General features: G+C 63.1%; 60 protein-coding genes, 1 tRNA gene and 1 pseudogene (2 of these 62 only partly in view). 54 read left to right on the plus strand and 8 right to left on the minus strand.

Features of this window, described 5'->3' with window-relative positions:
* Positions 1–509, plus strand: the 3' portion of a protein-coding gene (locus ACV1FX_RS06610; protein WP_473116746.1) for a beta-keto acid cleavage family enzyme. 370 nt of this gene lie to the left of the window's left edge; 509 of the gene's 879 nt are visible here — the last part of the coding sequence; the start codon falls outside the window, past its left edge; the stop codon is at positions 507–509.
* Positions 510–640: 131 nt separating this feature from the next.
* Positions 641–856 (plus strand): hypothetical protein, encoded by a 216-nt coding sequence (locus ACV1FX_RS06615; RefSeq protein WP_473116747.1) that lies wholly within the window; start codon positions 641–643, stop codon positions 854–856.
* A gap of 213 nt (positions 857–1,069) precedes the next feature.
* Here the strand turns inward: ACV1FX_RS06615 and ACV1FX_RS06620 are convergent, their stop codons facing one another.
* A complete protein-coding gene (locus tag ACV1FX_RS06620) occupies positions 1,070–1,732 on the minus strand; it encodes a TetR/AcrR family transcriptional regulator (protein WP_473116748.1) in 663 nt (220 codons plus the stop codon).
* A 219-nt stretch (positions 1,733–1,951) separates the two neighbouring features.
* On the opposite strand from ACV1FX_RS06620, the gene ACV1FX_RS06625 reads away from it, so the two are divergent.
* Positions 1,952–3,190 (plus strand): acyl-CoA dehydrogenase family protein, encoded by a 1,239-nt coding sequence (locus tag ACV1FX_RS06625; RefSeq protein ID WP_473116749.1) that lies wholly within the window; start codon positions 1,952–1,954, stop codon positions 3,188–3,190.
* A gap of 59 nt (positions 3,191–3,249) precedes the next feature.
* Entirely contained in the window at positions 3,250–4,308 is a 1,059-nt protein-coding gene (locus tag ACV1FX_RS06630) for a phosphotransferase family protein (RefSeq protein WP_473116750.1), read from the plus strand.
* Between the two features lie 137 nt (positions 4,309–4,445).
* On the opposite strand, the pseudogene ACV1FX_RS06635 reads toward ACV1FX_RS06630, so the two are convergent.
* The 3 genes and pseudogenes from ACV1FX_RS06635 to ACV1FX_RS06645 form a co-directional block, all read right to left on the minus strand.
* Positions 4,446–4,743, minus strand: a pseudogene (locus ACV1FX_RS06635) (GIY-YIG nuclease family protein).
* A gap of 300 nt (positions 4,744–5,043) precedes the next feature.
* A complete protein-coding gene (gene argE / locus ACV1FX_RS06640; protein WP_473116751.1) occupies positions 5,044–6,216 on the minus strand; it encodes an acetylornithine deacetylase in 1,173 nt (390 codons plus the stop codon).
* A gap of 159 nt (positions 6,217–6,375) precedes the next feature.
* Positions 6,376–7,161: an SDR family NAD(P)-dependent oxidoreductase gene (locus tag ACV1FX_RS06645; protein ID WP_473116752.1), complete on the minus strand. Its 786-nt coding sequence runs from the start codon at positions 7,159–7,161 to the stop codon at positions 6,376–6,378.
* A gap of 135 nt (positions 7,162–7,296) precedes the next feature.
* Here ACV1FX_RS06645 and ACV1FX_RS06650 point away from each other — a divergent pair, with 135 nt between their 5' ends.
* Positions 7,297–7,995 (plus strand): histidine phosphatase family protein, encoded by a 699-nt coding sequence (locus tag ACV1FX_RS06650; RefSeq protein ID WP_473116753.1) that lies wholly within the window; start codon positions 7,297–7,299, stop codon positions 7,993–7,995.
* 58 nt (positions 7,996–8,053) lie between these two features.
* Positions 8,054–8,821 (plus strand): SDR family NAD(P)-dependent oxidoreductase, encoded by a 768-nt coding sequence (locus ACV1FX_RS06655; protein WP_473116754.1) that lies wholly within the window; start codon positions 8,054–8,056, stop codon positions 8,819–8,821.
* A 110-nt stretch (positions 8,822–8,931) separates the two neighbouring features.
* On the opposite strand, the gene ACV1FX_RS06660 is transcribed toward ACV1FX_RS06655, so the two are convergent.
* Entirely contained in the window at positions 8,932–10,155 is a 1,224-nt protein-coding gene (locus ACV1FX_RS06660; RefSeq protein WP_473116755.1) for a serine hydrolase domain-containing protein, read from the minus strand.
* 148 nt (positions 10,156–10,303) lie between these two features.
* Between ACV1FX_RS06660 and ACV1FX_RS06665 the strand changes: the two genes are divergently transcribed.
* The 12 genes from ACV1FX_RS06665 (at position 10,304) to ACV1FX_RS06720 (ending at position 28,796) form a co-directional block, all read left to right on the plus strand.
* Positions 10,304–10,379: transfer RNA gene (locus ACV1FX_RS06665), tRNA-Trp, on the plus strand.
* 441 nt (positions 10,380–10,820) lie between these two features.
* Positions 10,821–11,012 carry a preprotein translocase subunit SecE gene (secE, locus tag ACV1FX_RS06670; RefSeq protein WP_027520978.1) on the plus strand — a complete coding sequence of 64 codons (192 nt, stop codon included), beginning with the start codon at positions 10,821–10,823 and terminating at the stop codon, positions 11,010–11,012.
* On the plus strand, positions 11,012–11,569 hold the full coding sequence (gene nusG / locus ACV1FX_RS06675; RefSeq protein WP_027520977.1) for a transcription termination/antitermination protein NusG: 558 nt from the start codon (positions 11,012–11,014) through the stop codon (positions 11,567–11,569). The genes secE and nusG overlap by 1 nt, the downstream gene beginning before the upstream one ends.
* 133 nt (positions 11,570–11,702) lie before the next feature.
* A complete protein-coding gene (gene rplK, locus ACV1FX_RS06680) occupies positions 11,703–12,131 on the plus strand; it encodes a 50S ribosomal protein L11 (RefSeq protein ID WP_027554142.1) in 429 nt (142 codons plus the stop codon).
* A 6-nt stretch (positions 12,132–12,137) separates the two neighbouring features.
* Positions 12,138–12,830, plus strand: a complete 693-nt coding sequence (gene rplA, locus ACV1FX_RS06685) for a 50S ribosomal protein L1 (RefSeq protein ID WP_458149235.1) — start codon at positions 12,138–12,140, stop codon at positions 12,828–12,830.
* A 93-nt stretch (positions 12,831–12,923) separates the two neighbouring features.
* The gene (locus tag ACV1FX_RS06690; RefSeq protein ID WP_473116756.1) at positions 12,924–13,877 is read left to right on the plus strand and encodes a 2-hydroxyacid dehydrogenase; all 954 of its coding nucleotides are present in this window, start codon (positions 12,924–12,926) and stop codon (positions 13,875–13,877) included.
* A gap of 578 nt (positions 13,878–14,455) precedes the next feature.
* A complete protein-coding gene (rplJ, locus tag ACV1FX_RS06695; RefSeq protein WP_473116757.1) occupies positions 14,456–14,974 on the plus strand; it encodes a 50S ribosomal protein L10 in 519 nt (172 codons plus the stop codon).
* Between the two features lie 54 nt (positions 14,975–15,028).
* Positions 15,029–15,406: a 50S ribosomal protein L7/L12 gene (gene rplL / locus ACV1FX_RS06700; RefSeq protein ID WP_473116758.1), complete on the plus strand. Its 378-nt coding sequence runs from the start codon at positions 15,029–15,031 to the stop codon at positions 15,404–15,406.
* Positions 15,407–15,933: 527 nt separating this feature from the next.
* Entirely contained in the window at positions 15,934–20,052 is a 4,119-nt protein-coding gene (rpoB, locus tag ACV1FX_RS06705) for a DNA-directed RNA polymerase subunit beta (RefSeq protein ID WP_473116759.1), read from the plus strand.
* Positions 20,053–20,181: 129 nt separating this feature from the next.
* A complete protein-coding gene (rpoC, locus tag ACV1FX_RS06710; RefSeq protein WP_473116760.1) occupies positions 20,182–24,378 on the plus strand; it encodes a DNA-directed RNA polymerase subunit beta' in 4,197 nt (1,398 codons plus the stop codon).
* Positions 24,379–24,570: 192 nt separating this feature from the next.
* Positions 24,571–26,625: an FAD-dependent oxidoreductase gene (locus tag ACV1FX_RS06715; protein ID WP_473116761.1), complete on the plus strand. Its 2,055-nt coding sequence runs from the start codon at positions 24,571–24,573 to the stop codon at positions 26,623–26,625.
* A gap of 128 nt (positions 26,626–26,753) precedes the next feature.
* Positions 26,754–28,796: an ABC transporter ATP-binding protein gene (locus ACV1FX_RS06720; protein WP_473116762.1), complete on the plus strand. Its 2,043-nt coding sequence runs from the start codon at positions 26,754–26,756 to the stop codon at positions 28,794–28,796.
* On the opposite strand, the gene ACV1FX_RS06725 is transcribed toward ACV1FX_RS06720, so the two are convergent.
* On the minus strand, positions 28,715–29,236 hold the full coding sequence (locus ACV1FX_RS06725) for a hypothetical protein (RefSeq protein WP_473116763.1): 522 nt from the start codon (positions 29,234–29,236) through the stop codon (positions 28,715–28,717). The genes ACV1FX_RS06720 and ACV1FX_RS06725 overlap by 82 nt on opposite strands.
* 678 nt (positions 29,237–29,914) lie before the next feature.
* Between ACV1FX_RS06725 and rpsL the strand changes: the two genes are divergently transcribed.
* The 36 genes from rpsL to ACV1FX_RS06905 all read left to right on the plus strand — a co-directional run bounded on the left by rpsL (position 29,915) and on the right by ACV1FX_RS06905 (position 53,353).
* Positions 29,915–30,286 carry a 30S ribosomal protein S12 gene (gene rpsL, locus ACV1FX_RS06730; RefSeq protein ID WP_007603006.1) on the plus strand — a complete coding sequence of 124 codons (372 nt, stop codon included), beginning with the start codon at positions 29,915–29,917 and terminating at the stop codon, positions 30,284–30,286.
* A 15-nt stretch (positions 30,287–30,301) separates the two neighbouring features.
* Positions 30,302–30,772: a 30S ribosomal protein S7 gene (gene rpsG / locus ACV1FX_RS06735; RefSeq protein ID WP_027520967.1), complete on the plus strand. Its 471-nt coding sequence runs from the start codon at positions 30,302–30,304 to the stop codon at positions 30,770–30,772.
* Between the two features lie 34 nt (positions 30,773–30,806).
* Complete coding sequence (gene fusA, locus ACV1FX_RS06740) at positions 30,807–32,879, plus strand: elongation factor G (RefSeq protein WP_473116764.1); 2,073 nt, start codon at positions 30,807–30,809, stop codon at positions 32,877–32,879.
* A gap of 40 nt (positions 32,880–32,919) precedes the next feature.
* Positions 32,920–34,110, plus strand: a complete 1,191-nt coding sequence (tuf, locus tag ACV1FX_RS06745; protein ID WP_473116765.1) for an elongation factor Tu — start codon at positions 32,920–32,922, stop codon at positions 34,108–34,110.
* An 84-nt stretch (positions 34,111–34,194) separates the two neighbouring features.
* Positions 34,195–34,503 (plus strand): 30S ribosomal protein S10, encoded by a 309-nt coding sequence (gene rpsJ, locus ACV1FX_RS06750; protein ID WP_002712302.1) that lies wholly within the window; start codon positions 34,195–34,197, stop codon positions 34,501–34,503.
* A 52-nt stretch (positions 34,504–34,555) separates the two neighbouring features.
* Positions 34,556–35,272, plus strand: a complete 717-nt coding sequence (gene rplC, locus ACV1FX_RS06755; protein ID WP_473116766.1) for a 50S ribosomal protein L3 — start codon at positions 34,556–34,558, stop codon at positions 35,270–35,272.
* A gap of 1 nt (position 35,273) precedes the next feature.
* Entirely contained in the window at positions 35,274–35,894 is a 621-nt protein-coding gene (gene rplD, locus ACV1FX_RS06760; RefSeq protein WP_473116767.1) for a 50S ribosomal protein L4, read from the plus strand.
* Positions 35,891–36,193, plus strand: coding sequence for a 50S ribosomal protein L23 (locus tag ACV1FX_RS06765; protein ID WP_473116768.1), 303 nt, complete (start codon positions 35,891–35,893; stop codon positions 36,191–36,193). Before rplD ends, ACV1FX_RS06765 begins: the two co-directional genes overlap by 4 nt.
* Before the next feature lie 12 nt (positions 36,194–36,205).
* The gene (gene rplB, locus ACV1FX_RS06770; protein ID WP_458149228.1) at positions 36,206–37,039 is read left to right on the plus strand and encodes a 50S ribosomal protein L2; all 834 of its coding nucleotides are present in this window, start codon (positions 36,206–36,208) and stop codon (positions 37,037–37,039) included.
* A 12-nt stretch (positions 37,040–37,051) separates the two neighbouring features.
* Entirely contained in the window at positions 37,052–37,330 is a 279-nt protein-coding gene (gene rpsS / locus ACV1FX_RS06775; protein WP_008963465.1) for a 30S ribosomal protein S19, read from the plus strand.
* Between the two features lie 10 nt (positions 37,331–37,340).
* Positions 37,341–37,727: a 50S ribosomal protein L22 gene (rplV, locus tag ACV1FX_RS06780; RefSeq protein ID WP_008549264.1), complete on the plus strand. Its 387-nt coding sequence runs from the start codon at positions 37,341–37,343 to the stop codon at positions 37,725–37,727.
* A gap of 17 nt (positions 37,728–37,744) precedes the next feature.
* A complete protein-coding gene (gene rpsC, locus ACV1FX_RS06785) occupies positions 37,745–38,461 on the plus strand; it encodes a 30S ribosomal protein S3 (protein WP_473116769.1) in 717 nt (238 codons plus the stop codon).
* 30 nt (positions 38,462–38,491) lie between these two features.
* Positions 38,492–38,905: a 50S ribosomal protein L16 gene (rplP, locus tag ACV1FX_RS06790; protein WP_008136349.1), complete on the plus strand. Its 414-nt coding sequence runs from the start codon at positions 38,492–38,494 to the stop codon at positions 38,903–38,905.
* A 5-nt stretch (positions 38,906–38,910) separates the two neighbouring features.
* On the plus strand, positions 38,911–39,117 hold the full coding sequence (gene rpmC / locus ACV1FX_RS06795; protein WP_027520957.1) for a 50S ribosomal protein L29: 207 nt from the start codon (positions 38,911–38,913) through the stop codon (positions 39,115–39,117).
* A gap of 13 nt (positions 39,118–39,130) precedes the next feature.
* Positions 39,131–39,379 carry a 30S ribosomal protein S17 gene (gene rpsQ / locus ACV1FX_RS06800; protein ID WP_008549247.1) on the plus strand — a complete coding sequence of 83 codons (249 nt, stop codon included), beginning with the start codon at positions 39,131–39,133 and terminating at the stop codon, positions 39,377–39,379.
* Between the two features lie 86 nt (positions 39,380–39,465).
* Positions 39,466–39,834 carry a 50S ribosomal protein L14 gene (gene rplN, locus ACV1FX_RS06805; protein WP_008549246.1) on the plus strand — a complete coding sequence of 123 codons (369 nt, stop codon included), beginning with the start codon at positions 39,466–39,468 and terminating at the stop codon, positions 39,832–39,834.
* On the plus strand, positions 39,834–40,148 hold the full coding sequence (rplX, locus tag ACV1FX_RS06810; RefSeq protein WP_254095936.1) for a 50S ribosomal protein L24: 315 nt from the start codon (positions 39,834–39,836) through the stop codon (positions 40,146–40,148). The genes rplN and rplX overlap by 1 nt, the downstream gene beginning before the upstream one ends.
* Positions 40,141–40,698, plus strand: coding sequence for a 50S ribosomal protein L5 (rplE, locus tag ACV1FX_RS06815; RefSeq protein WP_473116770.1), 558 nt, complete (start codon positions 40,141–40,143; stop codon positions 40,696–40,698). The genes rplX and rplE overlap by 8 nt, the downstream gene beginning before the upstream one ends.
* Positions 40,699–40,744: 46 nt before the next feature.
* Entirely contained in the window at positions 40,745–41,050 is a 306-nt protein-coding gene (rpsN, locus tag ACV1FX_RS06820) for a 30S ribosomal protein S14 (RefSeq protein WP_473116771.1), read from the plus strand.
* A gap of 14 nt (positions 41,051–41,064) precedes the next feature.
* Positions 41,065–41,463: a 30S ribosomal protein S8 gene (gene rpsH, locus ACV1FX_RS06825; protein ID WP_027554158.1), complete on the plus strand. Its 399-nt coding sequence runs from the start codon at positions 41,065–41,067 to the stop codon at positions 41,461–41,463.
* A gap of 16 nt (positions 41,464–41,479) precedes the next feature.
* Complete coding sequence (gene rplF / locus ACV1FX_RS06830; RefSeq protein WP_271503161.1) at positions 41,480–42,013, plus strand: 50S ribosomal protein L6; 534 nt, start codon at positions 41,480–41,482, stop codon at positions 42,011–42,013.
* A gap of 11 nt (positions 42,014–42,024) precedes the next feature.
* Positions 42,025–42,387, plus strand: coding sequence for a 50S ribosomal protein L18 (gene rplR, locus ACV1FX_RS06835; RefSeq protein WP_473116772.1), 363 nt, complete (start codon positions 42,025–42,027; stop codon positions 42,385–42,387).
* Positions 42,388–42,431: 44 nt separating this feature from the next.
* Complete coding sequence (rpsE, locus tag ACV1FX_RS06840; protein ID WP_027549202.1) at positions 42,432–43,025, plus strand: 30S ribosomal protein S5; 594 nt, start codon at positions 42,432–42,434, stop codon at positions 43,023–43,025.
* Positions 43,026–43,050: 25 nt separating this feature from the next.
* Positions 43,051–43,245, plus strand: coding sequence for a 50S ribosomal protein L30 (gene rpmD, locus ACV1FX_RS06845; protein ID WP_027520947.1), 195 nt, complete (start codon positions 43,051–43,053; stop codon positions 43,243–43,245).
* A 75-nt stretch (positions 43,246–43,320) separates the two neighbouring features.
* Complete coding sequence (rplO, locus tag ACV1FX_RS06850; protein WP_473116773.1) at positions 43,321–43,806, plus strand: 50S ribosomal protein L15; 486 nt, start codon at positions 43,321–43,323, stop codon at positions 43,804–43,806.
* A 149-nt stretch (positions 43,807–43,955) separates the two neighbouring features.
* Positions 43,956–45,290, plus strand: coding sequence for a preprotein translocase subunit SecY (gene secY, locus ACV1FX_RS06855; protein ID WP_449377266.1), 1,335 nt, complete (start codon positions 43,956–43,958; stop codon positions 45,288–45,290).
* A gap of 265 nt (positions 45,291–45,555) precedes the next feature.
* Entirely contained in the window at positions 45,556–46,443 is an 888-nt protein-coding gene (locus tag ACV1FX_RS06860) for an adenylate kinase (RefSeq protein ID WP_473116774.1), read from the plus strand.
* A 187-nt stretch (positions 46,444–46,630) separates the two neighbouring features.
* A complete protein-coding gene (gene rpsM / locus ACV1FX_RS06865) occupies positions 46,631–46,999 on the plus strand; it encodes a 30S ribosomal protein S13 (RefSeq protein ID WP_473116775.1) in 369 nt (122 codons plus the stop codon).
* A 131-nt stretch (positions 47,000–47,130) separates the two neighbouring features.
* The gene (rpsK, locus tag ACV1FX_RS06870) at positions 47,131–47,520 is read left to right on the plus strand and encodes a 30S ribosomal protein S11 (protein ID WP_007603045.1); all 390 of its coding nucleotides are present in this window, start codon (positions 47,131–47,133) and stop codon (positions 47,518–47,520) included.
* Positions 47,521–47,635: 115 nt separating this feature from the next.
* On the plus strand, positions 47,636–48,667 hold the full coding sequence (locus ACV1FX_RS06875; protein WP_035661033.1) for a DNA-directed RNA polymerase subunit alpha: 1,032 nt from the start codon (positions 47,636–47,638) through the stop codon (positions 48,665–48,667).
* 121 nt (positions 48,668–48,788) lie between these two features.
* Positions 48,789–49,205 (plus strand): 50S ribosomal protein L17, encoded by a 417-nt coding sequence (rplQ, locus tag ACV1FX_RS06880; protein WP_473116776.1) that lies wholly within the window; start codon positions 48,789–48,791, stop codon positions 49,203–49,205.
* 121 nt (positions 49,206–49,326) lie between these two features.
* Positions 49,327–50,163: a c-type cytochrome gene (locus ACV1FX_RS06885; protein ID WP_473116777.1), complete on the plus strand. Its 837-nt coding sequence runs from the start codon at positions 49,327–49,329 to the stop codon at positions 50,161–50,163.
* Between the two features lie 80 nt (positions 50,164–50,243).
* Entirely contained in the window at positions 50,244–51,032 is a 789-nt protein-coding gene (locus ACV1FX_RS06890; protein ID WP_473116778.1) for an SDR family NAD(P)-dependent oxidoreductase, read from the plus strand.
* Positions 51,033–51,100: 68 nt separating this feature from the next.
* Positions 51,101–51,397, plus strand: a complete 297-nt coding sequence (locus tag ACV1FX_RS06895) for a DUF1330 domain-containing protein (protein ID WP_473116779.1) — start codon at positions 51,101–51,103, stop codon at positions 51,395–51,397.
* 61 nt (positions 51,398–51,458) lie between these two features.
* Positions 51,459–51,965 carry a hypothetical protein gene (locus tag ACV1FX_RS06900; protein WP_473116780.1) on the plus strand — a complete coding sequence of 169 codons (507 nt, stop codon included), beginning with the start codon at positions 51,459–51,461 and terminating at the stop codon, positions 51,963–51,965.
* Positions 51,966–52,024: 59 nt separating this feature from the next.
* Positions 52,025–53,353, plus strand: a complete 1,329-nt coding sequence (locus ACV1FX_RS06905) for a chloride channel protein (protein ID WP_473116781.1) — start codon at positions 52,025–52,027, stop codon at positions 53,351–53,353.
* A 149-nt stretch (positions 53,354–53,502) separates the two neighbouring features.
* Here ACV1FX_RS06905 and ACV1FX_RS06910 read toward each other — a convergent pair whose 3' ends face one another.
* The gene (locus tag ACV1FX_RS06910; RefSeq protein WP_473116782.1) at positions 53,503–54,489 is read right to left on the minus strand and encodes a Bug family tripartite tricarboxylate transporter substrate binding protein; all 987 of its coding nucleotides are present in this window, start codon (positions 54,487–54,489) and stop codon (positions 53,503–53,505) included.
* An 88-nt stretch (positions 54,490–54,577) separates the two neighbouring features.
* On the minus strand, positions 54,578–54,938 hold the 3' end of the coding sequence (locus ACV1FX_RS06915; protein ID WP_473116783.1) for a zinc-binding alcohol dehydrogenase family protein. The gene runs 653 nt beyond the window's last position; 361 of the gene's 1,014 nt are visible here — the last part of the coding sequence; the start codon falls outside the window, past its right edge; its stop codon occupies positions 54,578–54,580.

Raw genomic sequence — 54,938 nt, forward strand, 5'->3', positions numbered from 1 at the left:
ACATCTGTACGCTGGACCTCAACACCATGAACTCCGGTGGCGAGGTCGTGATCAACACCCCGCGCAACGTCCGCATCATGGCCGAGCGGATGAAGGCCGCCGGCGTGCTGCCGGAGATCGAGCTGTTCGATTCCGGCGACTGCCACCTCGCGCGCGATCTCCTGGCCGACGGCACGCTGAAAGGGCCCGGCCTGTTCTCGCTCGTGCTCGGCGTAAAATACGGTTTCTCCGCAACATCGGAGACGATGTTCTATGCCCGCAGCCTCCTGCCGCCGGGTGCGATCTGGTCCGGCTTCGGCGTCGGCCGCGCCGAATTCCCGATGGTCGCGCAGGCTTGTCTGCTCGGCGGCCATGTCCGCGTCGGCATGGAGGACAATCTCTATATGTCCAAGGGCGTGCTGGCGAAGACCAATGCGGAGCTGGTCGCGCATGCGGCGGGCATTTTGAAGAGCCTGGGTGCTAGCATTGCGACCTCGGATGATGCCCGCGCGATGCTAGGGCTGACGTAACACAGTCGGTTCCCAGGGGCCGGCGTTCCCTTGTCCACAGATGATCCGTAGTTGCCCCGGCTTTCGTCGCAATCCGGACTCGTATTCGATCGCTTCATCTGACGAACTGGAGTTCGGCAGGGAGGAATCGAATGTCCTACACAATCGGCTATCAAGTGAAGAACCAGAAGGCAGTTCTGGCGACCGAGGCGGCGACGGCCAACCAGGCCGTGGCGATCGTCGCGGCGCTGCATAAGGCCGCCGACGAAATCAAGTTCATCCGCTCACCGCAGGAGGGCGAGATGGGTATCGAAATGCTGCTCCTGCTGGCGAAAGAAGAAGCCGAGGAGATGCCGCAGCGGATGTGATGCTGCTCTTAGCCTCTCCCCTTGCGGGAGAAGTGCGCTCGCGAAGCGAGCGCGGGTGAGGGGTCTCTCTCCGCGAGCGAACCCCTTGCATTTTTTTTGGCGGATCCACCCCCTCATCCGGCGCTAGAGCCGATGCGAAGCATCGGCATTCCTAAGAACGGCGGCCGACGGCCGCCTATGCCACCTTCTCCCGCAGGGGAGAAGGTGCGCGCTCTACCGCGCGGCGGCCTTGGCCGGGGCCTTGCCCTCCGCCTTGCCGGCCGTCAGCCCCATCACGGCCATCCCGACCACGCGCTCGATGATGCCGTCGACGTCGTCGAGATCGCACTTGTCGTCCGACAGCTTGGTCAGCCGCTCGCTCTCGCGGATGGTGTGGTGCGCCATGGCGAGCGCGAAGTGCAGGCCCCAATAGATCTCCTCATCGCTCCGGTCGGGCAGGGCGCGGCGCATCGCGGCGGCGAATTTGCGCAAGTGGTCGATCTCGCGGTTCTTGATGCGGCGGATCGGCGGCACGGATTCGATCGAGGCGCGGATCATGAAGCGCGCCGCGGTGGAGCGCTGGTTCGCCGGCCCCAGGCAACCGTGCAGGGTCGGACCGACAAGGGCGCGCAGGATCACGTCGATCGGCGCCCGGCCGCCACCTAGTTCTTCCGCCGTCTTGAGCTCCGCCAGGCGCTCGCGATTGAGGGCGATGCTCCGCGTCACGAACAGTTCGGCGATCAATTCGTCCTTCGAGCCGAAATGGTAGTTCACGGCCGCAAGGTTCACGTTGGCATCGGCGACGATGTCGCGCAGCGTCACATCGCCGAAGCCGCGATCGGCGTAGAGCCGCTCGGCGGCGGCGAGAATGGCAGATCTGGTCTGATCGCTGGCCATGGGTGCCCTCAGGGGAGGGAGTTGCAATTCAAACAGTTGTATGAAACTATCGTTTGAAGGCCGGGAAAAGTCAATCCGCAATCAAGACCCATTCGCAACAGCGACTGCGGGTTCCGAAGGGCGGCCCCCGAGCCCCGCTTTCGCGGCTTGCAGGCCGCGCGATGCGGGAGGACAGTCCGGCACAAAGAATTGTTCAAAGAGAGAGACGAGGAGCGTCCCATGGACTTCGACATGTCCCCCAAGCAGAAGGAATGGCTCGAGCGCGTGCAGTCCTTCATGAGCAAGCACGTGCGGCCGGCCGTTCCCATCTACAATCAGCAGGATCATACGGGCGAGCGCTGGAAGGTCATCCCGGTTCTCGAGGAACTGAAGAAGAAGGCCAAGGCCGAGGGCCTCTGGAACATGTTCCTGCCGCCGTCGAAGGAGCATGACGACGATGAATTCCACGGCGCGGGATTGTCCAATCTCGAATACGCGTTGCTCTCGGAGCAGATGGGCCACATCTCCTGGGCTTCGGAAGTATTCAACTGCTCCGCGCCCGACACCGGCAATATGGAGGTGCTGTTCCGCTACGGCACCAAGGAGCAGAAGCGCAAATGGCTGCGCCCGCTGATGGACGGCGAGATCCGCTCCGCCTTCCTGATGACGGAGCCGGCGGTGGCTTCGTCCGACGCCACCAACATCGAAACCCGCATCGAGCGCGACGGTGATCATTACGTCATCAACGGCCGCAAATGGTGGTCGTCCGGTGTCGGCGATCCCCGCTGCAAGATCGCGATCCTGATGGGCAAGACCGACGTCAACGCCGCCAAGCATCAGCAGCAGTCGCAGATCCTGGTGCCGCTCGACACGCCCGGCATCAAGGTCGAGAAGATGCTGCCGGTGTTCGGCTTCGACGACGCGCCGCACGGCCATGCGCAGGTTCTGCTGGAGAACGTCCGCGTTCCCGCTTCGAACCTGCTGCTCGGCGAGGGCCGTGGCTTCGAGATCGCGCAGGGGCGCCTTGGCCCCGGCCGCATCCATCACTGCATGCGCACCATCGGCAAGGCCGAGGAGGCGCTGGAGAAGATGGTGAAGCGGCTGATGTCGCGTACCGCGTTCGGAAAGAAGATCATCGAGCACTCGGTGTGGGAGCAGCGCATCGGCGAGGCCCGCACCGATATCGAGATGAACCGCCTCTTGTGCCTCAAGGCCGCCGACATGATGGACAAGGTCGGCAACAAGACCGCGCAGCTCGAGATCGCCATGATCAAGGTCGCAGCTCCCAACATGGCGCTGAAGATCATCGACCAGGCGATCCAGGCCTTTGGCGGCGCGGGCGTCTCGGATGAAGCCGGTCTTGCCAAGGACTACGCGGGAATCCGCACGCTCCGCCTCGCCGATGGTCCGGACGAGGTGCACAACCGCGCCATTGCCAGACTTGAAATCCGGAAGTATGCAAACTCTCCCAAGCACTAAAAGGGAGGGCCTGATGGCGCTCCTGAACAAGATCGAGAAGGCTGTGAGGGAGCGTCATCGTGGCTGACGGCGTCAGGAAAGACGAGGAGTTCTCGGGCACCAAGCCCGTCGAGGAGCGGCATCGTTTCGACGAGTTGCGCCTCGAGAACTGGATGCGCGAGAACGTCGAAGGCTATCAGGGCCCGCTGGTCGTCCTGCAATTCAAGGGTGGCCAGTCCAACCCGACCTACCGGCTCGATACGCCCGGCCGTTCCTACGTGATGCGCCGAAAGCCGTTCGGCAAATTGCTGCCGTCGGCGCATGCGGTCGATCGCGAATATCGCGTCATCGCTGCGCTCGGAAAGCAGGGCTTTCCGGTCGCGAAAGCCTATGCGCTCTGCCAGGACGACGGCATCATCGGCGCCGCCTTCTACATCATGTCGATGGAGGAGGGCCGGGTATTCTGGGATCCGACGCTGCCGAGCCAGACAGGCGAGGCACGCCGACAAATCTTCACCAGCAAGATCGAGACGCTGGCGAAGCTGCACATGTTCGATCCTGCCGCGATCGGCCTTGGCGAGTTCGGCAAGCCCGGCAATTATTTCGCGCGGCAGATCGACCGTTGGACCAAGCAGTATCGGGCATCCGAGACGCAGCACATTCCGGAGTTCGAGAAGGTCGCCGAATGGCTGCCGCGCACCGTGCCGGAGCAGGCGCGCGTCTCGATCGTCCATGGCGACTATCGCCTCGACAACATGATTTTCCACGCGACGGAACCGCGCGTGCAGGCCGTGCTGGATTGGGAGTTGTCGACGCTCGGCGATCCCATGGCCGACTTCACCTATCTGCTCATGCAATGGATCATGCCAGGACTGGAAGGCGCAGACCTCAAGGCGCTCAACATCCCGAGCCTCGAAGAGGCGGCGCAGATCTACTGCAACGGCACCGGCATGAGTGTGCCCGATCTCAACTGGTACTTCTCCTACAATCTCTTCCGCCTCGCCGGCATTACCCAGGGTATCGCGGGCCGCATCCGCGACGGCACCGCCGCCAATGCCAAGGCGCTCGAATCCGCCAAGCGCACCGTGCCGCTGTCGAAGGCATCATGGGAATACGCGCAGAAGGCGGGAGCGGTGTAGGGAACGCCAGACGAAATAAGAGGCGCGGTTCGATTGAGCCGCGCTTTTTCTTTTGTTGCTCTGGCGTCTTCTTGCACGCCTCTCGTGTCCCGGACGCGGTGCAGCACGAAGTGCTGCTCCGCAGAGCCGGGACCCAGTCACGTCGCGAGCGAATTCAGCTCATCTGTCAAATCGCGCCAGTTCGGATTGAATTCTTCGATTAGTTTGACCTTCCAGGCGCGCCTCCAACGCTTCAGCGAATGTTCGCGCGTCCGTGCTTCGAGCACTGAATCGAAGGATTCGAAATAGACCAGCAGAGTCACGTCATATTGCCGCGTGAATCCAGGGACGAGCTTGGCTTTGTGCTCGGTCATTCGGCGAGCGAGGTCGTTGGTGACGCCAACATAGAGAGTCCCGTTTTCGCTTGCTCGCGAGTATGTAGACGAAGAAAGGCATGTCCGTGCAGCCGGCGTTGACGAGTGTTCTCGACCTAGGATTGCCTACTTGAACGGTGCGGCCAATCTTTCTGGGTTTCGGCTCTGCGGCGCGTCACTTCGTGCCGCGCCGCGTCCGGGACACGATATCTCTGTTATGCGGACATGGCGCCGTAGCTCGGGTGACCGAAGTGCGGGCTGATGGCGTCAGCTACCACCGGGCCGGCGGCGGCTTTCTATCGACATAGTCCTCGAACTCCCATTTTCCGACGCGGGCTCGTTGCTCGATCGTCATCGCGAGGCGTGGCAATTCGCCTTCGGCTTAGTCCATCGCGCAATGCCCAATCAGCCTCGCCACGAACTCCCCGCACTTCTCCAGCTCCGACATCTCCACGAACTCGTCCGGCGTATGCGCCTGCGCGATCGAGCCGGGGCCGATCACGACCGAGGGGACATCGGCCATGCTGGCGAAAAGGCTTGCTTCGGTGCCGAAGGCGACCTTGGCATGGTCGTTGCGGCCGGCGAGTTTTTTGGCGAGCGTGACGATTGCGTTGTCGGCTTGGGTGTCGAGCGCGGGATAATCGAGGATTTCCGCGAAGTCGATGCCGCACTCCGGGTGGCGTTGCTTCATCGCCGGCTCGATCTCCGCCTTGGCCCAGGCGACGATCGCATCCGTCACTTCTCTCGACTCGGTAATCCCGAGCCCGCGGCATTCGAACTCGACCGTGCAGGTATCCGGCACGATGTTGAGCGCGGCGCCGCCATGCACGATGCTGGTGAGCAGCGTCGCATGCGGGACATCGTAGAGGCTATTCTGCTCCGCCTTTGCCGCAAGCTGGACCGCGCGGCGACGGATCTCGGTGATCAGATCGGCCGCATATTCGATCGCGTTGACGCCGTCGGGCGCGATCGAGGAATGGCGGGCGAGACCCTTGAAGGTCGCGCGCACGCCGTGCTTGCCCTTGTGGCCGATGATGACCTTCATCTCCGTCGGCTCGCCGACGAAGCAGCCGAGCGGCCTGACGGGCTTCTTGGCAACTTCGCGCAGCATCGGCCGCACGCCGACGCAGCCGATCTCCTCGTCATAGGAGATCGCGAGGTGGATCGGCGTTGTCAGCTTCGCCTCGATCATCTCGGGAACCATGGCGAGGCAGACCGCTACAAAGCCTTTCATGTCGGTGGTGCCGCGTCCGTAGAGGCGTCCGCCGCGCTCGATCAATTTGAACGGATCGTGGGTCCATGTCTGGCCCGCGACGGGCACGACGTCGGTATGTCCCGACAACACGAAGCCTGGACGGTCGTTCGGGCCAACGGTGACCCAGAGCGAGGCCTTCTGCCCGGTCTCGTCGACGATCCGCTGTCCAGTGACGCCGAAGGATGCGAGATAGTTTTCGATGTAGGCGATCAGGGCAAGGTTGGAACGATCGCTGACGGTATCGAAGGCAACGAGGTCGGCGAGCAGTTTGCGAATACGATCGGGTCTTGGGCTCGGCATTGTCTGGTTCTTGGGAAGGAGAGGTGGCGGCTTAGCCGCGTGCACGAACCATACCAACAGCGGCGCCCGTCGGGCAAATCACGCGTACGACTCTTGCCGCACACTCAGTCGTCATGGCCGGGACATGCCCGGCCATGACGGAAAGGGAAACGCGCGCGCCTAAACCGGCTTGCCCGCGTACGGCATCGACGCGGTGAGACCGCCGTCGACTGGGAACGCCTGCCCATTCACATACGACGCCTCGTCGCTCGCCAGGAACAAGCCCATCGCCGCGAGCTCGTGCGGCTGGCCGGGGCGCTTGAGCGGGTTGAGCTGGCCGATCTTGTCGGCGGTGCCGCGCTCTTTCGCACGATCGAAGATCGGCTTGGTCATGCCGGTTTCGATCAGCCCGGGACACACCGCGTTGATGCGCACGCCGGTGCCGGACAGCGAATAGGCCGTGGTCTGCACCAGGCTGATCACGCCGGCCTTGCTCGCGGCGTAGGGATGGCCGCTGGCACCGGCCTTGAGGCCAGCGACCGACGCCGTCAGCACGATCGCGCCCGATTGCTGCTGCACCATGTGCGGCATCGCATACTTCACCGCGAGGAACGGGCCGATCAGGTTGACGCGCAACACCTCCTGCCAATGCTCCACCGTCTGCTCGGCGAGCGGCACGAGCCCGCCGGAGACGCCGGCATTGGCCCAGATGACGTCGAGCCGGCCATGCGTCTTCACTGCCTTGTCGATGACGGCCATGACGTCCTTCTCGGAACCCGCGTCGGCCATCACCGCCTCTGCGGTGCCGCCGGCGCGCTTGATCTGCTCGACCGTCTCCTTCACGCCCTCGGTGCGATCGACCGCAATCAGTCTTGCGCCTTCTTTCGTGAACAGCAGCGAGGCGGCGCGGCCGATGCCGCTGCCCGCGCCAGTGATGATGACGGATTTGCCTTGCAGGCGGCCCATGCGTTTCTCTCCTTTTGCTCACGCGCAGAGCTTGCCGCGCGACGGAATTTCAAACAGAATTTCAAACGGCAAAGTGTCTTGAGACACGTTCGCTACTCACGTACAGCGACATCAAACGGGATGGAAGGGTTTCGATTGTCCGATACCGACAAGCCAAAAGTCGTCACGACGCGGTGGTGGTGGGTTCGTCACGCGCCGGTGCGCAATGACGGCGGCAACATCTACGGTCAGAAGGATCTCGCCTGCGACACCAGCGATGTCGAGGTCTTCGAGGCGGTCGCAAAGATCCTGCCGCGCAATGCGGTCTGGTACTCGAGCAATCTGATGCGCACGCATCAGACGGCGGAAGCGATCTGGGCGGCGGGCTTTCCCAGACCGGCGACCATGATCTGGGAAGCGGATTTCGCGGAGCAGAATCTCGGCCAGTGGCAAGGCATGAATCGCGCCGCGTTCATCGCGAGCCGTCCTGCGGGCAGTAGCTGGTTCGCCGACATCAACGAGCCCGCGCCCGGGGGCGAAAGCTTCATGGACCTCTACAACCGCACCTGTCGCACCATCGATCGGATCAATCGCGAGCAGGCGGGACGGGACGTGATCGCGGTTACCCATGGCGGCACGATCAAGGCGGCGCTGGGGCTCGCGCTCGGCGGCCAGCCGGAGCAGGGATTGTCCTTCGACATCGACAATTGCTCGGTGACGCGTCTCGATCTTTTCACGACGCCCGAGCGCGTCGTCTGGCGGCTGCCGATGGTGAATCAGCAGCCGTGGATCGCGGATGACAGGCACAACGCGATGCATCAGCCCGCAGGGCCGGAAGTCAAGAAGCTCGCTTGAGTCGCAGCCGCGGCTCAAGCTTGCGAACAAATCGACGTCGTCACTTTGGGAGAGAAACATGACCTTGTTCGACATGAAGGGAAAAGTCGCCGTCATCACGGGATCGACGCGCGGCATCGGGCTTGCGATCGCAGAGCGCATGGCCGAGCACGGCGCCAAGGTCGTGATCTCCTCGCGCAAGGCCGACGTCTGCGAGGAGGTCGCGAAGGGGATCAACGACAAGTACGGCAAGGGGATTGCGGTCGCGATCGCCGCCAACATCTCCTCGAAGGAAAATCTGCAAAACCTCGTCGACGAGAGCAACCGCGCATTCGGCAAGATCGACGTGCTCGTCTGCAACGCCGCCTCGAATCCGTATTACGGTCCGCTCGCCGGCATCTCCGACGATCAGTTCAGAAAAATCCTCGACAACAACATCGTCGCCAACAACTGGCTGATCTCGATGGTGGTGCCGCAGATGATCGAGCGCAAGGACGGTTCGGTCATCATCGTCTCCTCGATCGGCGGCCTCAAGGGCTCGACCATTCTCGGCGCCTACGCGATCTCCAAGGCCGCCGACATGCAGCTCGCGCGCAACCTCGCCTGCGAATACGGCAAGCACAACATCCGCGTGAACTGCATCGCCCCCGGCCTGATCAAGACCGATTTTGCCAAGGCGCTGTGGGACAATCCGGAGAACCTGAAGGCCTCGACCTCGCGCTCGCCGCTGCTGCGCATCGGCATCCCCGACGAGATCGCAGGCGCTGCCGTGTTCCTGGGATCGAAGGCTGGCGACTTCATGACCGGCCAGACCATGGTCATCGACGGCGGCGCGACGATTAGTTGAAGTCTCGTGTCCCGGACGCGGTGCAGCACGAAGTGCTGCTCCGCAGAGCCGGGACCCAGGAGCCGAGAATTCGAGTTCGCTCAAGCATGGGCCCCGGACGCGGCCTCGCCTCACTCCACTGCAGCGTAAACCAGATTCCGCACCAAGGTCCGCGTGTAGTCGCGCTGGCCCGGGCCCTGGCTCATGAACACCGCAACCAAGTCCTCCTTCGGATCGATCCAGAAGAAGGTGCCGGCAATGCCGCTCCAGAAGAACTGGCCGACGCTGCCGGGGAAGGGCGCGATGCCGGCGTCCCGGCGTACGGCGAAGCCGAGGCCGAAACCGTGGCCGGGTGCGAGCAGTGTGCTATTGACCTTCACGCTCGCGCCGAGGTGATCGGAGGTCATCAGTTCCAGCGTCTTGCGGCCGATGATGCGCGCGCCATCGAGCGTGCCGCCGTTGCGCAGCATGAGCGCGAAGCGGGCGTAGTCCAGGGTGGTCGAGACCAGGCCGCCGCCGCCGGACTCCATCGCCGGTGCTTCCAGCATGTTGAAGAGGGCGATTTTGTCGCCGGTCCAGGGATCGGCCGGGAAGGGCTCGGCGAGGCGGGCGGCGTTGGCCTCGCTGGTCGAGAAGCCGGTCTCGGTCATCTGGAGCGGGCCGAAGACGCGCTCGCTCAGGAAGGCGCCGAGTGACTTGCCGCTGATGACCTCGATGATGCGACCCAGAATGTCGGTCGAGCGGCTGTAGTTGAATTCTGCGCCGGGCTGGCAGACCAGCGGGAAGCTCGCCACCAGCGCGGTGTGCTCGGCGTTGGTGATCTTGCGGCTGCGGACGCGGGACTCCTGATAGAGCTTGTGTACGGGACCATTGCCCTGGTGCTCGTAGGTGAGGCCGGAGGTGTGGCGAAGCAGGTCCTGAACCGTGATCGGACGATTGGCCGGAACCAGCTCAAGCTTGCCACCACTGACGACGCCGACCTGCGGGTTGCTGAATTCGGGGATGTACTTGGCGAGGGGATCGCCGAGCAGGACATGGCCCTCCTCGACCAGCGTCATGATGCCGACCGACACGATCGGCTTCGTCATCGAGAAGATGCGGAAGATCGAATCATGCGCCATCGGCGCCGGAGCCGCCGGGCTCTGCCGGCCCAGAGCCTCGAACCAGCCGATCTGGCCGCGGCGCGCCACCAGCACGGTCACGCCGGGAACCGTTCCCTTGTCGATCTCGCGCCTGAAGGCATCCGACATCGCCTGGAGGCGGGGGCGCGACAAACCCAGCGTTTCGGGCCTGGCCTCGGGCAAAGCCGGGGTCCGCGCGGCGGTTTTCGGCGTCAAGGCGGTCTGGGCGCTCATGGTCATTCCCGGATTGTTGTTCTTGTTCAGGATGAACTGTGGCCCGGAAGTCGCGGTGTGAACAAGCGCCTCGCTTTCGCTTCTCCCTTGCAAACCGGCCGCGCCCTGTGCTTGAAAGCGGCCTGACCCGTGGCGACGCAGGTCCTGTAGGAGTGTAGCTCAATTGGTAGAGCACCGGTCTCCAAAACCGGGGGTCGCAGGTTCGAGCCCTGCCACTCCTGCCAGCTAGCCATCGACCCGATCATCAAAAGACGGACCAGACGCCAGGCGGACCCAGGCGAGGTTCAGGTTCGGCTACAGCATTGGCGGCCGCAGTCGCGCGAACGAGCATGACGCTTGCCCGCTTTGGACCGGTTCGAAGCTCGGATCGCGCTTCATCAGGGACGGATAAACCCTTGATCCTGATCGGCTCTCGTACGGCTGCCTGGGGAACGGCGCCTGACGGGACGGGCTGCCCACACCTTGACCTTTGCCCCCATCCGCAGTAGATACCCGCCACCTGCAGCCGGCCCGTTAGACGCGGATTTCCGGCGCGGCCCTGAAATCCCCGAACAATCGAGCCCGGTTTCCGGCTCATCCTTCAAGCGAAGAGGGTTGGGCAGACGGCGGCTGTTCGGATCCCTTTAAATCTTTTCTCGTCTCACGACGGACGTTGGACATCAACGATGGCAGTCAGCCCGTTCAAGTTCTTGCAGGAAGTGCGCTCGGAGACCGCGAAGGTCACCTGGCCGACCCGTCGCGAGACGACGATCACCACGATCATGGTGTTCGTCATGGTTGCCTTGGCGTCGATCTTCTTCTTCGCCGCCGACCAGATCATCCGTTATCTCGTCACCCTTCTTTTGGGCATTCACTGATGGCAACAGCCGCAGCAACTCAATCGTCCGACAAGCGCTGGTACATCGTCCACGCGTATTCGAACTTCGAAAAGAAGGTCGCCGAATCGATCCGTGAGCAGGCCAAGCAGCGCAACCTCGAGGAACTCTTCGAGCAGGTGCTGGTGCCGACCGAGAAGGTCACGGAAGTGCGGCGCGGCCGCAAGATCGACGCCGAACGCAAGTTCTTCCCGGGCTACGTGCTGGTGAAGATGAAGCTGACCGACGAGGCGTTTCATCTGATCAAGAACACCCCGAAGGTCACGGGCTTCCTCGGCGCGGAAAACAAGCCGATGCCGATCTCGGAAGCCGAGGCGATGCGCATCCTGCACCAGGTGCAGGAGGGCGTGGAGCGGCCGAAGGCGTCGGTGTCGTTCGAGATCGGCGAGAACGTGCGGGTGGCCGATGGCCCGTTCGCTTCGTTCTCCGGTGTCGTCGAGGAAATCGACGAGGCGCGCTCGCGCGTGAAGGTCGCGGTGTCGATCTTCGGCCGCGCAACGCCGGTCGAGCTGGAATTCGGTCAGGTCGAGAAGGTCTGACCGGACTACGCGTGAAGCCTGTGGCTTTGCGTGAAATAGGCCGTGGGAGGAGAGGGGCGGTCGCCAGCCGCAACTGATCCCGACCACGAACCTGAAACCGCCAGTCTTCGGACCGGCACAACAGGAGTGATACATGGCAAAGAAAGTGACCGGATACCTGAAGCTTCAGGTCCCGGCCGGTGCGGCGAATCCTTCGCCCCCGATCGGTCCCGCGCTTGGTCAGCGCGGTCTCAACATCATGGAGTTCTGCAAGGCGTTCAACGCCCAGACCCAGAAGGAAGAGAAGAACACCCCGATCCCGGTGATCATCACCATCTATGCGGACCGTTCCTTCACCTTCGAGATGAAGACGCCGCCGATGTCCTTCTTCCTCAAGCAGGCTGCCAAGATCCAGTCCGGCTCGAAGGCGCCGGGCCGTGACAAGGCCGGCAAGGTGACCAAGGCGCAGGTGCGCGAGATCGCCGAAAAGAAGATGAAGGACCTGAATTGCGACACCATCGAATCGGCCATGAAGATGGTCGAGGGCTCCGCCCGTTCGATGGGTCTGGAAGTTGCGGGGTAACGGGCCATGGCAATCGGAAAGCGTTTGAAGAAGGCCCGCGAGGGCGTTGATCGCGAGAAGCTCTACCCGCTCGCGGAAGCCATCAAGATGGTCAGGGAGCGTGCCAAGTCGAAGTTCGACGAGACGATCGAGATCGCGATCAATCTCGGCGTCGATCCGCGTCACGCCGACCAGATGGTCCGCGGCGTCGTGAACCTGCCGAACGGCACCGGCCGCACCCTGCGCGTCGGCGTGTTCGCGCGCGGCGCCAAGGCGGACGAAGCCAAGGCCGCCGGTGCCGACGTCGTCGGCGCCGAGGACCTGGTCGAGAAGGTGCAGAACGGCACCATCGACTTCGACCGTTGTATCGCGACCCCCGACATGATGCCGCTGGTCGGCCGTCTCGGTAAGGTGCTCGGCCCGCGTGGCCTGATGCCGAACCCGAAGATCGGCACCGTGACCATGGACGTCACCGGTGCAGTGAAGGGCGCCAAGGGCGGTTCGGTCGAGTTCCGCGTCGAGAAGGCCGGCATCGTGCAGGCCGGCGTCGGCAAGGCCTCATTCTCCGAGGAGAAGCTGGTCGAGAACGTCAAGGCGCTCGCCGATGCGGTTTCCAAGGCGAAGCCGGCCGGCTCCAAGGGCACCTACATCCAGCGCGTCGCGGTGTCCTCGACCATGGGCCCGGGCGTGAAGGTCGAGCCGGGCACGATCCTCGGCTAAGGCAACAGATCAAGACATGCGGACAGGGGCGGAATTGGGCAACCGATTCCGCCCCTTCCATTTGTGAGGCGTCGTTCACGGGAAACAATGACAATGGCTGAGAAGGTCCTGATCTACTCGCGCTTCCCGAAGACGATGATGGCGCCCTTTGCCGAGCGGTTTGAATTGCTCGACACCGCCGGCAAGCCGGCGCAGGAGGTGTTTTCGAGCGATGCGCTAAGTGGCCTCCGTGCGCTGCTGACCGGAGGCGCGACGCCGCTCGGCGCGGCGGCAATGGACGCCTTGCCGAATCTTGGGGCGATCGTCTGCTACGGCACCGGTTATGACGGCGTCGACCTCAAGGCGGCTGCCGCGCGCAACATCGCGGTCGGCCACAGTCCCGGCGCCAATGCGTCCGCGGTCGCCGATATCGCAATGACCTTGATGCTCGCTGCCACCCGCCGGATCCTGGTTGCGGATCAATACGTCCGCAGCGGCGATTGGGCCGCATCAAAACCGACGCCGATGATGCGGCCCCAGTCAGGCATGTCCGGTCGTCGCATCGGGATCTACGGCATGGGCGAGATCGGCCGCAAGATCGCCGCGCGTTGCGCGGCGTTCGAGAGCGAGGTCGGCTATTTCAGTCGCACTCGCCACGACGTGCCCCATCAATATTTCCCCTCGCTGGAGGCGCTCGCCGATTGGTGCTCCGTGCTCATGATTGCGGTGCGCGCCGGCGCCGAGACCCGGCATGTCGTCAACGCCGACATCCTCAAGCGGCTCGGCGAAGACGGCTATGTCGTTAATATCGCCCGCGGATCGGTGATCGATGAGAAGGCGCTCGTTGCGGCGCTCTCCGACAAGACGATCGCCGGCGCCGGCCTCGACGTCTATGCGAAGGAGCCGCACGCGCCGGACGCGCTGACCGCGCTGCCCAACGTGGTGCTCGCCCCGCATATCGGCGGCCATACCCTCGAATCGCACGTTGCGATGCAGGGCTGCGTGCTGGCGAACCTGACGGCATTCTTTGAAGGCAAGTCGCTGCCTTACGCGGTCGAAGAGACCTGAAACGGCCCTTTTTCGCCACGGCAGGTGTCCGCGCCAATCGGTTGGAACTGGTGCGAATTTTGCTCTTGGCAAGGCCGTCAAGAGCGGTTAAAGAACCGCCTCCGGACGTGCTGGCGAGCTGCTGGCCCGTCCGTGCACGCATTCCGAAAACCCGACACGATAGGAGATCATTCCTTCTCAGGACGTCCGCGAGGATTTGCCCGAAAAGGAAGAGGCCTCATCAAGTTGGTGGAATGCGGGCAGAGGTCAGGCGGCATGCCGGCTGACCTTGTCCTGTCCAAGACTGCAGGCGCCCGCGGGAAATCTCGATTTCCCAACGGCTTAATCGCATGGCCTGCATAGACGGGTGAAGACCGGATTTCAGTTCGCAGCCACCTCCGGGCGGCTCGAAATGGGTTTGGTTCGGACCTCGACACCCCGTGGGCCCCATAAGGGTTCCGGGAGGGCAGGCTTTGAATTGTCGTCTTGCCCGGCGTGTCCGAAGGGTTTGGCCCCGAGGTTCAGGTTTGGGCGGGACGATGGGTGCAACCCGGCGGTCCCGCTTTCGTGCGACGACCGCCAACCGGAGAGAGCTTGCTGTGGAACGAGCGGCAAAAAAGGAAGCGGTCGAACAGCTCAATGAGGTCTTCAAGACCACGAGCGTCGCGGTCGTTGCTCAATATTCCGGCCTCACCGTTGCCCAGATGCAGAAGCTGCGCCAGCAGATGAAGCAGGCGGGTGCCTCGGTGAAGGTCTCGAAGAACCGTCTCGCCAAAATTGCTCTTGAAGGCACTGACGTCGTTGCCATCGGCCCCATGCTGAAGGGGCCGACCGTGATCGCGACTTCCAACGATCCGGTAGCGGCGCCGAAGGTCGCCATCGATTTCGCCAAGGCGAACGAGAAGTTCGTCATCATCGGCGGCTCGATGGGCAAGACCGTCCTGAATGTCGACGGGGTGAAGGCGCTTGCCTCGCTGCCGTCGCTTGACGAACTGCGCGGCAAGATCGTCGGCCTGCTTGTGGCCCCGGCGACCAAGCTCGCTCAGCTCGCGAACGCGCCGGCGGGCAAGCTCGCACGCGTCATTCAGGCTCATGCCTCAAAGGGCGAAGCGGCCTGACGCCCTTCGCAAATCTCAAACCCGAACCAGACTTACACTTAAGGAAACAGAACAATGGCTGACTTGCAGAAGATCGTTGACGACCTCTCGAGCCTCACCGTGCTCGAAGCCGCTGAACTCGCCAAGCTCCTCGAAGAGAAGTGGGGCGTGTCCGCCGCTGCCGCCGTCGCGGTGGCCGGCCCGGCTGCTGGTGGCGCTGCCGCCGCTCCGGCCGAAGAGAAGACCGAGTTCACGGTCGTTCTCGCTGCCTCCGGCGACAAGAAGATCGAGGTCATCAAGGAAGTCCGCGCCATCACCGGCCTGGGCCTGAAGGAAGCAAAGGACCTCGTCGAGGGCGCGCCGAAGCCGGTCAAGGAAGGCGTGAACAAGGACGAAGCCGACAAGATCAAGGCCCAGCTCGAGAAGGCTGGTGCGAAGGTCGAGCTCAAGTAAGCGAAGCTTGCTTCGATTCCGTCCCGGACAAGCGAGGCGAAGCCGAGCGCGATCCGGGATCTCGTCCAAGAACGTGGATGGCCGGGTTAAGGCCCGGTCAGAACGAGCAGAAGGCGAGGGTCTCAATGCAAAAGGCGTGCGACGGGGCATTCCGACGCAGGCTGAACACGAAAAAGTGTGGGGATTTGAGGGCTTACCCCTCGAATCTCCACTATTGTCGCCCCATATCGGGTCGACAGCACGAAAGCACGGTGGGCGTGGAAGGCGGAGTTTCCCGCAAGCCGTTGGGAGAGCAGGCTATTTCGGGCTTTTGCAGTCCGTGAAGACAATCGTTGTGACGAGCGGGTGCGCGTATGCGCCCCGCGCGTCGTTTTGCGTTTTGAAGATCTGAAGAACAGTTCAGGACTTTGACGGTCCGAGACTGGGTTTCCGATCCTCAAAACGGGTTCGAAAATTCAACCCGGGGAGCGGTGGCAGCCGTGTCCCGGAAGGCGCGCCCAGGGCGGGCGCCGAAATGAGAGGCCACGATGGCGCAGCAGACATTCACCGGTCGCAAACGCGTTCGCAAGTTTTTCGGACATATCAAGGAAGTCGCCGAGATGCCGAACCTCATCGAGGTTCAGAAGGCGTCCTATGACCAGTTCCTGATGGTCGACGAACCCACGGGCGGGCGGCCGGATGAGGGCTTGCAGGCGGTGTTCCGCTCGGTGTTCCCGATCTCGGACTTCTCCGGTACCTCGATGCTGGAATTCGTCCGCTACGAGTTCGAGCCGCCGAAATACGACGTCGACGAGTGCCGCCAGCGCGGCATGACCTTTGCGGCACCCCTGAAGGTGACGCTGCGCCTCATCGTGTTCGATATCGATGAGGAAACCGGCGCGAAGTCGGTCAAGGACATCAAGGAGCAGGACGTCTACATGGGCGACATCCCGCTCATGACGATGAACGGCACCTTCATCGTCAACGGCACCGAGCGCGTCATCGTCTCCCAGATGCACCGTTCGCCCGGCGTGTTCTTCGACCACGACAAGGGCAAGACCCACTCCTCGGGCAAGCTGCTGTTCGCCGCCCGCGTGATCCCGTATCGCGGCTCCTGGCTCGACATCGAGTTCGACGCCAAGGACATCGTCTATGCGCGTATCGACCGTCGCCGCAAGATTCCGGTGACGTCGCTGATGTTCGCGCTCGGGCTCGACGGCGAGGAGATCCTCAACACCTTCTACAAGCGGATCCTCTACAAGCGGACCAAGGAAGGCTGGCGCGTTCCGTTCGATGCCAACCGTTTCCGCGGCTATTCCACGACCTCCGACCTGATCGACGCCGACACCGGCAAGGTCGTGCTCGAGGCCGGCAAGAAGCTTACCGTGCGCGCCGCCCGCCAGCTCCAGGAGAAGGGGCTGAAGGCGCTTCGCATGTCGGATGAGGAACTGGTCGGCAACTACCTGGCCGAGGACCTCGTCAATCCGAAGACCGGCGAGATCCATGCGGAAGCCGGCGAGGAGATTACCGACAAGCTGATGAAGGCCCTCAACGAGCAGGGCTACAAGGAGCTGCCGCTGCTCGACATCGACCACGTCAATGTCGGCGCCTACATCCGCAACACGCTTTCGGCCGACAAGAACATGACGCGCGAGGACGCGCTGTTCGACATCTACCGCGTGATGCGTCCGGGCGAGCCGCCGACGCTGGATTCGGCGCAGGCGATGTTCCAGTCGCTGTTCTTCGACGCCGAGCGCTATGACCTGTCCGCGGTCGGCCGCGTCAAGATGAACATGCGCCTCGACCTCGATGCGCCCGACACCCAGCGCACGCTGCGCAAGGAAGACATCCTCTCCGTCATCAAGACGCTGGTGGACCTGCGTGACGGCAAGGGCGAGATCGACGACATCGACCACCTCGGCAACCGCCGTGTGCGCTCGGTCGGCGAGCTGATGGAGAACCAGTACCGCATCGGTCTGCTCCGCATGGAGCGCGCGATCAAGGAGCGCATGTCCTCGGTCGACATCGACACAGTCATGCCGCAGGACCTGATCAACGCGAAGCCGGCGGCTGCCGCCGTGCGCGAGTTCTTCGGCTCCTCGCAGCTCTCGCAGTTCATGGACCAGACCAACCCGCTGTCGGAGATCACCCACAAGCGCCGCCTCTCGGCGCTTGGACCGGGCGGTCTGACCCGCGAGCGCGCCGGCTTCGAGGTGCGCGACGTGCATCCGACGCATTACGGCCGCATCTGCCCGATCGAGACGCCGGAAGGTCCGAACATCGGCCTGATCAACTCGCTTGCGACCTTCGCGCGCGTGAACAAGTACGGCTTCGTCGAGACGCCTTATCGCAAGGTGAAGGATGGCCGCGTCACCGACGAGGTCGTGTACCTCTCGGCGATGGAGGAGGGCCGCTACACCGTCGCGCAGGCCAACGTGCCGCTCGACGCCAAGGGCCGCTTCACCGAGGACCTCGTGGTCTGTCGTCACGCCGGCGAAGTTCTGCCGGTGACGCCGGACAAGGTCGACTACATGGACGTGTCGCCGAAGCAGCTCGTTTCGGTCGCCGCGGCCTTGATCCCGTTCCTCGAGAACGACGACGCCAACCGCGCGCTGATGGGCTCGAACATGCAGCGCCAGGCGGTGCCGCTGGTTCGCGCCGAAGCGCCGTTCGTCGGCACCGGCATGGAAGGCGTGGTTGCGCGTGACTCGGGTGCCGCGATCGCGGCGCGCCGTTCGGGCGTGATCGACCAGATCGACGCGACCCGCGTCGTCATCCGCGCCACGGAAGATCTCGATCCGACCAAGTCGGGCGTCGATATCTACCGTCTGATGAAGTACCAGCGCTCCAACCAGTCGACCTGCATCAACCAGCGTCCGCTGGTGAAGGTCGGCGACATCGTCAAGAAGGGCGACATCATCGCCGACGGTCCGTCGACCGATCTCGGCGAGCTCGCTCTGGGACGGAACGTGCTGGTCGCGTTCATGCCGTGGAACGGCTACAACTTCGAAGACTCGATCCTGCTCTCCGAGCGGATCGTGAAGGACGACGTGTTTACCTCGATTCATATTGAAGAATTCGAGGTGATGGCCCGCGACACCAAGCTCGGTCCTGAGGAAATCACCCGCGACATTCCGAACGTCTCGGAAGAAGCGCTGAAGAACCTCGACGAAGCCGGCATCGTCTACATCGGTGCGGAAGTACGCGCTGGCGACATCCTGGTCGGCAAGATCACGCCGAAGGGCGAAAGCCCGATGACGCCGGAAGAAAAGCTCCTGCGCGCCATTTTCGGCGAGAAGGCCTCCGACGTCCGCGATACCTCGCTCCGCGTGCCCCCGGGCGTGCAGGGCACGATCGTGGAAGTGCGCGTGTTCAACCGCCACGGCGTCGACAAGGACGAGCGTGCGCTGGCGATCGAGCGGGAAGAGATCGAGCGTCTCGCCAAGGACCGCGACGACGAGCAGGCGATCCTCGACCGTAACGTCTACAATCGCCTCGCCGAGCTCCTCGAAGGACGGCAGGGCATCGCGGGCCCCAAGGGCTTCAAGAAGGACACCAAGATCACCCGTGCGGTGCTCGAGGAGTATCCGAAGTCGCAGTGGTGGCTGTTCGCCTCGCCCAACGACAAGCTGATGGCCGAGATCGAGGCCATGCGGAAGCAGTACGACGAGTCGAAGAAGGGGCTTGAACAGCGCTTCCTCGACAAGGTCGAGAAGCTGCAGCGTGGCGACGAGCTGCCGCCCGGCGTGATGAAGATGGTCAAGGTCTTCGTCGCGGTGAAGCGCAAGATCCAGCCCGGCGACAAGATGGCCGGCCGCCACGGCAACAAGGGCGTGGTGTCGAAGATCGTGCCGATCGAGGACATGCCGTTCCTCGAGGACGGTACCCATGCCGATATCGTGCTCAATCCGCTCGGCGTGCCCTCGCGCATGAACGTCGGGCAGATCCTCGAGACGCATCTCGGCTGGGCTTGCGCCGGCCTCGGCAAGCGCATCGGCCAGACGGTCGATGCCTATCTGTCGAAGCAGGACATGAAGCCGCTGAAGGAGACGCTGAAGAAGATCTACGGCGAGGACGAGACGATCAAGACGCTCAACGACAACGAGCTGATCGAACTCGGCCGCAATCTGAGCCACGGCGTGCCGATCGCGACGCCGGTGTTCGACGGCGCCAAGGAAGCCGACATCGAGGAGATGCTGAAGCTCGCAGGTCTCGACGCTTCGGGCCAGTCGACCGTCTATGACGGCCGCACTGGCGATCCCTTCGATCGCAAGGTGACGGTGGGCTACATCTACATGCTCAAGCTGCACCACCTCGTCGACGACAAGATCCACGCGCGTTCGATCGGTCCGTACTCGCTCGTCACCCAGCAGCCGCTGGGCGGCAAGGCGCAGTTCGGCGGCCAGCGTTTCGGCGAAATGGAGGTGTGGGCGCTCGAAGCTTACGGCGCGGCCTACACGCTCCAGGAAATGCTGACCGTGAAGTCGGACGACGTCGCCGGCCGTACCAAGGTGTACGAGGCGATCGTGCGCGGTGACGACACGTTCGAGGCGGGTATTCCGGAGTCCTTCAACGTCCTCGTCAAGGAAATGCGCTCGCTCGGCCTCAACGTCGACCTGCACAATTCCAAGATAGGACCGGCGCCGACCTCCGAGGCGGCCGAATAACGCGACTTATCGTGCCCGGCCGAGAAGGCCGGGCATTGGCGCCTCGTCCCGCGCGGTGAGGGCAGGGCGCTCCGCGAGTTAAGATTTTCGAATTTGCTGCCGGCTCGACCGGTACGCGAGGAGAAGACGATGAACCAAGAAATTATGAATCTTTTTAACCCGACGACACCGGCTCAGGTCTTCGACCAGATCCGGATCTCGATCGCGTCTCCAGAGAAGATTCTGTCCTGGTCCTACGGCGAGATCAAGAAGCCGGAGACCATCAACTACCGGACCTTCAAGCCCGAGCGCGACGGTCTGTTCTGCGCGCGCATCTTCGGGCCGATCAAGGATTACGAGTGCTTGTGCGGCAAGTACAAGCGCATGAAGTACAAGGGCATCATCTGCGAGAAGTGCTCGGTCGAGGTCACGCTGTCGCGCGTCCGGCGCGAGCGCATGGGCCATATCGAGCTCGCCGCGCCCGTCGCCCACATCTGGTTCCTGAAGTCGCTGCCCTCGCGCATCGGCCTGCTGCTCGACATGACGCTGAAGGATCTCGAGCGGATCCTCTACTTCGAATATTACGTCGTGCTGGAGCCCGGCCTCACCGCGCTGAAGGACCGTCAGCTGCTGTCGGAAGACGAGTATCTGAAGGCGCAGGACGAGTACGGCCAGGATTCCTTCACCGCCATGATCGGCGCCGAGGCGATCCGCGAGCTGCTCAAGGGCATGGACCTCGAGAAGCTCGAGGTCACCTTGCGTGCCGAGATGCAGGAGACCGACTCCGACATCAAGCACAAGAAGCTCGCCAAGCGCCTGAAGATCGTGGAGGCGTTCCGCCACTCCGGCAACAAGCCGGAATGGATGATCCTGACCGTCGTTCCAGTGATCCCGCCGGATCTGCGTCCGCTGGTGCCGCTCGACGGCGGCCGCTTCGCGACCTCGGACCTCAACGACCTCTACCGCCGCGTCATCAACCGCAACAACCGTTTGAAGCGGCTGATGGAGCTGCGCGCGCCCGATATCATCATCCGCAACGAGAAGCGCATGCTTCAGGAGGCCGTCGACGCGCTGTTCGACAACGGCCGCCGCGGCCGCGTCATCACGGGCGCCAACAAGCGTCCGCTGAAGTCGCTCGCCGACATGCTCAAGGGCAAGCAGGGCCGCTTCCGCCAGAACCTGCTCGGCAAGCGCGTCGACTATTCGGGCCGTTCGGTGATCGTGGTCGGTCCCGAGCTGCGCCTGCATCAGTGCGGCCTGCCGAAGAAGATGGCGCTCGAGCTGTTCAAGCCGTTCATCTATTCGCGGCTTGACGCCAAGGGCCTGTCCACCACCGTCAAGCAGGCGAAGAAGCTCGTCGAGAAGGAGCGGCCCGAGGTCTGGGACATCCTGGACGAGGTGATCCGCGAGCATCCGGTGCTGCTCAACCGCGCGCCGACGCTGCATCGTCTCGGCATTCAGGCGTTCGAGCCCGTGCTGATCGAGGGCAAGGCGATCCAGCTCCACCCGCTGGTCTGCGCCGCGTTCAACGCCGACTTCGACGGCGACCAGATGGCCGTGCACGTTCCGCTGTCGCTGGAAGCGCAGCTCGAAGCGCGCGTCCTGATGATGTCGACCAACAACATCCTGCATCCGGCGAACGGCCAGCCGATCATCGTGCCGTCGCAGGACATCGTGCTCGGTCTCTATTACCTCTCGATCCTGCGCGAAGGCATGCCCGGCGAGGGCAAGGTGTTCGGCGAGATGGCCGAGCTCGAGCACGCGCTGCATTCGAAGGTCATCCACCTCCACACCAAGATCAAGTACCGGTGGGAAGGCATCGGCGAGGACGGCAAGCCCGCCCGTCGCTGGATCGAGACCACGCCTGGCCGCATCATGCTCGGCAACGTGCTGCCGAAGAGCTCGAAGATCTCGTACGACATCATCAACAAGCTGATGACCAAGCGCGAGATCTCCGGCGTCATCGACCAGGTCTATCGCCACTGCGGCCAGAAGGAGACTGTGATCTTCTGCGACCGCATCATGGCGCTCGGCTTCTACAACGCGTTCAAGGCCGGCATCTCGTTCGGCAAGGACGACATGGTCGTGCCGCACGGCAAGTGGAAGATCGTCGACACCACCCGTACGCTGGCGAAGGATTTCGAGCAGCAGTACAATGACGGTCTGATCACCCATGGCGAGAAGTACAACAAGGTCGTCGACGCCTGGTCGAAGGCGACCGAGGAAATCGCCAAGGCGATGATGAAGGAGATCTCCGCGACCAAGAAGACGGCCAGCGGGGCGGACGCCGACATCAACTCGATCTACATGATGGCCCACTCCGGTGCGCGCGGCTCGCCCGCCCAGATGCGCCAGCTTGCCGGTATGCGCGGCCTGATGGCCAAGCCGTCGGGTGAGATCATCGAGACGCCGATCATCTCGAACTTCAAGGAAGGCCTCTCGGTGCTCGAGTACTTCAACTCGACCCACGGCGCCCGCAAGGGCCTCGCGGACACCGCGTTGAAGACCGCGAACTCCGGCTACCTGACCCGTCGTCTGGTCGACGTCGCGCAGGACTGCATCATCACGCAGAACGACTGCGGCACCAAGCTCGGCATCAAGATGCGCGCCATCGTCGATGCCGGCACCGTGGTCGCCTCGCTCGGCTCGCGCATCCTGGGCCGCACGGCCTGCGAAGACGTGCGTGACAGCTCGGGCAAGGTGATCATCAAGCGCGGTACGCTGATGGAAGAGAGCCATCTGGACGCCATCCAGCAGGGCGGCGTGCAGGAGGTGAAGATCCGCTCGGCGCTGACCTGCGAGCTTGTCAACGGCATCTGCGGCATGTGCTACGGCCGCGACCTCGCCCGCGGCACTCCGGTCAACCACGGCGAAGCGGTCGGCGTCATCGCGGCGCAGTCGATCGGCGAGCCGGGCACCCAGCTCACCATGCGCACCTTCCACATCGGTGGTGCGGCGCAGCTCAACGAGCAGTCGTTCGTCGAATCCAACTTCGACGGCAAGATCGTGATCAGGAACAAGGCCATCGCCCGCAACAGCGAAGGTCACCTGATCGCGATGGTCCGCAACATGGTGGTGGCGATCGTCGATGCCGACGGCACCGAGCGTGCGACGCACCGTATTCAGTACGGCTCGCGGCTGCACGTCGACGAGGGCGACAACGTCAAGCGCGGCCAGCGTATCGTCGAGTGGGATCCCTACACCCGTCCGCTTCTCACCGAAGTGGAAGGCACCATCGGCTTCGAGGATCTGGTCGAAGGGCAGTCGATCTCGGAAACGCTGGACGAGGCCACCGGTATCGCCAAGCGCGTGGTCATCGACTGGCGCTCGACGCGCGGCGGCTCGGACCTGCGTCCGGCCATCGTGATCAAGGGCAAGGACGGCAAGGTGCTCAAGCTCGCCCGTGGCGGCGATGCCCGCTACATGCTGTCCGTCGACGCCATTCTCTCGGTCGATATCGGAGCCAAGGTGGCGCCGGGCGACATCCTCGCTCGTGTCTCCACCGAAAGCGCCAAGACGCGTGACATCACCGGCGGTCTGCCGCGGGTGGCGGAGCTGTTCGAGGCACGGCGTCCGAAGGATGCGGCGATCATCGCCGAAATCGCGGGTACCATCCGCTTCGGCCGCGACTACAAGAACAAGCGTCGCATCTCTATCGAGCCGATGGACAAGACCGATGAGCCGCGCGAGTACCTGATCCCGAAGGGCAAGCACATTCACCTTCAGGACGGCGACGTCGTCGAAAAGGGCGACTTCATCGTGGAAGGCAACCCGGCGCCGCACGACATCCTGGCGGTCAAGGGCATCGAGGAACTCGCGGCCTATCTGGTCAACGAGATCCAGGAGGTCTACCGGCTGCAAGGCGTGCTCATCAACGACAAGCACATCGAGGTGATTGTCCGTCAGATGCTCCAGAAGGTGGAAATCACCGACCAGGGCGAGACCGACATGATCTCCGGCGAGCAGGTCGACAAGATCGAGTTCGACGCGCTCAACGAGAAGGCGAAGGAAGAGGGCAAGAAGCCCGCTACGGGAACGCCGGTTCTGCTCGGCATCACCAAGGCGAGCCTCCAGACCCGCTCGTTCTTCTCGGCGGCCTCGTTCCAGGAGACCACCCGCGTCCTTACCGAGGCGGCGGTCAACGGCAAGGTCGATCCGCTCGAGGGTCTGAAGGAGAACGTCATCGTCGGCCGGCTGATCCCGGCGGGCACCGGCGCCTCCATGGCCAAGATCCGCGAAGTCGCCATGAAGCGCGACAAGCTGATCCTCGACGAGCGCGAGAAGCAGACCTCGGTCGTCTCGCCGGCGCCCGAAGCGGAGCCGGTGGCTCTGCCACCTGCGGAATGATGGTTCATCCGTACGATTACCGATGACAATGAAAAGGCCGGCTTTTGCCGGCCTTTTTGCTGCTTTGTTTCCCTGCTGCGGTGCAGGGACATCGTTTGTTCATCTTTCCTTCAGCCTGAAAAGCGCTTCTGTTAGGAGAGCTTAGACCGGTGGTCCCGTGACGGGGGCAGGGCCGGAGACCACGGAACTTATATGCTTGACCTCGCAATCGTAGGCGGCGGCCCCGGCGGGCTGATGAGCGCCTGGTATCTGAAGCGCAAACTCGGCGATCTCTGCCGTGTCACCATCTATGAGGCGTCCGATCGGCTGGGCGGCAAGGTCGTCACGCGCAAATTCGATTCGGCGCCTGCGATGTATGAGGCCGGCGTTGCCGAGATCTATGATTACTCGATGACCGGTCCGGATCCCCTGCGGGAGCTGATCCAGCACTTCGGGCTTCAGACCATTCCGATGGACGCCGAGCAGGTCCAGTTCGGCGGCGAGCTGCTGACCGACGTTCCCGGCATGCGTCGCAAGTACGGTGCCAGGACCGCGGCCGCGATCGAGGGGTTCCGCAAGCGCTGCTCCGACCTGATGTCGCCGATCGAATATTATGAAGGTGTCGGCGCGCACGACAACGAGCATCCCTGGGCCTTCAAGACTGCCGAGCAGGTGCTCGAGGAGGAGGTCGAGGACGAAACGGCAAAGCGCTTCTTCAAGGTGATGGCGCGCTCCGACATCGCGACCGAGAGCCACAACACCAACGGGCTCAACGCGCTGAAGAACTACCTGATGGATATCGATGGCTATATCGGCCTCTACTCCATCCAGAACGGTAACGAGCAGCTCATCGAGTGCCTGCAGTCGGAGGTCAACGCCGACATCCAGCTCAATCACCGCGTCCTCACCGTCGGCAAGGCGCCGACAGGGCGCTACCAGCTCAAGATGATGAACGGCAAGGGGCCGGAGACGCGCGACTTCGATCTCGTGCTGGTCTGCCTGCCGCATTCCTGGCTGGCCACGCTCGGCTGGGAAGGCGAGCAGCTCCGCAAGTCGATGGTCAAGCACGTCTCCTATTTCGACCGTCCGGCGCATTACCTGCGTGTCTCGATCCTGTTCGACACCCCGTTCTGGGGCGACAAGATCGGCGGCGCCTGGTTCATGTCGGAAGCCTTCGGCGGCTGCTGCGTCTATAACGAGGGCGCGCGCCATGACGTCGGCAAGCACGGCGTGCTCAACTGGCTCATTCCGGGCTCCGATGCGCTGGCCTTCGCCAATCTCTCCGATCAGGAGCTGATCGATGCTGCGCTGAAGTCGCTGCCCGCCGCGTTCGGCGATGCGCGTGCGCATTTCGTGGAAGGCAAGATCCACCGCTGGCTGTCGTCGGTGAACGCGTTGCCGGGCGGCCTGCCGGTGCGTGACGTCATGACCAATCACCGGCCCGAACCGAAGGAGCATCCCGGCATCGTCGTGGTCGGCGACTATCTGTTCGATTCGACGCTGAACGGTCTGCTCGACTCCTCGGACGCTGCGACCGACATCATCCTGACCGAGATGATGCGCCTGCGCCGCGCGCGCAGCCAGAGCGAGACGCCGCTGTCCGACAAGATCGACCGCGACTATTTTGACAATTACCGCGGCCAGGGTCCCTATGGCCAGGCGTGGCGCCAGTTCACCGACCCGGACTATCTGATGAAGCTTATCGGCATCGTCTGGGGCAAGGCGAAGGGCGCCAAGCTGCTGGTCGCGGGGTCTGCCAGCGGCGAGCTCGTCGGCGCGCTGCGCGAGCGCGGGATCGACGCCTTCGGCATCGAGAACAACCGCACCATCCACGCCAGGACACCGAAGGCGCTCAAGAAATACAATAAGCTCGGGTCGATCGTGGACATGCCGTTCAAGGACGGCGCGTTCGATTTCGTATTCGAGACAAGCCTCTGCCACGTCTCCGAGAAGCAGGTCGTCCGCGCGATCAGGGAATTGAACCGCGTGGTCAAGACGGGCCTCGTGTTCGGCTCAGTCACATCCGACATGGCGCCTGGCTTGATCGACCGCTACGACCTCTTGCGCGGGGTCAGGAAGCTTGGCACCTGGTGGGAATGGTCGGAACTGTTCTTCGGCAACGGGTTCGACCTGTCGATGCACCGTAACGACTGTACCGATGCACTGTGGACGGCGACGCTCGCCGCCAACAAGGGGCCGGGGCAGTGGTATGCCGACGCCGACAGCTTGCGCTATTCCTTCTTCGACAAGGTCGAGGACGACGACTAGAACAGACGAATTCGCCAATTGTTTTGCCGAATTCATTCTGATCGCATAGAATCGGTGACATAGCGGGCTCCCCGTTATCTCCCTCGGTTTCTCTGCGGTCATGCCGGCCGTCAGCATCGGTTGGTTTCATGGCGCAAAGGCCTCTCTCGTCGGACAAGCCCAGGCTCGCGGCCGCGGATGATGCGGCGGAGCTCAAGGACAAGCACGCCTCTGCCGGCAAGCCGGACGTTACCGACGACGACGAAGACGACGACGAGGAGGAAGACGAGGACGATCTTCCTGAACTCGATGATGATGATGAGGACGAGGAACTCGTCGTCTTCACGGCGCGCGAAGCCGCCGGCGCGCTCGCAACCATCCTGGGCTTCGTCAAGCCCTTCCTTGTAAACTACAAGCGGATCCTGGCATTCGTCTCGTTCGGCGTCATGATCGAGACGCTGTTCAACGTCATCATGCCGCTGAGCCTGAAGTTCCTGATCGACGACGCTCTCGGCGAAGAGGACTTTCAGGCGCTCTACAAGATTCTGGGCGTGCTCGCGGTCGCCGGCATCTTCACCTCGATCGTCGCGGTCTGGTACGAACGATGGGACGCGCGGCTGGCGGCCTGCATCATCTCCGACGTGCGCAGGCGGCTGTTCGAGCATGTGCAGGACCTGCCGGCCGCCTATTTCGGCCGCACCAAGCGTGGCGAGATCCTGTCGCGCTTCTCCGTCGACCTCTCGGCCTTCGAGGGCTCGGTCAAGACATTTGTCAACAGCGCCGCACTGCCGTTCATGGAGCTGATCGCCGGCATCATCCTGTTGCTGTTCCTGAACTGGCAGCTCGCCGTGGTCGCGCTGCTGGTGTTCCCGATCACGCTGATCGGGCCGCGCATTCTCACCCCGAAAGCGGTGCAGGCAAATTACGAGCAGAAGCTCAACGAGAGCGGGCTGCTCGGCATGGTGCAGGAGAACGTGGCGGCGCAGGCCGTAATCAAGGCGTTCAATCTGCAGCGCAAGATGTTCGGCTTCTTCACCTTCCGCAACAATGAGACCCGCAACAAGATCGCGTCAGCCGCATTCCTGTCGACCATGGTGGAGCGGACGGTCACGATCTCGGTGCTGCTCCTGCATCTCGTGGTGCTCGCGATCGGCGCGTATCTTGCGACCAAGGGCCAGATTACGATCGGCACCTTCGTCACTTTCGAGAGCGCGTTCTGGGAGGTCTCCTACAACATCGCCCACGTGATGCACTTCATCCCGGTGTCGATCTCCTCGGCCGCCGCCGTGCGCCACATCCAGGAGCTGCTGGACGAGCCGACGCGCGGCGCCGACCGTCCCGGCGCGCCGGACCTGCCGCGCATCACCAACGACATCACCTTCGATCATGTCACCTTCCAGTACGAAGGCAGCCAGACGCCGGTCCTGGACAACCTCAGCCTCAAGCTCAAGGTCGGCAAGCGCATCGCGATCGTCGGGCCCAGCGGCTCCGGCAAGAGCACGCTGCTCAATCTGATCCTGCGCCTCTACGTGCCTGACGAAGGGCGCGTCACCATCGACGGTGTCGATGTGCGGAAAGTGACGCTGGATTCGCTGCGCCGGAGCATGGCCGTGGTGTTCCAGGAGAACATGCTGTTCAACATGTCGATCCGCGAGAACATCCGGCTCGGCAAGGAGGGCGCCACCGACGAGGAGGTGGAGGAGGCGGCGAAGAAGGCGGAGATCCACCGCTACATCATGAGCCTGCCGCAGAAATACGACACGCCGGTCGGTGAGCGCGGCGATACGCTGTCGGGTGGCCAGCGCCAGCGCCTCGCGATCGCACGCGCGGTCATCCGCAATCCATCGGTGCTGCTCCTGGACGAGGCGACCTCGGCCCTCGACCAGACGACCGAGGCTGCGATCAATCGCACGCTGCTGAAGGTCGCCAAGGGCCGCACCATGATCTGGTCGACCCACCGTCTGACCTCTGTCGTGGAGATGGACGAGATCATCGTGATTTCAGGCGGCCGTGCCATCGAGCGCGGCTCGCATGCCGAACTGCTCGCCAAGAACGGCAGCTATCGCAAGCTGTGGGACGACCAGATCCACCAGCCGCATGGCGCTACGGCTCAGGTCGACGACGATGACGATACTGACGACAACGATGATGATGACGAGGACGACGACGAGGAGGATGGCGAGGAGGAGTGACCGAGGAAGTTCGGCTCGAGGCGAACCGGTCGCGTCACCCGCCGGACCACACCTTGGGCAAACCAGGCCACGAAGCGCGCCCAGCGATGCGCCGTCCGGTAGGGGCTCGTTGAGATCGACAGCGCCTTGGCGCAGATCTGGTCGACCGTGTCGGGGATTTCCGCCCGGATCGCGTTGACGAAGGACTCATAGCGGAAGCCGAACTGCCGGCTCGGCGCCTTGTCGAGCAGAGGGCTGAATCGCGCGATCCAGTTCTCACCGCAGAACGTCGCGCGGCGCAGCACTGATTCTGCGATTCCGGTCCGCCAGAAGCGCTCGAGCTTGGTGTCGCCGCTGATTTTCTCGACCCGGAAGTCGGGTGGACACTCGCTGTGGGGGTCGATCAGGACGGTCTGGACGCCGACGCGACCCAGCATTGCAGCAGCGGTGGAGCCGGCCATACCCCGCCGATGATCGCGATGTCGGTATACCGCACCGGTATTTCTCCACCCCAACGCGGAACCCTGGCGCATGAACAGGAAAGAAAACCTTAGCGCGCGCCATAAAAGTATATTTTGCCCGGGTATAAATTGATGCCCGCCCTGGCGGAACGCTGGCCCGGGACCTACATCAACGAGGCGGCGAGGGCGCCGAACGAGCCAATTCTTTAAGCGCGAGAAGCCCTTCGCTTGCCGTGGTTTCACCTTGACTCAGGTGATTCCCGCTTATAGAAAGCGCGTCACTTAACGACAGGCGGTGAGCATCGCCAACGTCGGAACGGGCCACCCGCCCGATCCTTTTGGGATCTTAAAGCGGGCACCAACCTCGACGAATGCCGCTCAAACGCTGTCGATCATAGCTAGGCAATGCCAGTGCGATTTTAGTTCTCTAGAGCTCGTTCTCTTGAGATCAAACTCGGATGCATGACCTCGGTTCGCAGCCGTCGGCTTTATGCTGATCGGCCTCAAGACTGCGGTCCTCTGTGGCGTCGAAGCGCTTTCCGCTCGGTAATGGAGCGGTTGGCGCAATTTCGCTTTGTGCGGATCGCTCCGCGCCAGGCGGCCCCATCGGGCGGGTAGTCCGGAAGAAGAATTTGCGGGCCCGAAAGGGACCGCGGCAGAACAAAGGGTAAGGCCAGGATGCCGACGATCAACCAGCTGATCGCTCAACCGCGTGAAGTGCAGAAGTCGCGCAAGAAGGTGCCGGCGCTGCAGCAGTCGCCGCAGAAGCGTGGGGTTTGCACCCGCGTCTACACGACGACCCCGAAGAAGCCGAACTCGGCGCTTCGTAAGGTTGCCAAGGTGCGCCTGACCAACGGCTTCGAGGTGATCGGCTACATCCCAGGTGAGGGCCATAACCTCCAGGAGCACTCGGTGGTCATGATCCGCGGCGGCCGCGTCAAGGACTTGCCCGGCGTGCGCTACCACATCCTTCGCGGCGTTCTGGATACCCAGGGCGTCAAGAACCGTAAGCAGCGTCGTTCGAAGTACGGCGCCAAGCGTCCGAAGTAAGCGGGAACCTCGTCCATGTCTCGTCGCCACTCTGCTGAAAAGCGCGAAGTCCTTCCCGATCCGAAGTTCGGGAACATCATCGTCACCAAGTTCATGAACTCGGTGATGTACGCCGGCAAGAAGTCGGTCGCGGAAGGCATCGTCTACGGTGCATTCGGCATCATCGAAACCAAGACCAAGCAGAACCCGCTCGGCGTGTTCGAGCAGGCGCTCGAGAACGTCATGCCGACCATCGAAGTGCGCTCCCGCCGCGTCGGCGGCGCGACCTACCAGGTTCCGGTCGAGGTCCGTTCGACCCGCCGGCAGGCGCTGGGCATTCGTTGGCTGATCTCGGCCGCGCGCGAGCGCAACGAGAAGACGATGACCGAGCGGCTCTCGGCGGAGCTCCTGGATGCGTCGAACAACCGGGGGAACGCCGTCAAGAAGCGTGAAGACGTGCACCGGATGGCCGAAGCCAACCGCGCCTTCTCGCATTATCGCTGGTAACGGCGACATCTAACGGACTTGCAAGGAACGACCCATGCCCCGCCAACATGCCATCGAGGACTACCGTAACTTCGGTATCATGGCGCATATCGACGCCGGCAAGACCACGACGACCGAGCGCATCCTCTATTACACCGGCAAGAGCCACAAGATCGGCGAAGTGCACGAAGGTGCCGCGACGATGGACTGGATGGAGCAGGAGCAGGAGCGTGGCATCACGATCACCTCCGCTGCGACCACCGCGTTCTGGGCCGGCAAGCGCCTGAACATCATCGACACGCCCGGCCACGTCGACTTCACGATCGAGGTCGAGCGTTCGCTCCGCGTGCTCGACGGCGCCGTCTGCGTGCTCGACTCGAACCAGGGCGTCGAGCCCCAGACCGAGACGGTCTGGCGCCAGGGCGACAAGTACAAGGTTCCGCGGATCGTCTTCGCCAACAAGATGGACAAGACCGGTGCCGACTTCTTCAAGTGCCTGTCCGATATCGTCGACCGCCTCGGCGCCAAGCCGATCGCGATCCAGCTGCCGATCGGTGCCGAGAACAACTTCAAGGGTCTCGTCGACCTCGTGAAGATGCAGGGCGTCGTCTGGAACGATGAAGCGCTCGGCGCGAAGTACGACTATGTCGACATCCCGGCCGACCTCGTCGACCAGGCCAAGGAATACCGCGAGAAGATGGTGGAAGCCGCCGTCGAGCTCGACGACGATGCCATGGCCGCCTATCTCGACGGCAAGGAGCCGGACGAGGCGACGCTGAAGAGGCTGATCCGCAAGGCGGTCTTGACCGGTGCGTTCTATCCCGTGCTGTGCGGCTCGGCCTTCAAGAACAAGGGCGTGCAGCCGCTGCTCGACGCCGTCGTCGACTATCTGCCGTCGCCGCTCGACGTGCCCGCGATCAAGGGCACCGACGACCGCGGCAACGAAGTCGTGCGCAAGGCGGACGACAAGGAGCCGCTGGCGCTGCTCGCGTTCAAGATCATGGATGACCCGTTCGTCGGCACCATCACCTTCTGCCGCATCTACTCGGGGGTTCTTCAGAGCGGCACCGGCGTCGTGAACTCGACCCGCGAGAAGAAAGAGCGCATCGGGCGCATGCTGCTGATGCATGCGAACAACCGCGAAGACATCAAGGAAGCCTATGCCGGCGACATCGTCGCGCTGGCCGGCCTGAAGGAAGCGCGCACCGGCGACACGCTGTGCGACTCCGACAAGCAGGTGATCCTGGAGAAGATGGAATTCCCCGAGCCGGTCATCGAGATCGCGATCGAGCCGAAGTCGAAGGCCGACCAGGAGAAGCTGGGCGTGGCGCTGGCGAAGCTCGCTGCGGAGGATCCGTCCTTCCGCGTGTCGACCGACCAGGAGTCCGGCCAGACCATCCTCAAGGGCATGGGCGAACTCCATCTCGACATCAAGGTCGACATCCTCAAGCGTACCTACAAGGTCGACGCCAACATCGGTGCGCCGCAGGTTGCGTTCCGTGAGCGCGTCACCAAGAAGGCCGAGGTCAAGTACACCCACAAGAAGCAGACCGGTGGTACCGGTCAGTTCGCCGAAGTGTCGATCGTGGTGGAGCCGAACGAGCCCGGCAAGGGCTATGAGTTCGAGTCCAAGATCGTCGGCGGCGCGGTGCCGAAGGAATACATCCCCGGCGTCGAAAAGGGCCTCAATAGCGTGATGAGCTCTGGTGTTGTCGCGGGCTTCCCCGTGGTCGACGTCAAGGTTCAGCTCGTCGACGGCAAGTATCACGACGTCGACTCCTCGGCACTGGCCTTCGAAATCGCATCGCGCGCGGCATTCCGCGAGGCCTTGCAGAAGGGCAAGTCCGTCCTGCTCGAGCCGATCATGAAGGTCGAGGTGGTGACGCCGGAAGACTACACCGGCTCGGTCATCGGCGACCTGAATTCCCGGCGCGGTCAGATTCAGGGTCAAGACATGCGCGGCAACGCCAACGTCATCAACGCGATGGTGCCGCTCATGAACATGTTCGGTTACGTGAATAACCTGCGCTCGATGAGCCAGGGGCGCGCAACCTTCACCATGCAGTTCGATCACTACGCAGAAGCGCCGGCTAACGTGTCGGCAGAAGTCCAGAAGAAGTTTGCCTGATTGTCGTCGGTCTCGAGCTGACGATTGAACGGAGAGTCAAATGGCCAAAGCAAAGTTTGAACGTAACAAGCCCCACTGCAACATCGGCACCATCGGTCACGTCGACCATGGCAAGACGTCGCTGACCGCGGCGATCACCAAGATCCTCGCTGAAACCGGTGGTGCGACGTTCACGGCGTACGACCAGATCGACAAGGCGCCGGAAGAGAAGGCGCGCGGCATCACCATCTCGACCGCGCACGTCGAGTACGAGACCAAGAACCGCCACTACGCGCACGTCGACTGCCCCGGCCACGCCGACTACGTGAAGAACATGATCACCGGCGCTGCCCAGATGGACGGTGCGATCCTGGTCGTGTCGGCTGCTGACGGCCCGATGCCGCAGACCCGCGAGCACATCCTGCTCGCCCGCCAGGTCGGCGTGCCCGCGCTCGTCGTGTTCCTCAACAAGTGCGACATGGTCGACGATCCGGAGCTGCTCGAGCTCGTCGAGCTCGAAGTCCGCGAGCTGCTCTCGAAGTATGAATTCCCGGGCGACAAGATTCCGATCATCAAGGGCTCGGCGCTCGCCGCTCTCGAAGACTCCGACAAGAAGCTCGGCCACGAGGCCATCCTCGAGCTGATGCGCAACGTTGACGAGTACATCCCGCAGCCGGAGCGTCCGATCGACCAGCCGTTCCTGATGCCGGTTGAAGACGTGTTCTCGATCTCGGGCCGCGGCACCGTCGTGACCGGCCGTGTCGAGCGCGGCATCATCAAGGTCGGCGAGGAAATCGAGATCGTCGGTCTGCGTGCGACCCAGAAGACGACCGTCACCGGCGTCGAAATGTTCCGCAAGCTGCTCGATCAGGGCCAGGCCGGCGACAACATCGGCGCGCTGCTCCGCGGCACCAAGCGCGAGGACGTCGAGCGCGGCCAGGTGCTGTGCAAGCCGGGTTCGGTCAAGCCGCACACCAAGTTCAAGGCTGAGGCCTACATCCTCACCAAGGACGAGGGTGGCCGTCACACTCCGTTCTTCACCAACTACCGTCCGCAGTTCTACTTCCGCACCACCGACGTGACCGGTGTCGTGCACCTGCCGGAAGGCACCGAGATGGTGATGCCGGGCGACAACATTGCGATGGAAGTGCACCTGATCGTGCCGATCGCGATGGAAGAGAAGCTTCGCTTCGCGATCCGCGAAGGCGGCCGTACCGTCGGCGCCGGCGTCGTCGCCTCGATCATCGAGTAATTACGAGACTAGAGATTGGCGAGTAGCGGATGGCAGCATTCGCTATTCGCTATTCGCCACTCTGATTGAAGAAAGACCACGGCAATGAACGGCCAAAATATTCGCATCCGTCTCAAGGCGTTCGACCATCGTATCCTCGATACGTCGACCCGTGAGATCGTGAATACGGCGAAGCGCACCGGCGCGCAGGTTCGCGGACCCATTCCGCTGCCGACCCGCATCGAGAAGTTCACCGTCAACCGTTCGCCGCACGTCGACAAGAAGAGCCGCGAACAGTTCGAGATGCGCACCCACAAGCGTCTGCTCGACATCGTCGATCCGACCCCGCAGACCGTCGATGCTTTGATGAAGCTCGACCTGGCCGCCGGTGTCGACGTCGAGATCAAGCTCTAAGATTTTTGGATCCCGTTCGCGAAAGCGGACAGAAAGAACAGGAAGCAAGCCGATGCGCTCCGGAGTGATCGCACAAAAGGTCGGGATGACGCGGGTCTTCACGGAGACCGGTGAACATATCCCCGTGACCGTGCTGAAGCTCGGCAATTGCCAGGTCGTAGGCCACCGCACCGAAGAGAAGAACGGTTATGTCGCGCTCCAGCTCGGAGCCGGCAGCCGCAAGACCGTGTACATGCCCAAGGCAGAGCGCGGCCAGTTCGCGGTCGCCAAGGTCGAGCCGAAGCGGCAGGTCGAGGAGTTCCGCGTCACTGCGGACGCCATGATCCCGGTCGGCGCCGAGATCCTGGCCGACCACTTCGTCGTCGGCCAGTTCGTCGACGTCACCGGCACCTCGGTCGGTAAGGGCTTTGCTGGCGGTATGAAGCGCTGGAACTTCGGCGGTCTGCGTGCGACGCACGGTGTGTCGATCTCGCACCGCTCGATCGGTTCGACCGGCGGCCGTCAGGATCCCGGCAAGACTTGGAAGAACAAGAAGATGCCCGGCCACATGGGTGTCGACCGCATCACCACGCTCAACCTTCGCGTCGTTCAGACCGATGTCGAGCGCGGCCTGATCCTCGTCGAAGGCGCCGTCCCCGGCTCCAAGGGCGGCTGGATCCGCGTGCGCGACGCCGTCAAGAAGCCGCTGCCGAAGGAAGCTCCGAAGCCCGGCAAGTTCAAGGTTGCCGGCGGCGAAGCCGAGGCTGCGGCCCAGCAGGAGGGTGCGTGAGATGGAATTGAAAGTCACCACCCTTGAGGGCAAGGAAGCCGGCTCGGTCCAGCTTTCCGACGCCATTTTCGGTCTCGAGCCGCGCGAGGATATCATCGCGCGCTGCGTGAAGTGGCAGCTCGACAAGCGTCAGGCCGGCACCCACAAGGCCAAGGGCCGCGCCGAGATCTGGCGTACCGGCAAGAAGATGTACAAGCAGAAGGGCACCGGTGGTGCTCGTCACGGTTCAGCCCGCGTGCCGCAGTTCCGTGGCGGCGGCCGTGCCTTCGGTCCGGTGGTGCGCTCGCACGCCTCCGATCTGCCGAAGAAGGTTCGCGCGCTCGCGCTGAAGCATGCGCTGTCGGCCAAGGCCAAGGACGGTGATCTCGTCGTGATCGAGAAGGCCGCGCTCGAGGCCGCCAAGACCAAGGCGCTGCTCAGCCACTTCTCGGGCCTCGGTCTGACCAACGCGCTGATCATCGACGGCGCCGAGCTCAACGAGGGCTTCGCGGCGGCTGCCCGCAACATCCCGAACATGGACGTGCTGCCGATCCAGGGCATCAACGTCTACGACATCCTGCGCCGTCAGAAGCTCGTTCTGACCAAGGCCGCCATCGATGCGCTGGAGGCGCGCTTCAAATGAAGAAGAACATCGAGGCTCGCCACTACGACGTGATCCTGTCGCCGGTCGTGACCGAAAAGGCGACGATCGCCTCGGAGCACAACAAGGTTCTGTTCAAGGTGGCCGCGAAGGCGACCAAGCCGCAGATCAAGGAAGCGATCGAGAAGCTGTTCGACGTCAAGGTCAAGAGCGTCAACACGCTGGTCCGCAAGGGCAAGGTCAAGGCCTTCCGCGGCAATCTCGGCTCGCAGTCGAACACCAAGCGCGCGATCGTGACCCTCGAAGAGGGCCACCGGATCGACGTCACCACCGGTCTGTAAGGTCGTACGACGATGGCACTGAAGACATTCAATCCCACGACGCCGGGCCAGCGCCAGCTGGTCATGGTCGATCGTTCGGCCCTCTACAAGGGCAAGCCGGTCAAGGCGCTCACCGAAGGCAAGAAGTCCTCGGGTGGCCGCAACAACACGGGCCGCATCACCGTGCGTTTCCGTGGCGGCGGGCACAAGCAGACGCTGCGCACCGTCGACTTCAAGCGCGAGAAGGTGGACGTTCCCGCCACCGTCGAGCGGCTGGAGTACGATCCGAACCGCACGGGCTTCATCGCACTGATCAAGTATCAGGACGGCGAGCAGGCCTACATCCTGGCGCCGCAGCGCCTGGCCGTGGGTGACACCATCATTGCCGGCAACTATGTCGACGTGAAGCCGGGCAACGTCATGCCGCTGGGCAACATGCCGGTCGGCACGATCATCCACAACATCGAGACGAAGATTGGCAAGGGTGGCCAGCTCGCGCGTTCGGCCGGCACCTACGCCCAGCTCGTCGGTCGCGACCAGGACTACGTGATCATCCGCCTGAACTCGGGCGAGCAGCGCCTGGTGCATGGTCGCTGCCGCGGCACGATCGGCGCGGTGTCGAACCCGGATCACATGAACACCTCTATCGGCAAGGCCGGCCGCAAGCGTTGGATGGGCCGTCGCCCGCACAACCGCGGCGTTGCCATGAACCCGATCGACCATCCGCACGGCGGTGGTGAAGGTCGTACCTCGGGCGGTCGCCACCCGGTCACTCCGTGGGGCAAGCCGACCAAGGGCAAGAAGACCCGCACCAACAAGTCGACCAACAAATTCATTCTCCTAAGCCGCCACAAGCGGAAGAAGTAAGGAACGCCGGACATGGTTCGTTCAGTCTGGAAAGGCCCGTTCGTCGAGGCGTCGCTGCTCAAGAAGGCAGATGCGGCGCGTGCGTCCGGCCGTCACGACGTCATCAAGATCTGGAGCCGTCGCTCGACCATCCTGCCGCAGTTCGTCGGCCTGACCTTCGGCGTCTACAACGGTCAGAAGCACGTGCCGGTGGCGGTCAACGAGGAAATGGTCGGTCACAAGTTCGGCGAGTTCTCGCCGACCCGGACCTTCCATGGCCACTCCGGCGACAAGAAAGCCAAGAAGGCTTGAGGATTAAGTCATGAGCAAACCTAAGCGCGAACGGAGCCTCGCCGACAACGAGGCCAAGGCGGTCGCCCGGATGCTGCGGGTGAGCCCGCAGAAGCTCAACCTGGTGGCCCAGCTCATTCGCGGCCGCAAGGCGTCTGCTGCGCTCGCCGATTTGCAGTTTTCGCGCAAGCGGATCGCTGTGGACGTGAAGAAGTGCCTGGAATCGGCTATCGCCAACGCCGAGAACAATCACGATCTCGACGTCGACGATCTCGTCGTGGCGCAGGCCTTCGTCGGCAACGGGCTCGTGATGAAGCGCTTTGCTGCCCGCGGCCGCGGCCGCTCGGGCCGTGTCTACAAACCATTTTCGCAGCTGACGATCATCGTTCGTCAGGTCGAAGCCGAAGCGGCCGCTTAAGGACGCAGGAGAAAACGATGGGTCAAAAGATCAATCCGATCGGTCTGCGTCTCGGCATTAACCGGACCTGGGATTCCCGCTGGTTCGCCGGCAAGCAGGAATACGGCAAGCTGCTGCACGAAGACGTCAAGATCCGTGAGATCCTGCACAAGGAGCTCAAGCAGGCGGCCGTCGCCCGCATCGTGATCGAGCGTCCGCACAAAAAGTGCCGCGTCACGATCCACTCGGCTCGTCCGGGCGTGGTGATCGGCAAGAAGGGCGCCGACATCGACAAGCTGCGCAAGAGGGTGGCCGACATCACCTCGTCGGACGTCGTGATCAACATCGTCGAGATCCGCAAGCCTGAGCTCGATGCGACGCTGGTCGCCGAATCGATCGCGCAGCAGCTCGAGCGCCGCGTTGCGTTCCGCCGCGCCATGAAGCGCGCCGTGCAGTCGGCGATGCGTCTCGGCGCGGAAGGCATCCGCATCAACTGCTCGGGTCGTCTGGGCGGTGCGGAAATCGCGCGCATGGAGTGGTACCGCGAAGGTCGCGTTCCGCTGCACACGCTGCGCGCCGACATCGACTACGGCGTCGCGACCGCGTTCACGACCTTTGGCACCTGCGGCGTCAAGGTCTGGATCTTCAAGGGTGAGATCCTCGAGCACGATCCGATGGCCCAGGACAAGAGAATGGCCGAAGGCGAGGGTGGTGGCAGCGGTGGCGGCCGGCAGCGTCGCGACGCTGCGGCCTGAGCCAGCACAGGAATTTGAGGGCTTAAAGCCATGATGCAACCTAAGAAAACGAAGTTCCGGAAGGCGCATAAGGGCCGCATCCACGGCGTTGCGTCTTCGGGCGCGACGTTGGCGTTCGGCCAGTTCGGCCTGAAAGCGACCGAGCCTGAGCGCGTTACCGCGCGCCAGATCGAGGCCGCCCGCCGCGCGCTGACCCGTCACATGAAGCGCGCCGGCCGCGTCTGGATCCGCGTATTCCCCGACGTTCCGGTGTCGAAGAAGCCCGCCGAAGTCCGCATGGGCTCGGGCAAGGGCTCGCCGGAATTGTGGGTCGCGCGCGTCAAGCCGGGCCGGGTGCTGTTCGAGATCGACGGCGTCAATACCCAGACCGCGCGCGAGGCGCTGACCCTGGCGGCGGCCAAGCTGCCGATCAAGACGCGCTTCGTCGAGCGCATTGCGGAGTAATGGCCATGGCCCAGATGAAGATCGAAGACATCCGCGCGATGAGCCCCGACCAGCAGGATGACGCCGTCCTGAACCTGAAGAAGGAGCGCTTCAACCTGCGCTTCCAGCGCGCCACCGGGCAGCTCGAGAACACCTCGCGCCTGCGCGAGGCCCGCCGTGACATCGCCCGGATCAAGACCGTCGCCGCGCAGCAGCGCGCGAAGAAGAAGTAAGAGGCTTACGAAGATGCCGAAACGTACTTTGCAGGGCGTGGTCGTCAGCGACAAGCAAGCCAAGACCATCGTGGTGCGCGTCGATCGCCGTTTCACGCACCCGATCTACAAGAAGACGATCCGCCGTTCGAAGAACTATCATGCGCACGACGAGAGCAACCAGTTCAAGCCGGGCGACGTGGTGTGGATCGAGGAATCGAAGCCGATTTCGAAGTTGAAGCGCTGGGTCGTGATCCGGGGCGAGCACAAGAAAAGCGCCTGAGCTGCCGGCACTTAGCCGACTGACTTCAGGGAAATGTTGAGCGCTGGCCAGGCTGGCGCATAAGAGAAAGAGGACGAGGTGCATCAATGATTCAGATGCAGACCAACCTCGACGTGGCCGACAATTCTGGCGCACGCCGTGTCATGTGTATCAAGGTGCTCGGAGGCTCCAAGCGCCGCTACGCCACCATCGGCGACATCATTGTCGTGTCGATCAAGGAAGCGATTCCGCGTGGCAAGGTGAAGAAGGGCGACGTGATGAAGGCCGTCGTGGTGCGAGTCCGCAAGGACATCCGCCGCGCTGACGGTTCGGTCATCCGCTTCGACCGCAACGCCGCTGTCCTGATCAACAACCAGGCCGAGCCGGTCGGCACCCGTATCTTCGGGCCCGTGCCGCGCGAGCTGCGCGCCAAGAACCACATGAAGATCATTTCGCTCGCGCCGGAGGTGCTGTGATGGCTGCGAAGATCCGCAAGGGCGATAAGGTCGTCGTGCTGACCGGCCGCGACAAGGGCCGCACCGGCGAGGTTTTCGAGGTTCGTCCGGACGCCGGCACGGCCTTGGTGCGTGGCATCAACATGGTGAAGCGTCACCAGAAGCAGACGCAGAACCAGGAGGGCGGCATCATCTCGAAAGAGGCGCCGATCCAACTGTCCAATATCGCGTATCTCGGCAAGGACGGAAAGCCGACACGCGTCGGATTCAAGATTCAGGCGGACGGCAAGAAGGTCCGCATCGCCAAGAGCTCGGGAGCTGAGATCGATGGCTGACACAGCTTACTTGCCGCGCCTGCGCGCGGAATATGACGCCAAGATCCGCGTCGCGCTGACCGAGAAGTTCGGTTACGAGAACGTCATGCAGGTTCCGCGGCTGGACAAGGTCGTGCTGAACATGGGCGTTGGCGATTCCGTCAACGACCGCAAGAAGGCCGAGACCGCCGCCGCCGAATTGACCCAGATCGCCGGCCAGAAGGCGATCGTGACCTATTCGCGTATCGCGATCGCGACCTTCAAGCTGCGTGAGAACCAGCCGATCGGCTGCAAGGTCACGCTGCGCAAGGCCCGCATGTACGAGTTCATCGATCGCCTGGTGACGGTCGCGTTGCCGCGCGTCCGCGACTTCCGCGGCCTGAACCCGAAGAGCTTCGACGGCCGCGGCAACTACTCGCTCGGCATCAAGGAGCACATCATTTTCCCCGAGATCGACTTCGACAAGGTCACGGAAGCCCGCGGTATGGACATCACCGTCTGCACCACGGCCAAGACCGACGAAGAGGCGAGGGCCTTGTTGACCGCTTTCAATTTCCCGTTCCGGCAGTGAGACGCTGACCTAGAGCCTCTCAAACGCGGATACCCAGGAGCCAAGCATGGCAAAGAAGAGTTCAATCGAGAAGAACAACCGGCGCACGCGGATGGTGAAGAACGCCGCCGCCAAGCGCGCGCGGTTGAAGGCGATCATCGCCGACAAGAAGCTCCCGATGGAGGAGCGCTTCGCTGCGACGTTGAAGCTGGCGGAAATGCCGCGCAATTCGTCGGCGACCCGCATCCGCCTGCGTTGCGAGCTGTCGGGCCGCCCGCGCTCGAACTACCGCAAGAACAAGCTGTCCCGTATCGCGCTGCGCGAACTTGGCTCCAAGGGCATGGTCCCGGGCCTTGTGAAGTCGAGCTGGTAAGGAGGGTCGTTTAGATGTCTACGCACGATCCAATCAGCGATCTGATCACCCGTATCCGCAACGCGCAGATGCGTTCGAAGACCAAGGTGTCCACGCCTGGCTCGAAGATGCGCGAGAACGTGCTCGAGGTTCTCAAGACCGAAGGCTACATCCGCGGCTACGCCACGCTCGAACACTCCTCGGGCCGCAGCGAGATCGAGATCGAGCTGAAGTATTTCGACGGCGAGCCCGTCATCCGCGAGATCGAACGTGTCTCCAAGCCCGGGCGCCGTGTTTACGCCTCGGTGAAGAACCTGCCGCGGGTCAACAACGGGCTCGGCATTTCGGTGTTGTCGACGCCGAAGGGGATCATGGCCGACCACAGCGCGCGTGACGCGAATGTGGGCGGTGAAGTCCTCTTCACGGTGTTCTGAGAAGGATTTTTGATCCATGTCACGTGTTGGCAAAAGGCCTGTGGCGGTGCCGTCCGGTGTGACCGCGACCGTCGATGGGCAGACCGTCAAGATGAAGGGGCCGAAGGGCCAGCTTCAGTTCGTCGTTCATGACGACGTCGAGGTGAAGCTCGAGAGCGGCCAGATCAAGGTCAAGCCGCGGGCTGAGACCAACCGCGCGCGGGCGCTGTACGGCACCGCTCGCGCCCAGGTCGCGAATCTGGTCGAAGGCGTCACCAAGGGCTTCGAGAAGAAGCTCGAAATCACCGGCGTCGGTTACCGCGCCGCGATGCAGGGCAAGAACCTCCAGCTCGCGCTCGGTTACAGCCACGACGTGATCTACCCGATCCCGGAAGGGATCACGATCACCGTGCCGAAGCCCACCGAGATCACGGTCACCGGCAGCGACGTCCAGCGCGTCGGCCAGGTTGCCGCTGAGATCCGCTCCTACCGTCCGCCGGAGCCCTACAAGGGCAAGGGCGTGAAGTATGTGGGCGAATTCATCTTCCGCAAGGAAGGCAAGAAGAAGTAACGGAGCCGGTCATGTCCAAAGCCAAGGTTACGAATGCCCGGCGCAAGCGGAGTGTGCGGCTGAAGCTGCGCCGTTCCGGTGGCGGCCGTCCGCGCCTGTCGGTGTTCCGCTCGTCCAAGCACATCTACGCCCAGGTCATCGACGACCTGAAGGGCGAGACGCTGGCCTCTGCTTCCTCGCTCGAGAAGACGATGCGCGACGGCGGCAAGACCGGCGCCGACATCGATGCGGCGAAGGCGGTCGGCAAGCTGCTGGCCGAGCGCGCCGCCGAGAAGGGCGTCAAGGAAGTCGTGTTCGATCGCGGCAGCTACCTCTACCATGGGCGCGTCAAGGCTCTCGCCGACGCAGCGCGTGAGAGCGGGCTGAGCTTCTAACAGAATTTGAGGATTGAGGCGTAAGCCTCTGAAGGATTGGAAAAATGGCAGAACGCGAACAACGTGGTGGACGCGATCAACGCGGCGGCGGACGTGACCGCAAGGAGCGCGAGGAGCGCGACAGCGAGTTCGTCGACAAGCTGGTCCACATCAACCGCGTGGCCAAGGTCGTCAAGGGCGGTAAGCGCTTCGGTTTCGCAGCGCTGGTCGTGATCGGCGACCAGAAGGGCCGCGCCGGCTTCGGTCACGGCAAGGCGCGCGAAGTGCCGGAGGCGATCCGCAAGGCCACCGAGTCCGCCAAGCGCAACCTGACCCGCGTGTCGCTGCGCGAGGGCCGCACGCTCCATCACGACATCGCCGGCCGTCACGGCGCGGGCCGTGTCTACCTGCGTGCCGCTCCGGCGGGTACCGGCATCATCGCCGGCGGCCCGATGCGCGCTGTGTTCGAGACGCTCGGCGTCCAGGACGTGGTCGCAAAGTCGATCGGCTCGTCGAACCCGTACAACATGGTGCGCGCGACCTTTGACGCGCTGAAGCACCAGGATTCGCCGCGCTCGGTGGCGGCCCGTCGCAACATCAAGGTGTCCACCCTGCAGTCCCGTCGTATCGGCGGCGATGCCGAGGCGGCTGCCGACTAACGGAAGCTTTTCGGAGTTTTAAAAAATGGCCAAGGCCGCCAAGACGATCAAGATCGAGCAGATCGGCAGCGCGATCCGCCGCCATCACTCGCAGCGCTCGACGCTGATCGGGCTCAAGCTCAACAAGATCGGCCGCGTCGCCGAATTGCCGGACACCCCGGCTGTTCGCGGCATGATCGAGAAAGTTCACCATCTCGTCCGTATCGTCGACGGGAAGTAAGCAAGGGCGCGTGATCCCGAGAGGCGGATACCGGTTTTCGGGCAAGACCACGCGCAAGAAACAAGGAGAAGGGCGATGAAGCTCAGCGATATCGCCGACAACCCCGGCTCGCGCAAGAAGCGCATGCGCGTCGGCCGCGGCATCGGTTCGGGCAAGGGCAAGCAGTCCGGCCGCGGCGGCAAGGGCCAGACCGCGCGTTCGGGCGTGCGCATCAAGGGTTTTGAAGGCGGCCAGATGCCGATGCATCGCCGTCTGCCCAAGCGCGGCTTCAACAACATCTTCCGCGTCGAGTTCGCCGAGATCAATCTCGACCGGCTCCAGGACGCCGTCGATGCCAAGAAGCTCGACACCGGCAGCGTCGTGAACGCCGAAGCGCTGGTGAAGGCCGGCGTGCTGCGCCGCTCCAAGGCCGGCGTCCGGCTGCTCGGCCGCGGCGAGCTCAAGGCCAAGCTCAACATCGAAGTGCACGGTGCCTCGAAGTCCGCGATCGCGGCGGTCGAGAAGGCCGGCGGCTCGGTGAAGATCCTCGCGCCTGCCGCCGAAGAAGGCGAGGCGGCGTAACATCTGCGTCATTGGCCCGCGGCTCGCGGGCCTTTACGCATGCGGGACGATGGACTTATCGAAGCCGTGCACCAGATAATGTCCGGCGTCCGCCCAAGTAGCCCGGCCGCGGGCATGACGGCGCAGTAGGCGGCGGGAGAAAGCCCAACATGGTCTCAGCAGCGGAACAACTGGCAGCCAATCTCAATTTCGGCGCGCTTGCCAAGGCCGACGAACTGAAGAAGCGCATCTGGTTCACCTTGGGTGCGCTGCTCGTTTATCGGCTCGGCACCTACATCCCGCTGCCCGGTATCGATCCCAACATCTGGGAGCAGGTGTTCCGCTCGCAGGCGGGCGGCATCCTCGGCATGTTCAACATGTTCGCCGGCGGCGGCATCCACCGCATGGCGATCTTTGCGCTGAACATCATGCCGTACATCTCGGCCTCGATCATCATCCAGCTCCTCACCACCGTCTCGCCGCAGCTCGAGGCGCTGAAGAAGGAAGGCGAGGCGGGCCGCAAGACGCTGAACCAGTACACCCGCTACCTCACCGTCATCCTGGCCGCGTTCCAGTCCTACGGCATTGCGGTCGGCCTCGAAGGCGCCGGCAATGTCGTCAGCGATCCGGGCCTGTTCTTCCGTCTCTCCACCGCGATCACGCTCACCGGCGGCACCATGTTCCTAATGTGGCTGGGCGAGCAGGTGACCTCGCGCGGCATCGGTAACGGCATCTCGCTGATCATTCTGTCCGGCATCGTTGCAGAGCTGCCCTCGGCGCTCGCCAACATGCTCGAACTCGGCCGTCAGGGCGCGATGTCCACCGGCCTGATCCTGATCGTCATCATCATGGCGGTCGCCGTGATCGCCTTCATCGTGTTCATGGAGCGCGCGCAGCGCCGCCTCCTGATTCAGTATCCGAAGCGCCAGGTCGGCAACAAGATGTTCGAGGGGCAGTCCTCGCATCTGCCGCTCAAGCTCAACACCTCGGGCGTCATCCCGCCGATCTTCGCGTCATCGCTGCTCCTGCTGCCGACCACGGTTGCGAACTTCAACGCGGGCAAGGGGCCGGAATGGTTCCAGTGGCTCACGACGCAGCTCGGCCACGGCCGGCCACTGTTCCTGATCATGTATCTCGCGCTGATCGTGTTCTTCGCGTTCTTCTACACCGCGATCGTGTTCAACCCGACCGAGACCGCGGACAATTTGAAGAAGCATGGCGGCTTCATTCCGGGCATCCGTCCCGGCGAACGCACCGCCGAATATATCGACTACGTTCTGTCGCGCATCACCGTGATCGGCGCGATCTACCTCGCGATCGTCTGTTTGATCCCGGAAATTCTGATTTCCTACGCCTCGGTGCCTTTCTACTTTGGCGGCACGTCGCTGTTGATCGTGGTCAGTGTCACCATGGACACGGTGGCGCAGGTTCAGGGTTACCTGCTGGCTCACCAGTACGAAGGGCTGATCCGGAAGTCGAAGCTGAGGGGCCGCCGCAATCGGTAGCGCTTCAGGCGCGCGCCTGATCGGCCCATGCGACCGGGTGCGCCGCTCCTCGCGCGAGGCTCGTAACGTGTCGACCGCCCGTCGTTGACGAGAGCTGTCGGAGCCGACTACCTGACCGTACAGACCGATTCCAAAGGTCCCGTATCTTGCGGTGGCGTGCTGCCGTATAGTTTTTTGGTGGTGGTGCGGCGCTGGTTTGCACTATCGTTGATCTTCAAACACAGGTGCGCGACCTATCGCTCACCGATCCGGGGGGCGAACGCCAATGAGAATTATCCTTCTGGGACCGCCGGGGTCAGGCAAGGGGACCCAGGCGCAACGGTTGATCGAGCGCTACGGCATCGTGCAGCTCTCCACCGGTGAGATGCTTCGCGCTGCGGTGGCGGCCGGAACTCCGGTCGGCTTGAGGGCGAAGGAGATCATGGCGAGCGGTGGCCTCGTGCCCGACGACGTCGTGGTCGGAATCATCGCCGACCGAATCGAGCAGCCAGACGCCAAGAAGGGATTCATCCTCGACGGATTCCCGCGCACAGTGCCGCAGGCCGAGGCCCTGGACGAGTTGTTGAAGCACAGGCACCTCAAGCTCGACGGCGTAATCGAACTCAGGGTCAACGAGAGCGCGCTGCTCGACCGTGTCGAGACCCGCGTCGCACAGATGCGCGAACGTGGCGAGGAGGTGAGGGTCGACGACACGCCGGAGGTCCTGACCAAGCGACTCGCCAGCTACCGCAGCCAGACGGAACCGCTGATTCACTACTATTCCGAGCGGCGCAAGCTCTCGACCGTTGATGGCATGATGACCATCGAAGAGGTCACCCGCGCCATCCACCGACTTCTCCTGGCACTTGGGGCGATCGAGCCCAAGACTCATGCCAAGACTCACGCCAAGGCCGCCCAGGCCAAGCCCGCAGGCAAGGCCGTGGCCAGGACGGCATCCGCCAGGAAAGGCGCGAAAAAAGCTGCGAAGACGGCCAAAAAGCCCGCGAAAGCGGCCAAAAAGGCCGGAAAACCTGCCAAAAAGGCCAGCAAAGGCGCCAAGAAGGCTCCCAAAAAGCCCGCAAAGAAGACCGTTAAAAAGACCGCTAAAAAGACCGCTAAAAAAGGTCCGAAGAAGGCCCCAAAAAAGGTCACGAAAAAGCGAGCTAAGCGCTAGCAGCGGTTGACGAAACCCCCCGGAATCCCTTAATAAGCCCCGCATCCAAGTCGGATAGTTTCAGACGATGCCGGGCCCCAGGAAGACCGGGGGTGGGCGTCGTGTTCGCGTTTGTGAACACCTGCCCGAGAAAGCAAGCACTTAAAGCCCGACCCCTGACGAGGGATCGGCAACAGGAGAGAAGGCCGTGGCCCGTATTGCCGGCGTAAATATTCCCACCAACAAGCGCGTGCTGATCGCGCTGCAGTACATCCATGGCATCGGCCCGAAGATCGCCGGTGAGATCATGGAGAAGGTGAAGATCCCCGAGGATCGTCGTGTCAATCAGCTGACCGACCAGGAAGTGCTCCAGATCCGCGAAGTCATCGACCGCGACTATCTCGTCGAGGGCGATCTGCGTCGCGAGGTCGGCATCAACATCAAGCGTCTGATGGACCTCGGCTGCTATCGCGGCCTGCGTCATCGTCGCGGTCTGCCGGTGCGCGGTCAGCGCACCCACACCAATGCGCGCACGCGCAAGGGTCCGGCCAAAGCGATCGCCGGTAAGAAGAAGTAAACTGGCGAATAGGGAATGGCGAATGGCGAGTAGGGAGTTTCCCTATTCGCCATTCGCTGCTCACCATTCGCTTCCACAGGTGTAGCCGCTGGCATTACGGCGGCGTTTGAGATCTCCAGGAAAGGTACTCAATGGGCAAGGAAGCCACCCGCGTTCGCCGTCGTGAGCGCAAGAACATCGCCTCCGGCGTGGCGCACGTGAACTCGTCGTTCAACAACACGACGATCACCATCACCGATGCGCAGGGCAACACGATCGCCTGGTCGTCGGCGGGCACGATGGGTTTCAAGGGGTCGCGCAAGTCGACCCCGTATGCAGCGCAGGTTGCTGCCGAGGACGTTTCCAAGAAGGCGCAGGAGCACGGCATGCGCACGCTGGAAGTCGAAGTCGCCGGTCCTGGTTCGGGCCGTGAGTCGGCGCTCCGCGCATTGCAGGCTGCGGGCTTCACCGTGACGTCGATCCGCGACGTGACCACGATCCCGCACAATGGTTGCCGCCCGCGCAAGCGCCGGCGCGTTTGATACGAGGTCGCGGGCGCCGTCGTCGTCCGCGATGACTTTACTTTGCGAAGCCGCAAGCGCGACTTGCGGCCTTTCTCCAACGCCAGTGTCCGCAATGGCAGACTGACTGGCCTGTATGGGTGAAACAGTGACGATCCAGAAAAATTGGCAAGAACTGATTCGGCCGAACAAGCTCCAGGTAACCCCGGGTAGCGATCCGGCCCGCTTTGCGACCATCGTCGCCGAGCCGCTCGAGCGTGGCTTCGGCCAGACGCTCGGCAACGCGCTGCGCCGCATCCTGTTGTCTTCGCTGCAGGGCGCTGCCGTGCAGTCGGTGCACATCGACGGCGTGCTGCACGAGTTCTCCTCGATCGCGGGCGTCCGTGAGGATGTCACCGACATTGTGCTGAACATCAAGGATATCTCGATCAAGATGCAGGGCGAAGGCCCCAAGCGCATGGTCGTGAAGAAGCAGGGACCGGGTGTGGTCACCGCCGGCGACATCCAGACCGTCGGCGACGTCACTGTGCTCAATCCGGATCTGCAGATCTGCACCCTCGACGAGGGCGCCGAGATCCGCATGGAGTTCACGGTCTCGACCGGCAAGGGCTACGTTCCCGCCGAGCGCAACCGTCCCGAGGACGCGCCGATCGGCCTGATCCCGGTCGACAGCCTCTACTCGCCGGTCCGCAAGGTCTCCTACAAGGTCGAGAACACCCGCGAGGGCCAGATCCTCGACTACGACAAGCTGACCATGACGATCGAGACCAACGGCGCGATCACGCCGGATGACTCGGTGGCCTACGCTGCCCGCATCCTGCAAGATCAGCTCAACGTGTTCGTCAACTTCGAAGAGCCGCGCAAGGAAGTCGCCCAGGAGATCATCCCGGACCTCGCCTTCAATCCGGCCTTCCTCAAGAAGGTGGACGAGCTCGAACTGTCGGTGCGTTCGGCCAACTGCCTGAAGAACGACAACATCGTCTACATCGGCGACCTCGTGCAGAAGTCGGAAGCTGAAATGCTCCGCACTCCGAACTTCGGCCGCAAGTCGCTGAACGAGATCAAGGAAGTGCTGGCCCAGATGGGTCTGCACCTCGGCATGGAAGTGCCGGGCTGGCCGCCGGAGAACATCGACGAGCTCGCCAAGCGCTTCGAGGATCATTACTGATCTGACTTCACCGTGACGGCCGGCGTCCCCGGCCGTCATTTTTATGGGCGAACGCAGGAAGCCCACCTGAGCAACTGGTCCGACGAACCGTCGCGGCAGTTCTAAAATAAGGAATACTTACATGCGTCACGGCAAGGTTCATCGGAAGCTCAACCGCACGGCCGAGCACCGCCGCGCGATGTTCGCCAACATGGCGGCCGCGCTGATCAAGCACGAGCAGATCGTCACCACGCTGCCCAAGGCCAAGGAGCTTCGTCCGATCGTCGAGAAGCTCGTCACCCTCGGCAAGAAGGGCGGGCTGTCCATGCGTCGCCAGGCCATCTCCGAGATGCGCGACAAGGACCAGGTCAAGAAGCTGTTCGACGTGCTCGCGACCCGCTACAAGGACCGCCAGGGCGGCTACACCCGCATCATCAAGGCCGGCTTCCGCTACGGCGACAACGCCGCGATGGCCGTGATCGAATTCGTCGATCGCGACGTCGACGCCAAGGGCCAGGACTCCGGCCCGTCGCAGGCGAAGGAAGCCGAAGCGGCGTAAGCTAGCTCACATAGCTTTTCAAAAGCGGCGCCCTCGGGTGCCGCTTTTTTGTATGTCGCAGCCATTTCTCATGCTGCGCACGATGATTTTCCGCAAAAGCATTTTTTGTTTGAGGGTTTCCATGAGGATGGCCTTTGGGATTGCGCTGGCGCTGCTGATGTCGCCGGCCGTCGGCGAAACGCTGGTCGAACGCGGCGCCTATCTCGTCAACAGCGTGATGGCCTGCCACAACTGCCACACGCCGCGCGGCCCGCAGGGCCTCGATCTCTCCCGCGCGCTGTCGGGCGGCCAGACCTTTGACGAACCGGCCTTCAAGGTCACCGGCTCCAACATCACGCCGGACAAGGACACCGGGATCGGCACCTGGAGCGATGTCGAGCTGAAGCGCTTTCTCGTCAGCGGCATCAAGCCGAACGGGACGGCGGCCGCGCCGATCATGCCGACCGCATTCTACACGGTGCTGACGGCCCGCGACCTCGATGCGCTTGCAGCCTACTTACGCTCCGTGCAGCCTGTGCACCACGAAACGCCGGCGCCGGAATACAAGATCATGCTGACGCCGGAGACGCCGTCCTATGCCGGCAAGCCGGTGAGCGAGGGTGACTTGGAAGACAAGCTCGCCCGCGGCCGCTACCTTTTGACGATCGCCCACTGCCTGGAATGTCACACGCCGGAAGGGCCGTCCGTGGTCCACGATTTCGCCGGCGCGAGCGGCAAGGGCGGAAGGACATTCAAGGGGCCGTGGGGCGAATCCGTCTCCGCCAACATCACGGCCGATCCTGCGGCCGGCCTCGGCGGATGGAGCGACGACGAGATCAAGCGTGCGATCACGCAAGGCATCGCCCGCGACGGTCACAAGCTCAAGCCGCCAATGGCCTATGCAAGCTACGCCACCATGGCGCCGCAGGATCTCGATGCCATCGTCGCGTTTGTCAGGACGCTGCCACCGCGCAACTGACTCCTCACGCGTCGGTGAGGGACGATTGAAGCCGCTTTCGCAGCGCACGATATCTCCGCCAGCATCAACGGAGATAACGCATGAAGATCGACCTTTCCGGAAAGACCGCACTCGTGACCGGCTCGACCGCCGGCATCGGCCATGCCATCGCAAAAGGGCTTACCGGCTCGGGCGCCAGCGTCGTGATCAACGGGCGCGGCCAGGATAAGGTCGATGCGGCCGTGCGCAGGCTGGAAGCGGCGGGCGGCAAGGTGCGCGGCATCGCGGCCGACGTTTCGACCGCGGCAGGATGCAAGGCGCTGGTCGCGGCACTGCCCGAGGTCGATATCCTCATCAACAATGCCGGCATCTTCGAGCCGAAGGACTTTTTCGAAATACCCGACGATGACTGGACCCGTCTCTTCGAGGTCAACGTGATGAGCGGCGTGCGGCTCTCGCGCGCGTATCTGAAGGGCATGCTCAAGCGCAATTGGGGCCGCATCGTCTTCGTCTCATCGGAGTCCGGCCTCAACATCCCCGTCGAGATGATCCACTACGGCACGAGCAAGACGGCCCAACTCTCGGTCGCGCGGGGTCTCGCGCAGCTGACCCGTGGCACCGCAGTCACCGTCAATTCCGTGCTGCCGGGTCCCACCATGTCGGAAGGCGTCGAGACGTTCGTGAAGGATCTCGCCAGGCAGAACGGCCAGTCCGTCGATGAGGCTGCGGCAAATTTCGTCAAGCAGCATCGGCCGAGCTCGCTGATCCAGCGCTTCGCCAGTGTCGACGAGATCGCCAACATGGTGGTCTATGTCGCCTCGAAGGAGGCGTCCGCGACCAACGGTGCGGCATTGCGCGCGGAAGGCGGTATCGTCAATACGATTGCCTAAAGCATGATCCGGAGAAGCGTGAAGCGGTTTTCCCACCAGTTCATGCTCAAAACCAAGGGTCCGCGCGAATGCCAGCGTACGTAATCCCCGAGGTCGAGGCGCGCGACCAGGACACAATGGAGGCCTATCGCACGCTCGCGGCGACGACCATCGCGCAATATGGCGGCCGCTACCTCGCGCGGGGCGGCGCCGCAGACGTGGTGGAGGGCGGGCCACCACCGAAGACCATCATCATCGTCGAGTTTCCCTCGATGGCCCGCGCGCGGGAATGGTACGCGTCTCCGGAATATGCGGAGGCGCTCAAGCTTCGGCAGACGGCTCTGGAGCGACGACTGATGTTCGTTGAGGGCGTGCCGCCTGTGTGAGGTCTTTCTGGTGCAACGAAGGGTTGCTATGCTCGCCGGGTAGCCCAACCGGGAGAAGAGAATGTTTCAGTCGCGATTCAAGGTTTTTTGTTTCTTCGTTGCACTGGCAATCCTGTGGCCGTTTTCGCCGTCGCGCGCCGACCAGCCATTTCAGCGGCTGCTGCCGCTTTTGGTCGACCTTGCCGGATGGGAAGGCAAGAAGCCGGACGGCATGTCGATGCAGATGTCCGATACGAGCATGACCACGGCGACGCGCGAATACACGCGCGGTTCGGCGCATCTACAGGCCGCGGTCATGGTCGGCCAGACCGCAACCGGTGCCCTGGCCCCGATCCAGAGTGGAATGAACATTCAGACGGCGGACGGTCATGTCATGACCGCAACCATGCACGGCATGCAGGTGCTCAAGAACTACAACAACCCGCAGAAGTCAGGCTCGCTCATCGTGGCGCTCGGCAAGGACGCGCTGTTCAATCTCTCCTTCGACGGTCTCACCGAGGAGGAGGGGCTGGCGCTCGCCGAAAAATTCGATTGGAAGGCGCTCCAGACGGCCGCTCAGGTGAAATGAGAGCGCGGGCGGTACGCGGCAGTTTGCTTTCGCGTGGCGACCGACTAAACCTCAGTTGCATGAATTGGGCTCTGTCCACCCGGAACAAGAGGCTCGTCAAGCTCACTTCCGCCCGCTGGCGACGCCGGGCGATCTTTCTGCTCGGGGGCATCGTGGTCGGAGCGGCGGCGGTCGCATTGGCACACCTCGGCGATCTGGCACAGCATGCCTTCGCCTTGTTGCTGGCGAAGTCGCGCTACGCAGTCCTGGCGGTGATCCCGCTCGGCTTCATGCTGTCGGCGTTTCTCACCATCAGGCTGTTTCCAAACGCGCAAGGGAGCGGAATTCCGCAGGCCATCGCCGCCCGCCATCTCACCAACCAGACCGCACGGGAGCGGCTGGTCTCGATCCGCATCGCGATCGGCAAGATGATTCTCACGCTGTTCGGGCTGTTGTGCGGCGCCTCTGTCGGCCGCGAAGGTCCAACCGTTCAGGTCGGTGCCTCCATCATGTTCGCGCTCGGACGGATGTCGCCGCGCCGCCAGCCGGGCTTGATTTTGGCTGGTGCGGCTGCCGGCGTTGCAGCAGCCTTCAATACGCCGCTGGCGGGAATCGTCTTCGGGATCGAGGAGATGAGCCGTGCCTTCGAGACTCGAACCAGCAGTCTCATCATCGCCGCTGTGATCGCCGCCGGACTGACCTCGCTGGCATTGATGGGGAACTATGCCTATTTCGGCAGCAGCGCGATGTCGCTCGCCCGTGGAGCGGACTGGCTGAGCGTGCCGGTTTGCGGCGTCGTGGGCGGTCTGGCCGGTGGCTTGTTCAGCCGCATCGTCATCGCCATGGCACGCGGCTTTGCCAATCCCGTCGGGCGCGCAATCAAGGGCCATCCGTTGTGGTTTGCGTTCGCCTGCGGATTTGCCGTCGCGATCTGCGGTCTCGTATCCGGCGATACCATCTATGGCACGGGCTATGAGCAGGTGAAGACGGCCCTGGAGCTTGGTTCGCCGCTACCCCAGGACTTCGGCATTCTCAAGCTGCTCGCCACCACCTTTGCCTCGATCAGCGGCATACCGGGCGGCATTTTTTCGCCGTCGCTCGCCGTTGGGGCGGGGCTCGGCAGCAATATCGCCGGGCTCTTCCACGATGCACCGCTCGGCGCGATCATGTTGCTCGGCATGGTTTCGTATTTTGCTGGCGTCGTTCAGGCGCCGATTACCGCCTTCGTCATCGTCACCGAGATGACCGACAATCACACCATGGTGGTGCCGCTGATGGCGGCTGCGTTGATTGCGCACGCCACCTCGCGATTGATCTGCGAGGAGGGCATCTATCATGCCCTCGCCAAGGGCTTTATCGAGCGGGCGACAATGTCGCCTGACGCGAAACCGCCGCCCGCAGCGGATTGAAGCCTCTACCCCGATGATTGCGGCCTTGATGTTGCCGAGTGGCGGAAGTGTTGGAACGCTTCCGCCACTCGGCAGGACCCGGCCTCCCGGAGCCACACGTCTCACTGACAACTCTTGGCCAATCGGCCGTGAAACGGCGGCTGTCGCAACTACTCGTCCTTGATCCCGGCCTTCTCCGCGAGCTCCTTCATCTCGCCGATCTCCTTGCCGACGGAGCCGGGCCAGTCGCTGAAGCGCGAGAAGCCGGGTTCGAAGCCGACCTTGGCGAAGCGGTCGAGGACCGCCGGGTTTTGCATGGTGTCCTCCAGCGCCGCTGTCAGCTTGTCGCGAACCGCCGTTGGCAGGCCTTTGGGGGCGACCACGGCGCCCCAGGAGGCGAAGTCGATATTGGGATAGCCCAGCTCGGCCAAGGTTGGCACGTCAGGCAGGAACGGTGTCCGCTTGCCCGAAAACACCGCGAGCACCTTGACGGTGCCGGCCTCGATCTGCGGCTTGACCGCGATCACGGTGTCGACATGGTACTGGATGTGCTTGCCCATCAGGTCATTCATCGCGGGCGCACTGCCCTTGTAGGGCAGGTGGACCATCTTGATCCCCGCGCTGGCCTTGAACAACTCGCCGGCGAAATGCGAAACGGTGGCAACGCCGAAGGATGCGAGCGACAGCTTGTCCGGATTGGCCTTCGCCTCGGCGACGAGCGCGGCCACGTCCTGGATCGGGTTGTCGCGGTAGGTGACGAGCACGAGCGTGATCTTGCCGACCTGTCCCAGCGGTTCGAAATCTTTGGCGCTGTCGTAAGGCACGCTCTCCTTGACGGCCGCCGGCAGCGTGAACGTCGAGTTCGAGCTGAAGAAGATATTATAACCGTCAGGGGCCGCACGTGCGATCTCCTTGGCGGCGATGGTGGTGCCTCCGCCCGGACGGTTGAGGATGATCACGGGCTTGCCGAGGCGTGTCTCGAGCTCACTGCCGATGATGCGGCCGACGACGTCGGAGGCTCCACCCGGAGGATACGGGACAGTCAATTGCAGCGCCCTGTCGGGATAGCCGTCGGCGAGCGCGAGTGAGGTACAACTTGCCAGCGAGACCGCAGCAAGTGCCGCCGCCAAAACCGTTCTTTTCGTCCAGATGTTCATTCAGCCCAATCCCTGCATGTCCTCGGTCAATCCGACCGAGGACACATCGTAGCAGGGTGGACCGGCCACTTGAAAGCGGCCGATTGACCTACCACCCCTCGAGCACGATCTTGCCGCGTGACTTGCCGCTTTCGAGCAGCGCATGCGCGCGCTTGAGGTTGGCGGCGTTGATCGTGCCAAAGGTTTGGCCAAGTGTGGTGCGCAGCACGCCCTTGTCGATGAGATCGGCGACGTCATTGAGCAGGTGGTGTTGCGCGATCATGTCAGGTGTCTGGAAGGAGGAGCGTGTGAACATCGATTCCCAATGCACCGAGATCGCCTTGCCCTTGAACACGCTCATGGTGAATTCAGGAGGATCGTCGATCAGGCCGAACCTGCCCTGCGGTGCCATGATTTCGGCAATCGCCTTGTAGTGCTGGTCGGTGAAGGTGAGGCTTGCCGCCAGCCCG

The organism is Bradyrhizobium ingae (assembly GCF_055791185.1).

Excerpts from the sequence above, each read along its gene's own strand:
- ACV1FX_RS06890 (WP_473116778.1), top strand. The coding sequence starts at position 50,244 with ATGAAGATCGACCTTTCCGGAAAGACCGCACTCGTGACCGGCTCGACC.
- ACV1FX_RS06690 (WP_473116756.1), top strand. The coding sequence starts at position 12,924 with ATGGCTGAGAAGGTCCTGATCTACTCGCGCTTCCCGAAGACGATGATG.
- ACV1FX_RS06655 (WP_473116754.1), top strand. The coding sequence starts at position 8,054 with ATGACCTTGTTCGACATGAAGGGAAAAGTCGCCGTCATCACGGGATCG.
- rplA (WP_458149235.1), top strand. The coding sequence starts at position 12,138 with ATGGCAATCGGAAAGCGTTTGAAGAAGGCCCGCGAGGGCGTTGATCGC.
- argE (WP_473116751.1), bottom strand. The coding sequence starts at position 6,216 with ATGCCGAGCCCAAGACCCGATCGTATTCGCAAACTGCTCGCCGACCTC.
- rpoC (WP_473116760.1), top strand. The coding sequence starts at position 20,182 with ATGAACCAAGAAATTATGAATCTTTTTAACCCGACGACACCGGCTCAG.
- secY (WP_449377266.1), top strand. The coding sequence starts at position 43,956 with ATGGTCTCAGCAGCGGAACAACTGGCAGCCAATCTCAATTTCGGCGCG.
- ACV1FX_RS06615 (WP_473116747.1), top strand. The coding sequence starts at position 641 with ATGTCCTACACAATCGGCTATCAAGTGAAGAACCAGAAGGCAGTTCTG.
- ACV1FX_RS06905 (WP_473116781.1), top strand. The coding sequence starts at position 52,025 with ATGAATTGGGCTCTGTCCACCCGGAACAAGAGGCTCGTCAAGCTCACT.
- ACV1FX_RS06720 (WP_473116762.1), top strand. The coding sequence starts at position 26,754 with ATGGCGCAAAGGCCTCTCTCGTCGGACAAGCCCAGGCTCGCGGCCGCG.
- rplR (WP_473116772.1), top strand. The coding sequence starts at position 42,025 with ATGTCCAAAGCCAAGGTTACGAATGCCCGGCGCAAGCGGAGTGTGCGG.
- ACV1FX_RS06885 (WP_473116777.1), top strand. The coding sequence starts at position 49,327 with ATGAGGATGGCCTTTGGGATTGCGCTGGCGCTGCTGATGTCGCCGGCC.
- rpsC (WP_473116769.1), top strand. The coding sequence starts at position 37,745 with ATGGGTCAAAAGATCAATCCGATCGGTCTGCGTCTCGGCATTAACCGG.
- rplK (WP_027554142.1), top strand. The coding sequence starts at position 11,703 with ATGGCAAAGAAAGTGACCGGATACCTGAAGCTTCAGGTCCCGGCCGGT.
- rplF (WP_271503161.1), top strand. The coding sequence starts at position 41,480 with ATGTCACGTGTTGGCAAAAGGCCTGTGGCGGTGCCGTCCGGTGTGACC.
- ACV1FX_RS06895 (WP_473116779.1), top strand. The coding sequence starts at position 51,101 with ATGCCAGCGTACGTAATCCCCGAGGTCGAGGCGCGCGACCAGGACACA.
- rpsL (WP_007603006.1), top strand. The coding sequence starts at position 29,915 with ATGCCGACGATCAACCAGCTGATCGCTCAACCGCGTGAAGTGCAGAAG.
- rplC (WP_473116766.1), top strand. The coding sequence starts at position 34,556 with ATGCGCTCCGGAGTGATCGCACAAAAGGTCGGGATGACGCGGGTCTTC.
- ACV1FX_RS06645 (WP_473116752.1), bottom strand. The coding sequence starts at position 7,161 with ATGGGCCGCCTGCAAGGCAAATCCGTCATCATCACTGGCGCGGGCAGC.
- rpsJ (WP_002712302.1), top strand. The coding sequence starts at position 34,195 with ATGAACGGCCAAAATATTCGCATCCGTCTCAAGGCGTTCGACCATCGT.
- rpsQ (WP_008549247.1), top strand. The coding sequence starts at position 39,131 with ATGCCGAAACGTACTTTGCAGGGCGTGGTCGTCAGCGACAAGCAAGCC.
- fusA (WP_473116764.1), top strand. The coding sequence starts at position 30,807 with ATGCCCCGCCAACATGCCATCGAGGACTACCGTAACTTCGGTATCATG.
- rpsN (WP_473116771.1), top strand. The coding sequence starts at position 40,745 with ATGGCAAAGAAGAGTTCAATCGAGAAGAACAACCGGCGCACGCGGATG.
- rpmC (WP_027520957.1), top strand. The coding sequence starts at position 38,911 with ATGGCCCAGATGAAGATCGAAGACATCCGCGCGATGAGCCCCGACCAG.
- rplD (WP_473116767.1), top strand. The coding sequence starts at position 35,274 with ATGGAATTGAAAGTCACCACCCTTGAGGGCAAGGAAGCCGGCTCGGTC.
- rplX (WP_254095936.1), top strand. The coding sequence starts at position 39,834 with ATGGCTGCGAAGATCCGCAAGGGCGATAAGGTCGTCGTGCTGACCGGC.
- rplL (WP_473116758.1), top strand. The coding sequence starts at position 15,029 with ATGGCTGACTTGCAGAAGATCGTTGACGACCTCTCGAGCCTCACCGTG.
- ACV1FX_RS06625 (WP_473116749.1), top strand. The coding sequence starts at position 1,952 with ATGGACTTCGACATGTCCCCCAAGCAGAAGGAATGGCTCGAGCGCGTG.
- rplO (WP_473116773.1), top strand. The coding sequence starts at position 43,321 with ATGAAGCTCAGCGATATCGCCGACAACCCCGGCTCGCGCAAGAAGCGC.
- ACV1FX_RS06725 (WP_473116763.1), bottom strand. The coding sequence starts at position 29,236 with ATGGCCGGCTCCACCGCTGCTGCAATGCTGGGTCGCGTCGGCGTCCAG.
- ACV1FX_RS06875 (WP_035661033.1), top strand. The coding sequence starts at position 47,636 with ATGGGTGAAACAGTGACGATCCAGAAAAATTGGCAAGAACTGATTCGG.
- rpoB (WP_473116759.1), top strand. The coding sequence starts at position 15,934 with ATGGCGCAGCAGACATTCACCGGTCGCAAACGCGTTCGCAAGTTTTTC.
- rpmD (WP_027520947.1), top strand. The coding sequence starts at position 43,051 with ATGGCCAAGGCCGCCAAGACGATCAAGATCGAGCAGATCGGCAGCGCG.
- rplQ (WP_473116776.1), top strand. The coding sequence starts at position 48,789 with ATGCGTCACGGCAAGGTTCATCGGAAGCTCAACCGCACGGCCGAGCAC.
- ACV1FX_RS06715 (WP_473116761.1), top strand. The coding sequence starts at position 24,571 with ATGCTTGACCTCGCAATCGTAGGCGGCGGCCCCGGCGGGCTGATGAGC.
- ACV1FX_RS06900 (WP_473116780.1), top strand. The coding sequence starts at position 51,459 with ATGTTTCAGTCGCGATTCAAGGTTTTTTGTTTCTTCGTTGCACTGGCA.
- rpsK (WP_007603045.1), top strand. The coding sequence starts at position 47,131 with ATGGGCAAGGAAGCCACCCGCGTTCGCCGTCGTGAGCGCAAGAACATC.
- rplE (WP_473116770.1), top strand. The coding sequence starts at position 40,141 with ATGGCTGACACAGCTTACTTGCCGCGCCTGCGCGCGGAATATGACGCC.
- ACV1FX_RS06620 (WP_473116748.1), bottom strand. The coding sequence starts at position 1,732 with ATGGCCAGCGATCAGACCAGATCTGCCATTCTCGCCGCCGCCGAGCGG.
- rpsG (WP_027520967.1), top strand. The coding sequence starts at position 30,302 with ATGTCTCGTCGCCACTCTGCTGAAAAGCGCGAAGTCCTTCCCGATCCG.
- ACV1FX_RS06860 (WP_473116774.1), top strand. The coding sequence starts at position 45,556 with ATGAGAATTATCCTTCTGGGACCGCCGGGGTCAGGCAAGGGGACCCAG.
- ACV1FX_RS06660 (WP_473116755.1), bottom strand. The coding sequence starts at position 10,155 with ATGAGCGCCCAGACCGCCTTGACGCCGAAAACCGCCGCGCGGACCCCG.
- nusG (WP_027520977.1), top strand. The coding sequence starts at position 11,012 with ATGGCAACAGCCGCAGCAACTCAATCGTCCGACAAGCGCTGGTACATC.
- ACV1FX_RS06910 (WP_473116782.1), bottom strand. The coding sequence starts at position 54,489 with ATGAACATCTGGACGAAAAGAACGGTTTTGGCGGCGGCACTTGCTGCG.
- rplV (WP_008549264.1), top strand. The coding sequence starts at position 37,341 with ATGAGCAAACCTAAGCGCGAACGGAGCCTCGCCGACAACGAGGCCAAG.
- secE (WP_027520978.1), top strand. The coding sequence starts at position 10,821 with ATGGCAGTCAGCCCGTTCAAGTTCTTGCAGGAAGTGCGCTCGGAGACC.
- rplP (WP_008136349.1), top strand. The coding sequence starts at position 38,492 with ATGATGCAACCTAAGAAAACGAAGTTCCGGAAGGCGCATAAGGGCCGC.
- rpsH (WP_027554158.1), top strand. The coding sequence starts at position 41,065 with ATGTCTACGCACGATCCAATCAGCGATCTGATCACCCGTATCCGCAAC.
- tuf (WP_473116765.1), top strand. The coding sequence starts at position 32,920 with ATGGCCAAAGCAAAGTTTGAACGTAACAAGCCCCACTGCAACATCGGC.
- rpsS (WP_008963465.1), top strand. The coding sequence starts at position 37,052 with ATGGTTCGTTCAGTCTGGAAAGGCCCGTTCGTCGAGGCGTCGCTGCTC.
- rpsE (WP_027549202.1), top strand. The coding sequence starts at position 42,432 with ATGGCAGAACGCGAACAACGTGGTGGACGCGATCAACGCGGCGGCGGA.
- rplB (WP_458149228.1), top strand. The coding sequence starts at position 36,206 with ATGGCACTGAAGACATTCAATCCCACGACGCCGGGCCAGCGCCAGCTG.
- rplN (WP_008549246.1), top strand. The coding sequence starts at position 39,466 with ATGATTCAGATGCAGACCAACCTCGACGTGGCCGACAATTCTGGCGCA.
- ACV1FX_RS06765 (WP_473116768.1), top strand. The coding sequence starts at position 35,891 with ATGAAGAAGAACATCGAGGCTCGCCACTACGACGTGATCCTGTCGCCG.